Below are 56,174 nucleotides of genomic sequence, written 5' to 3'. Positions count from 1 at the left end.
CGCCGGTCGAACAGCCGGCCACCGTGCCGCGCCAGGCCGCGCCCAGCGCCAACCGCACCGCCTCGCCGGCCATGCCGCAGTCGCGCCCGGCGCGTCCGCTGGCCGGCAACGTAGAGCCGAAGTATCCGCCGGCGGCGCTGCGCTCCGGCATCGGCGGCACGGTGATGGTGCGCGCCGAGATCGACGCCGATGGCCAGCCGGTCGCGGTCAACCTGGTCGAGCGCAGCGGCAACCGCGAGCTGGATCGCGCCGCGCTCAACGCCGTGCGCCAGTGGCGCTTCGAGCCGGCCATCCGCAACGGCCGCGCCACGTCGAGCGTGGTGCAGGTGCCGGTGGACTTCAAGCCGATTTAAGGCTTTGAATCCTTAGCAACCCGAGCAGTCCGCGTTGCCCCATCCGCCCTTCGGGCACCTTCCCCCGCAAGCGGGGGAAGGGAAAAGTCCAAGGCGAAATCCGGATTGCAAACCCAGGAGGGAGGCCCATCCGGCCTCCCTCTCCTTCATGGTGTATGCGCCAGTCCGCAGCCCGCGCCGCGCGCCAGTGCGTCGAAGCCGGGGAAGGACGTGGCCACGTTGGCGACGTCGCCGATACGCACTTCACCCTGCGCGCGCTGCGCCGCCATCGCGAACGCCATCGCGATGCGGTGATCGCCGTGGCTCTCGATGCGGCCACCCTGCAAGGCGCCGGGATGGAGGGTCGCGCCATCGGGCGTCTCGTCGACCCGCAGGCCCAGCGCGCGCAGGCCGGTGGCCATCGCGGCAAGGCGATCGGATTCCTTGACCCGCAGTTCGGCCGCGCCGCGCACGACGGTCGGGCCTTCGGCGCAGGCGGCGGCAACGAACAGCGCGGGGAACTCGTCGATCATGTCCGGCACCAGCGCCTCGGGCACCTCGATGCCGCGCAGCGGCGCGTGCCGCACCAGCAGATCGGCGACCGCCTCGCCACCGTGGACGCGGTGGTTCTCCTCGGCGATGTCCGCGCCCATCATCCGCAGCGCGGCCAGCAGGCCGGTGCGGCGCGGGTTCAACCCGACCGCGCGCAGGCGCAGCCGCGAGCCGGGCACGATGCTGGCGCCGACCAGGAAGAACGCCGCCGACGAGAAATCCGCCGGCACCTCGATGTCGGTCGCGCGCAGCCGCTGGCCGCCGCGCAGGCGCGCGTGCCCGGGCGAGAACTCGATGTCCACGCCGAAGGCGGCCAGCATGCGCTCGGTGTAGTCGCGCGTGGGGTGCGGCTCGCGCACGACGGTCTCGCCCCGTGCGTACAGACCGGCCAGCAGCAGCGCCGACTTGACCTGCGCGCTGGCCACTTCCAGCGTGTGGTCGATGCCGGCCAGCGCCTGGCCGCCGTGGATGCGCAGCGGCGGCAGGCCGCCCTCGGCGGTGTCGATGCGCGCGCCCATCCTGGCCAGCGGCACGGTGACGCGGCGCATCGGCCGGCGCGACAGCGACTCGTCGCCGACCAGCACGCTGTCGAACGGCTGGCCGGCCAGCAGCCCGGCCAGCAGGCGCATGCCGGTGCCGGCGTTGCCGCAGTCCAGATCACCGGCCGGCGGCTTCAATCCATCCACGCCGACGCCGTGCACGATGCGCCGCGAGGCCGAAGGCGTCTCGATGCGCACGCCGAGCCGGGCGAAGATGGCGGCGGTGGCGCGGGTGTCCTCCCCCTCCAGGAAGCCGTCGATGCGCGAGACGCCATCGGCCAGCGCGGCGAACATCACCGCGCGATGCGAGATCGACTTGTCGCCGGGGATGGTCAGTTCGCCGTGCAGCGGTTGGCTCGGGGAGGCGATCCAGTCTTGCTTGCTCGTCATTGCGATCTCTTGCATCTGCTCGTCATTGCAGATCCGTGGATCTGCTCCCTCCCGCGCTTGCGGGGGAGGGTTGGGGTGGGGGCTGCGGATTGGCAGGAAAAGCATCCCCCCATCCGCCCTCCGGGCACCTTCCCCCGCAAGCGGGGGAAGGGATTTTTCATGGCACCGCGACGGGATAGGAACCCAGCACCTTGATCTGCGCCGAGTGCGCCTTCAGTTCGGCCAGCGCCTGCTTCATCGCATCGTCCTCGACGTGGCCGGCCAGGTCGATGAAGAAGCCGTATTCCCACTTGGCGTGGTGCGAGGGCCGCGACTCGATGCGGTTCATGCTGATGCCGTGGCGGGCGAACGGGCTGAGCACGTCGAACAGCGCGCCCGGCTTGTCGTGGATGAACACCAGCACCGAGGTGCGGTCGTGGCCGGAAGGCGGGAAGATGCTGCGGCCGATGACCAGGAAGCGGGTGGTGTTGTCGGCGTCGTCCTGGATCGGGCTCATCACCACCTTCTTCAGCCCGTAGACGTGGCCGGCGCTCTCGCCGCCGATGCAGGCCGCGTCGTCGGCGTTGCGCGCGCGGCGCGCGCCCTCGGCGTTGCTGGACACCGGCACCTTCTCGACCTCGGGCAGGTTGGCGCGCAGCCAGCCGGCGGTCTGCGCGAACGACTGCGGGTGCGCGTGGATGCGCTCGATGTCCTCGATGCGGCCGGTGCGCGACATCAGGTACTGGTGCACGCGCAGCTCGACCTCGCCGCAGATCTTGAGGTTGGAGGTCAGGAACATGTCCAGAGTGACCTGGATGGTGCCCTGCCCCGAGTTCTCCACCGGCACCACGCCGAAATCGGCGTTGCCGCTCTCCACTTCCTGGAACACCTCCTCGATGCTGGCCAGCGGCAGCCCGTGCGCCGAGCGGCCGAAGTGCTTGAGCACGGCCTGCTGGCTGAAGGTGCCTTCCGGGCCGAGGAAGCCGATCTTCAGCGGCTCCTGCTGGGCCAGGCAGGCCGACATGATCTCGCGGAACACGTGCACCAGCAGTTCGTCGCTGAGCGGGCCCTCGTTGCGGTCGACCACCATGCGCAGCACCTGCGCCTCACGCTCGGGCCGGTAGTAGTCCACCGCCGCGGCCAGCTTGCCCTTGGCCTTGCCGACCTGGTGGGCGAAGCGCGCGCGCTCGGCGATCAGCGTCTGGATGCCGCGATCGATCTCGTCGATCTTGGCGCGCACGTCGGCCAGCGCCGGGGCGCCGGCGGGCGTGCCGGCCGGGGCCTTGCCTGTCGGCTTGGCGGCGGGTTTCTTCGCGGGTTTCCTGGGTGCGGCCATGAGGCTTCCGTTCTTCTTCGATTTAGGTTGTGTGGGAGCGAGGTCAGTCGTGACGGGGCTTTGCCGATGTTCCGTCGCGACCGACCTCGCTCCCACAAATGCTTTGTGTCCTAGCCGTGGCGCTGCTGGAAATCGCGCATGAAATCCACCAGCGCCTGCGCGCCCTCGACCGGCATGGCGTTGTACAGCGACGCGCGCAGCCCGCCGACGGCCTTGTGCCCCTTCAGCGCCAGCAGGCCGGCGGCCTTCGATTCGGCGAGGAAGCGCGCGGTCAGCGTCTCGTCCGGCAGGAAGAACGGGATGTTCATCCGCGAGCGCGCCCGCACGGCCACTTCGTTGCGGTAGAAGCCGCCGGAAGCGTCGATGGCGGCGTACACCCGCGCCGACTTGTCGGCGTTGCGGCGGGCGAACGCCTCGACCCCGCCCTGGTCCAGCATCCACTTCACCGTCAGCCCCAGCACGTACCAGTTCCAGGTCGGCGGCGTGTTGAGCATGGAGTCGCGCGCGGCGTGCGAGCGGTAGTCGAAGATGTCGGCGCGCGGCTGGCCGGCGCGTTCGAGCAGGTCGCGGCGCACGATGACCACGGCGATGCCGACCGGGCCGAGGTTCTTCTGCGCGCCGGCGTAGATGGCCGCGTAGCGCGAGACATCGATGGGTTCGGAGGCGATCGACGAGCTGAAGTCGGCGATCAGCGGGACCCCGCCCACGTCCGGCGCGTCGCGGAACTCGACGCCGTGGATGGTCTCGTTGGCGGTGACGTGCACGTAGGCGGCGGCGGGATCCAGCCGCCAGCCCTCGCGCGGCGGGATGTCGCGGAAGCCTTCCGGCTCGCCGTCGGCCACGACGTTGACGGAGGCACAGGGCCTGGCCTGCCTGATCGCGGTCTTGCCCCAGTGGCCGGTCACCACGTAGTCGGCCGCCTGCCCCGGCGCGGCGAAGTTCAGCGGCAGCAGCGCCTGCTGGGTGGTCGCGCCGCCGGACAGGAACAGCACCGCGTAGTCGTCGGGGATGGCCATCAGCCGGCGCAGGTCGGCCTCGGCGCGGGCGGCCAGTTCGATGAACTCGGCGCTGCGGTGGCTGATCTCCACCACCGAGGCGCCGACGCCGTTCCACTCCAGCATTTCCGCCTGGACCTGCCGGAGCACCGGCTCGGGCAGCGTGGCGGGACCGGCACTGAAGTTGTACGCGCGCGTCATAGGGCACCCGGGAAAGGAGCGCCGTAGTATGCCGCAGTGCATCAGTTGCGGGGGCAACCATCGGCGGCCGCGCTGTTCCAATCCGGTGCGCGACTGTTGCAGCGATGGGATGGCGGCTTGCCGGCCGTTCGCGCGCGGTGCAGGCTGGTGGCCGGAAACTGCTGCAGATCCGCCCGTCCCCCACGCGAGGCAACCGATGTCACTCCGCGACGCACTGCGGATACCTTCCGCGCAGATCACCGACGAAACCGTCTACCGCCAGCGCCGCGCGCTGCTGGGCGCGCTGGCGATGACCCCGGCCATCGCCATGTCCGGCTGCGGCGCCGCCGAACCGCCACCGCCGCCGCGCGCGCCGCCGACGCCGGCGCAGGTCCGTTCGGGCTTCCGCACCGACGAGGAACCCACCCGCTACGAAGACATCACCAGCTACAACAATTTCTACGAGTTCGGCACCGGCAAGGCCGATCCCTCGCGCGCGGCCAGGACGCTGCGCACCTCGCCGTGGTCGGTGCAGGTGGGCGGCGAGTGCGAAAAGCCCGGCACGCTGGCGCTGGAGGATCTGCTCAAGGGCCTGCGGCCGGAGGAGCGCGTCTACCGGCTGCGCTGCGTGGAAGGCTGGTCGATGGTGATCCCGTGGCTGGGCGTGCCGCTGGCCGCGGTGCTGAAGAAGTTCGCGCCGACCTCGAAGGCGAAGTACGTCGCCTTCACCACCCTGGCCGATCCGCGGCAGATGCCGGGCCTGGCCTACCGTTCGATCAACTGGCCCTACCGCGAGGGCCTGCGCATCGACGAGGCCATGCATCCGCTGACCCTGCTGGCCACCGGCCTGTACGGCAAGCCGCTGCCGCAGCAGAACGGCGCGCCGCTGCGGCTGGTGGTGCCGTGGAAGTACGGCTTCAAGAGCATCAAGTCGATTGTCGAGATCCGCTTCGTCGAGAAGATGCCGCGCACCGCCTGGCACGATCTGCAGCCTTCCGAATACGGCTTCTTCTCCAACGTCAACCCGCAGGTGGACCACCCGCGCTGGAGCCAGAAGACCGAGCGCCGCATCGCCGGCAGCGCCAGCAAGCTGTTCGCCGAGCGCATCCCCACCCGGCTGTTCAACGGCTACGGCGAGCAGGTGGCGTCGATGTACGCCGGCATGGACCTGGGGAAGTGGTACTGAGCCGCGGGCGCCGCGGCACCGGCCTGATTGCCGCCAAGGCCGGCGTCCACGCCGCCGCGCTGGCGCCGCTGGCGATCCTGGGCTGGCAGATCGCCGAGGTCTGGCGCACCGGCAGCGACGCGCTCGGCGCCGATCCGGTTACCGAAATCGAACACCGCACCGGCCTGTGGGCGCTGCGCCTGCTGCTGCTGACCCTGGCGGTCACGCCGCTGCGCCAGCTCGCCGGCCTGCCGGTGCTGCTGCGCTTCCGGCGGATGCTGGGGCTGTACGCGTTCCTCTACGCCAGCCTGCACCTGGCCGCCTACCTGGTGCTGGACCTACGCGGCTACTGGACGCAGATCTTCGAGGAGATCCTCGAGCGTCCCTACATCACCGCCGGCTTCACCGCCTGGCTGCTGCTGATCCCGCTGGCGGTGACCTCCACCCGGGGCTGGATGCGCCTGCTGGGCCACCGCTGGGGGCAGTTGCACCGGCTGGTCTACGCGATCGGCGTGCTGGCGGTGCTGCACTTCTGGTGGCTGGTCAAGTCGGACCTGCGCGAGCCGCTGTTCTACGCCGGCCTGCTGGCCGCGCTGCTGGGCTGGCGGCTGTGGAAAGGAATCAGACGGCGCCGAACAGCAGCAGCGCACCCAGCGCGCTAGCCATCATCGCCGCGGCCAGCAACAGCCACGGCCAGCGGCCCAGCGCCGGGGTCGCCGCCTTCGCCGGCTCGGCGGCGGGCGTAGGCCCGGGTGTCTCCTGCACGGGTGCTTCATCGCCCAGGCCTGCGCCCGATACCCACGGGATTTCGACGACGTAGCGGTGCTGCGGCCCGAAGAAGATCTGGTCGCCCGCGCCGAGCAGGGCGTCGCGCACCGGCCGGCCGTTGACGCGGCTGCCGCGTCCATCGAGGGCGCGCAGCAGCACGCGATCGCCCTGCAATTCGAGCTGGGCGTGGCGCTCGGCGCAATCCGGGTCGTCGATGCGCAGCGCCGCCTCCGGCGAGCGCCCGACCAGCAGCGGCCGGTCCAGCGGGAAGCTGCGGCCGTGGTTCACCCCGCCGACGCCGCGCAGGGCGATGCGCGGATCGCCTTCGATCACGTCGTCGCGCGGCGGCGGCGTCCGGATCTCGTGGCAGGAGGAAAGGAACTGCAATTCCACGCCATCGACATGCACGGTGTCACCGGCGCGCAGCAGCGCCATGCGCTGCACCGGCCGGCCGTTGACGTGCACGCCGCGCATGCCGCTGGCGACCTGCAGCCACAGCCCGCGCCGGTCCACGCAGATCCGCGCCAGCAGCGCGCCCTGCGCCTGATCGCCGATGCCGAGGGTGCCGCCGGGCTGGCGCACGACCCGGTGCACGCCCGTGGACAACGGGCGCTCGGTCCGGGCGGGGTCGGCGAACTGGAGTCGGAGGTTTTCCACGCGGCAGCAGCCTAGCAGGTTGCGCGCCGGCGTCCAGCGGCGATTGCGGCTTGGAGCCGGCCGCGCGCATGCGCACAATGGCCGCCCGCCAGCCAGGAGCGCGCCATGTCCCGCATCGATATCCAGCACCCGCATTCGAAGACGCCGGCACAGGCGCGCGAGGCGGTGGAGGCGATCGCCGGCAAGCTGTCGGATCGCTTCGGCGTGGATTGCCGCTGGGAAGGCGACACCCTGCACTTCAACCGCACCGGCGTGGAGGGGCGCATCGCGCTGCTGCCCGACGCGCTGCGCGTGAGCGCGGATCTCGGCTTCCTGCTGGCGGCGATGAAAGGCCCGATCGAGGCGGAAATCCGCCGCATCCTCGGCGAGCGGTTCGGCTGACCGGATTGCGCCCCGCCGCACGCGGCTTTCACGCCGCATGCGGCAGGGTCATGCGCGGCGCGATGCGGCTGGTGTGAAAGCTCTAGCGCGCAGGTCGAACCTGACCCCGTCCTTCACAGCGCAGGGAATCCTCATGGCGACGCAGAAGAGATCCGCACGCGGCAAGCCGCAGGCTTCCGACGAATCATGGCAGCCGCAGGCCGAACGCCTTTCCCGGCGCCTGGGCGAATCGGCCCAGCAGGTCTGGCTGGCCGGCATCGGCGCGCTCGGCCGCGCCCAGGCCGAAGGCAGCAAGCTGTTCGACACCCTCGTGCGCGAGGGCCTGTCGCTGGAGCAGGCCACGCGCAAGACCACCCAGGGCCGCGTCGAGGCGATGCGCGAGGCGGTCGAAAGCAGCGTCGCGCATGCGCGCGAAAGCGCCACCGAGACCTGGGACCGGCTGGAAAAGGTGTTCGAGGATCGCGTGCAGCGCGCGCTGCGCCGGCTCGACATCCCCAGCCGCGAAGACCTGGACGCCCTGTCCCGCCGCATCGACGCGCTGGACCCCGCCGCCGGCACCCCGGGCGCGGGCGCCGCGCCGGCGGCCAAGCGCGCGCCGCGCCGCAAGCCGGCGGTTTCCCCCGCGGCCAAGGTGGCGCGCGCCAGCGTCGCCGCGCGCCGCAACGTGGCCAAGAAGCCGGCGGACTGAGCCCGCTTCCTGAACAAATCCGTGTTGCGCGGCAACATGCGACGCGCAACAATCTGCTCGGCCCGCCAGCCCAGCGAAGTACGTATGCTCCCCTCCCCTTACGACTTCGGGCTGGCGGGCCGCCTTCTGTCCGGCCGGCGCCTCCATTGGCGGTCCATCACCGGCCGGCACGCCTGCGGCGGCAGCGCCGGCACACCTCGTACCCACAAGGCCACGGCCGGTTCATTACAATATGCGGCTTGCCTGCCGCTTCTTCGTGCCCCCATGCTCGCCTGGCTCATCGGATTCGTCGTCATGTTCCTGGCAGGGGCCGCCGCCAGCGGCTACCTGTGGCTGATCCGCCGCCGCCGCGACGAGTTGGAGGCCGGCCTCAAGGCCCTGGCCGACATGCGCTGGCGCGATTTCGTCCACCTGGTGCTGCAGGCGATGGGCGCGCGCGGCCTGCACAGGACGTATGCGCCGGATGAGGACGCCCGCGAGTCGCAGGGCGTGTTCACCCTGCAGAACGACGCCGGCAAGCGCTGGCTGCTGGCCTGCAAGCACGGCTCGGCCTACCGCATCGGGGTGGCGCCGGTGGTCGAGCTGGCGTCGAGCGTGCGGCTGGACGGCGCGGCCGGCGGCATCCTGGCCACCGAGGGCCATGCCGAGAAGGAAGGCCGCGACGCCGCGCAGAGCAACAACATCGAACTGCTCGGCGGGCGCCGGCTGTGGCCGCTGCTCAAGCCGCTGCTGGATGCGGAGCAGCGCCAGGAGATCGTCGGCAACGCCACCGCGCGCGCGCGCCGCCACGTCGCCATCGCCTGGCTGGCCGCGCTGGCGGCCGGCACGCTGACCGCGGTGGGCATCGGCGGCCTGATGCCGGATCCGCCGGCACCGGCGCCGGCGACGACCCCGGCCGGCGAAGCGCCCGCCAGGGCCGCCGAACCGGTCGTGCCCTACGTCGAGCCGACCGAGGACGAGATGGAGCAGCAACGCCAGGCCGTGGTCAAGGCCCTGCCGCAGGTGCCGGGGCTGGTCCGCGGCATCTGGCTGACCAAGCTGACGCTGGCGGTGGACCGCGAGATTCCCGAGTCCGAGGCCTGGCCGCTGATCTGCCAGCAGGTCGAGCTGTACCCGGACCTGCGCACCACGCGAATCCAGCTCAATCCGCCCGAGGGCAGCAACGAGCCGGTGCGCTGGCGGCAGTGCAAGACCCACTGACCGCCGTGGCGCGCGATACCCGCCAGCGCATCCTCGACGCCGCCCTGGCCATGTTCAACGCGCAGGGCGAGCCGCACGTCACCACCAACCACATCGCCGACGAGCTGGAAATCAGCCCGGGCAACCTGTACTACCACTTCCGCAACAAGGACGACATCATCGAGCAGTTGTTCGCGCGCTACGAACAGCGCATCGACGCCGCGCTCGCGCCGCCGGGCGATCGCCTGCCTGGGCTGGAGGACATCTGGCTGCAGCTGCACCTGGTGTTCGAGTGCATCTGGGACTACCGCTTCCTCAACCGCGACCTGGTCGAGATCCTCAGCCGCAACCGGCGGCTGCGGCTGCGCTTCGCGCGGCTGCTGCGGCGCGCCGACGACAGCGCCCACGCGGTGATGCGCGGCCTGTCGCAGGCCGGGGTGATGCGCGCCAGCGCCGGCGAACTGGCGGCCACCGCCACCAACGTGCTGCTGATCGCCACCTTCTGGCTGAACTACGCGGCCGTGCGCGGCGATCGCGACGAACAGGCCGCCATCGGCCAGGGCGCGGTGCAGGTGATGACGCTGCTGGCGCCGTTCCTGCGCGATGCCGAGCGCGAGTACCTGAACGGCTTGATCCGAGCCTACGCCTGAGCCGTCATCCCCGTGGGATCCGGTGTCCTGTCCTGTTCCCTGCCTGGAGTCGCTGGGTCCCCGCCTGCGCGGGGATGACGAGGTGAAAGGTTCCTGACACATCCTTCATTTCTGCGCATCCACGCGATCGTTGTCCGGTCGCGGCCGCAATCGGCGTATCAGGGTCTGTCGCCGCCGTCCTTGCGTGCATGCCCCTTCGTTGCCCCACATCGTCCAGGCCAACGTTCCCGGAACGCGGACATCAACCGCATCGCCGGTGGACGGCATGGCTGCCGTCGGGCATGGCCCTGCTGGCGGGCGCGCTCATCGCCGGGATGGCGTTGGCGCAGGATCCGCCGATGCTGGACGACTTCGATGACGATGCCCTGGTCGAGGCGCTGACCTGCCGCACCGCGCCGCAGCGGCTGCCTGCGCTGCTGCCGCGCCTGCGCCACGAACGCCCGGCCGATTTCACCCAGGCCGAGCGCCAGTATTCGCTGCCGCTGCTGGATCTGTACCGGCTGGATGCGCCGGTGCAGGCCTGGGGCCAGACCAGCGACGGCATCGTCATCGCCGACAACCGCGTGCTGATGGTGATCGAAGGCGATGCCGACGCGGTGGCCCGGCAACTGGACGAATACCTGCAACAGTCCAGCGCCAGCCCGCTGGCCGGCGCGCTGGACGAGATGCACGCGCTGATCGTCTATCCCGGCGACGTGCCGGGCCTGCAGGGCCGCGTGCTGCTGGGCTGCGAATACCGCTTCGCCGATCTGCGCCTGCTGGACGACGACGCCTTGCTGCCGCACTCGCATCCGATCACGTCGCGCTGATCCTTCCGCATGCGATGCGTGCACGCGCACGCATGCGTTGCCGATGCGCCTTGTGGTGAACGTGCGCAACCGCGTTTCAATCACGCGATACGCAAATCCCGCGCAGCGAGTTCCAGTGCGTCGTCGCCGTTGCCTTCGACCGCGTGGAATCGCCGGATTTCCGCCCGTGCGGCGATGATCGAAGTTTCCCTAAAGTTCCGCACGGAGCTGCCGAATAGGCATTCACGCCGCGCATCCGCCCCATGCGCCGCGCTAAGGGATGAAGCAAAAAAACGCAAGAACGCATTAAAGCTTCCCTGCCCCACGCCGTTAACCTTCTCAGCAGAGGACAGGGCCGCGCGAAACGGCAAACCCCTGCGGAGCCACCGGCAAGGCCCTAACCCCCGCCGGATTCCCCTTATCAGGAGACCCAGCAATGTCCATCATCAACACCAACACCATTGCACTGAATGCTCAGCGCAACCTGAACACCAACAGCGCCAGCCTGTCGACCACCATCCAGCGCCTGTCCTCGGGCCTGCGCATCAACAGCGCAAAGGATGACGCGGCCGGCCTGGCCATTTCCGAGCGCTTCACCACCCAGATCCGCGGCATGAACCAGGCCGCGCGCAACGCCAACGACGGCATCTCGCTGGCGCAGACCGCCGAAGGCGCGCTGGGCGAAATCGGCAATAACCTGCAGCGCATCCGCGAGCTGGCCGTGCAGTCGCGCAACGCCACCAACTCCGGCACCGACCGCGCCGCCCTGCAGGCCGAAGTCGCTCAGCTGAAGAGCGAAATCGACCGCGTTGCCGACCAGACTTCGTTCAACGGCACCAAGCTGCTGAACGGCAGCTTCACCAACCAGGCCTTCCAGGTCGGCGCCGACCAGGGCCAGCTCATCAACGTCGACGGCATCGTCAATGCCAAGATGAGTGCGCTCGGCAGCTGGACCAGCGTGGCGACGCCCGCCAACGTGGCCGGCGCGGCGCCGGCCGGCGTGACCTCCGGCGGCACCACGACCCCGGGCACCCTCTCCGTGGATCTCAGCTCGGCTGATCCCGAGGCTGCATTCAGCTTCTCGCTGGACGGCGGCACGACGACGCTGACGGTCGCGGCAGCAAGCGGTCGCAGTTCGGCGGACTTCTATACCGCGGTCGCGGCAGAAGTGACGGGTGTCACGGGCCTGAGCGCGGCGGCCTCCGCCAACGGTGTTGATTTCACCAACACGAGCGGCACCGCCGTCACGATCAGTGGCGGCATGACGGGCACCGTTGCCGCCCAGACCACCTCCGGTGGCACCACCACCTTCGCCGCCCTGAGCGGTGACGCCTTCACCATCAACGGGACCAACATCGAAGTCGCTGCCTCTGCCAATGCCGCGGAGCGCAGCAATGCCCTGGCCACCGCCATCAACGCCAGCAGCGCCGGCGTCACCGCCTCGGTGGTCGGCGGCGCCCTGCAACTGACTTCCGATGCCAACATCGTGATCGGCGGCACTTCGTCCGACCTGACCGCGCTGACCGGCCTGACCGCGGGCACCACGAACGTGGTGGCCGGCACCGCCCAGACCGGCTTTGCGGGCCTGGACATTTCCACGGTCGCCGGCGCCGACAACGCCATCCTGGCGATGGACGCGGCCCTGAGCGCGGTCAACTCCGCCCGCGCCGACCTGGGCGCCATCCAGAACCGCTTCACCTCGGTGGTGGCCAACCTGCAGACCACCTCGGAAAACCTGTCCGCCTCGCGCAGCCGCATCCGCGACGCCGACTTCGCCAAGGAAACGGCCGAGCTGTCGCGCACGCAGATCCTGCAGCAGGCCGGCACCGCGATGCTGGCGCAGGCCAACCAGATCCCGCAGAACGTGCTCAGCCTGCTGCGCTGATTGCACCCAAGCGGTATCGCGAAACGGTGGTACCCCGCCCCGCCTTCCGGCAATGGAAGGCGGGGTTTTTGTTGGGTTCTCATGGCAGATGGAGCCGAGCAAGCTCGGCTCTACATGCGCATCCTTGTAGAGCGGAGCTTGCTCCGCTGCTTCGCCCATCACCGGAAGGATGCGCCTTGGTGGAGCAAGCAGCCGAGCAAGCTCGGCTCTACATGCCCATCCTTGTAGAGCGGAGCTTGCTCCGCTGCTTCGGCCATCACCGGAAGGACTCCCCTGGTGGAGCAAGTGCAGCCGGGCAAGCTCGGCTCTACATGCGCATCCTTGTAGAGCGGAGCTTGCTCCGCTGCTTCGGCCATCACCGGAAGGATGCGCCTTGGTGGAGCAAGTGCAGCCGGGCAAGCTCGGCTCTACATGGCGGGGGAGAAGGTGTCCCGGGTCTCCGCCAAGGGCGGGACGACGGCTTTCCGTCGCGGGACAAAGCCCGGTTACGGGGCCGCGGGCGCCAGGATTCCGGCACGGTTCCTGCATCCGCAATTGCGATTAAAGAACGGTGCGGCAGCGCCGATACCCTTTCCAACCCGACGGCGTGCACGCCGCCGGGTGCTTGCATCCCCCGACCGGGGGAGACGGGAGACTGCAATGGCGGACTATTCCTTCGGCTACGGCGGCATCGGCTCCGGACTGGACATCAGCACGATGGTGACCCAGCTGGTGGCGGCCGACCGTGCGCCACAGGATGCCCGCCTGAACAAGCTGGAGGCGAACGCCAAGTTCAAGCTGTCCGGCCTGGGCACGGTCACCTCGGCCTTCGACGCGCTCAAGACCGCACTGGATACCCTGCAGAAGGCCGACGCGCTGGCCGCGCGCACGGTGACCTCCAGTTCCAGCGGGGGCAGTTCCGGCCAAGGCGGCACCGACACGGTGCTGGCCGCCAGCGTCGGCAAGAGCACGCCGACCGGCACTTACCAGGTGGAAGTGCTGTCGCTGGCCAGCGCGCACAAGCTGGTCGGCGCGGGCGTGGAAACGGGCACCAGCTTCGGCGCCGGCACCCTGCGGGTCGGCATCGGCGATGCCAGCGTCGATGTGGAGATTGCCGCCGGCGCCACGCTGGCCGACGTCCGCAGCGCGATCAACGCCGCCGCGGGCAAGCACGGGCTGCAGGCCTCCCTGCTGACCTCCGACGACGGCCAGCACCTGTCGCTGGCCTCGGCCAAGAGCGGCGCCGCCAGCGCCATCACGGTCAGCGTGCTGTCGGGTGATGACGGGCTGCAGGCGGTGGTGGACGGCCTGCAGGAGAAGTCGCCGGCCAGCGACGCGCGCGTGGCCATCGACGGGCTGGTGACCACCAGCAGCAGCAACACCGTCGCCGACGCGGTCCCCGGCCTGACCCTCAAGCTCAAGGGCACCGGCACCAGCAGCGTCGTGGTCGGCGCCGACCCCAGCGGCAGCCGCGCGGCGGTCGAGGGTTTCGTCAAGGCCTACAACGCCGCGCTCAACGCCGTGGCCACCGCCACCAGCTACAACGCCGAAACCAAGACCCCCTCCTCGCTGACCGGCGACGCGCAGATGCGCGGCGCGGTGGCGCAGCTGCGCGGCGTGATGGGCGACGTGCTGGGCACGCTGGCCGCCCAGGGCCTGGACGCGCGGACCCTGGGCCTGCAGACCCAGGGCCACCCCAACCCGAACGGCAACCTGGTCCTGGATGCCGCCAAGTTCGATGCCGCGATGACCGACAACGCGGCCAAGATCATCGCCGCCTTCACCGGCGAAGATGGCGTGGCCGCCAGGCTCAACAACGTCGTCAAGACCTACGTCGGCAGCGACGGCAGCCTCACTCTGCGCAAGAAGGGCCTGGACGACCAGGTCAAGGACGTGACCCGGCAGCGCGAAGCACTGGAACTGCGCATGTCCGCCGCCGCCGCGCGCTACAAGGCCCAGTTCGTGGCCCTGGACACGCTGATGGGGCAGATGACCACCACAAGCAATTACCTCGCGCAGCAAATCAGCGCGCTCGCGGCCCAGACACAGTCGCGCTGAGGCAAGGAGTATCCCGATGACCCTGAACAACTACGCGCAGCAGTACCGCCAGAACCACCTGGAGGGCACGGTGATGGAAGCCAGCCCGCACAGGCTGGTCGCCCTGCTGCTGGCCGGCGCCTGCGAGCGCATCCGCCTGGCCGAGGCGTGCATGGCGCGCGGCGACCTGGCGCGCAAGGGCAAGGCCATCGGCGAGGTCTGCGCGATCATCGGCCACCTCAACGGCTCGCTCGACCACGAGGCCGGCGGCGAGATCGCCGGCAGCCTGTCGTCGCTGTACGACTACGTGATCCGCCGCCTGACCGAGGCCAACCTCAACAACGACGAATCGGCGCTGCACGAATCGCTGGTACTGCTGGGCGAGATCGAGGCGGCCTGGAATGCCATTCCCGTCGAGCAGCAGCAGCGTCCCGCGGCGATGGGCGCGAGTGCGTGATGGACGCGGGGGTGCAGCTGTCGCGCCTGTTCGACGATCTGGACGACATGCACCAGGCGCTGCGGGCCGATGACCTGGACCGCCTGCAGTCGCTGATGACGCAGCACGACTGGGGCGTGCGCTGCTTCATGGAGGCCGAGGGCCACCGCGCCGATCCCGCCGAGCTGGCCCGCTTGCTGGCCGGGCAGCAGGATCTGCAGAAGGCGATGGAACGGGCCAGGCATGCCGCCTCGCGGCAGCTGCATGCCTCGCAGAAAGCCGGCCGCGCCAGCCGCGCCTATCTTTCGGTCGTCGGAGACTGAAGCCATGATCCCCACCCCTGCCATCGAGCATCCCGCCGAAACCGAATTGTTCGCCGAGGCGCTGACCTGCGACGTGGTGCTGCCGGCGCGCTTCGATCCGGCGCTTCGGCCGCTGCAGCCGCAGGCGGCCGAGGCGCTGCTGCTGGGGCTGGCGGTGGCCGAGGACGTGCGCAGCGAGGACAAGGACGACCACCGCAACGAACTGCCGCAGACCGTGCAGCGGATGGAAGCCAAGCTCGACCTGCTGGTGGGCCTGCTCGGCCGGCTGGCGCGACAGCGCGAAGGCGCCCTGCCGCTGCGGCCGCTGCGCTGGTCGCACCGCGGCCTGCGGCTGGACCTGGACGCGCCGGTCGAGGTGGCCAACGGCACCGAGGGCGTGGCGATGATCGAGCCGGCCGGCTGGCTGGGCGACTACATCGAACTGCCGGCCAGCGTGCTGGCCTCCATCCCCGGCGGCACCGGCACCCACCACCTGTGGCTGCGCTTCGGCCATCTCGCTCCCGGCCTGTCCGAGGCGCTGGAACGCCACCTGTTCCGCATGCACCGCAAGCAGATCGCCGAGGCCCGCCAGGCCGCGCTGAACGCCGCCGGCGGCTGAATCCGGCCCGCCCTTCGCAAGTTGCGTCCGCGGGCGCCGGTTTCCAGCACAACGCACGTCACATGCGGTTTTCGCCGGGGAAACATGCGAAATGCGACGTGCATCGGGATTCCGCCCGATCATCGGGATGAACGATTGGCCAACCCGGTTGCATTCCGTTAAGGTGGCCGTCCGTTTCAAACCGCTTCCGATGCCGCAGTGCGTGTCCTGATTGTCGATGACCATACGCTGGTGCGTGCCGGCATCAGCCGCCTGCTGCAGGGCGTGGCCGACATCGACGTGGTGGCCGAGGCCTGCAACGCCCAGCAGGCGCTGGACCTGGCCATCATCCACCGCCCGGACATCATCCTGCTCGACCTGTCCCTGCCCGACCGCAACGGGCTGGAACTGCTGCAGCCGCTGAAGGACGCGCTGCCGCAGGCCCGGGTCGTCATCATGTCGATGCACAACGACCCCGGCCAGGTGCGCAGCGCGCTGGACAAGGGCTGCGCCGGCTTCGTGGTCAAGGAAGCCGCGCCGATGGAACTGGAGCTGGCCATCCGCGCCGCCGCCGGTGGCCAGGTGTTCCTGAGCCCGCAGGTGTCTTCCAAGATGCTGGCGCCGCTGCTGGGCGACCGCCAGCGCCCCACCGGCATCGCCGCGCTGTCGCCGCGCCAGCGCGAGATCCTGCACAAGCTCGGCGGCGGCATGAGCAGCAAGGAAATCGCCGCCCACCTGGGCATCAGCGTCAAGACGGTGGAGACCCACCGCGCGCGGATGATGGAATCGCTGGGCTGCCGCCGCGCCAACGATCTGCTGCTGCTGGCGGCCAGGCACCAGCACGAACTGGCGTAGGCGGCCCTTCGCCGATCCTGCGGCGGCGCGATACAGGGCACTGCTGCTGTGTTGTGGGAGCGACGTGAGTCGCGACGCTTTCCTGCAAAGCGGTCGCGACTCACGTCGCTCCCACAACGACCGGTTGGAATGGGGTTTCCGCCGGCCCGGTGACGCCGCAACTGGCCCGGCCCTTGCAAGTACCGCGCGGTCGCCGCGTCAGGCGACGAAATCCCGTTGAAAACGCCCGCCCGCCATGACCAAAGTCTGGCGCTGTAGGGGTATTCCCGACATCCGGTCGGAAACATCCCGTCGCGGCTGGCGTTTCCCCTGATTTTTTTCCCGTCACCGCGCGCGCACAGTTTCCCCATGCCGCCGCATCGCCTCCGATGCGGCCTTGGATACCGGGGAAATGCGATGAAGAACGGCCTGTCCACCCAGCTCGGCCAACAGCTCCACCTGACGCCGCAGCTGCTGCAGTCGATCCGGCTGCTGCAGCTGGACGGCCTGCAGCTGGAGCAGGAAATCCGCCGCCTGCTGGAGCAGAACCCGGCGCTGGAACTGGACGAGTCGCAGCAGGCCGAGATCATCGACGCCGCCGCCCCGGTGGTGGCCGAGGCCGCCGCGCAGGACGTGGCCGCGTTCGACGAACTGCCCGAATCCTCGATGTGGGACGTGCCGGCGGCGAGCTGGTCCGACGGCGACGACGACCGCATGCAGCGCATCGCCGCCGGCGAATCGACCGACCTGCACGTGCGGGTGATGTCGAGGCTGGCGCTGGAGCTGGACGCCCGCGACCTGGAAATCGCCGCGTTCTGGCTGGACCACGCCGACGACAGCGGCTACCTGGAACAGGACCCGGCGGCGCTGGCGCTGCTGGCCGCGGCCCGCTTCGCGGTCACCCCGGCGCGGGCCGAGCGGGTGCGCCAGCGCATCCTGCACGGCGAATATACCGGCCTGGCCGCGCGCGACCTGCGCGAGTGCCTGCTGGCCCAGCTGCAGGCGCTGCCGGGCCGCGTGCCGGGCCGGGCGCTGGCCGCGCGCATCCTGCGCGAATGCCTGGAACTGCTGGCCGAGCACGACTACACCGCCATCGCCCGGCAACTGGACCTGGAATACGCGCAGGCCGAGGACGCCGCCCGCCTGATCCTCTCGCTCAACGGCCGCCCCGGCGAGTCCGCGGAAGATGCGCCGGCCCGCTACATCGTCCCCGACGTGGTCGCCTGGCACGCCGACTGCGCCTGGCGGGTGGCGCTGAACCCGGCCACCACGCCGCGCCTGTCGGTCTCCGGCAGCTACGAGCGCGGCCTGGACGGCGCCGGCGCCGGCGAGGCCACGCAGAAGCTGCGCGAACTGCTGCAGGAGGCCCGCTGGCTGACCCGCGGCCTGTCGATTCGCTACGACACCCTGCTGCGCACCGCCCGCGCCATCGTCGAGCGCCAAGCCGGCTTCCTGGCCCACGGCGACGAGGCGATGGCGCCGCTGACGCTGAAGGAGATCGCCGACGAGATCGGCATGCACGAGTCCACCGTCTCGCGCATCACCACCGGCAAGTACATGCAGACCCCGCGCGGCACCTTCGAGCTGAAGCACTTCTTCGCCGTGCGGCTGGAGGGCGCCAACGTCTCCGGCGCGGCGGTCAGGGCGATGGTGCGCCGGCTGATCGAGTCCGAGCCGGCGGCGCGGCCGCTGGCCGACGAGGCCATCGCCGGCCTGCTGGCCCGCCAGGGCATCCACATCGCCCGCCGCACGGTGGCCAAATACCGTGAACAGCTCGACATCGCTCCCGCTCGCCTGCGCAGACGCGGTAACGTTCCGGCTTTGGCAAAAGCCGGTTAACGGAGCGGAAGGAACATGAGCAAGATCACGGTGCTGCTGGTGGATGACCACGAAGGCTTCATCAACGCGGCGGTACGCCACCTGCGCAAGCTGGAATGGCTGGACATCGTCGGCCGCGCCAGCAACGGCCTGGAGGCCATCGAACGCTCCGAGGCGCTGCGCCCGGACGTGGTGCTGATGGACCTGGCCATGCCCGAGATGGGCGGCCTGCAGGCCACCCGCCTGATCAAGACCCAGGACGCGCCGCCCTTCGTGGTGATCGCCTCCCACTTCGACGACGCCGAGCACCGCGAGCACGCCTCGCGCGCCGGCGCCGACGAGTTCGTCAGCAAGCTTTCCTACATCCAGGAAGTCTTGCCCATCCTCGAAAGATTCAAAGAAGCGAAATCGCAGCCATGAGCGAATCCCGAATCCTCGTCATCGATGCCGAAGCCGCGCGCGCCGAACGCCTGACCGGCCTGCTCGAATTCATGGACCTGACCCCGCGCTGGGTGTCGGGCGCCGCCGACGTGGATTCGGGACGGCACCGCCCGACCGACTGGATGGCGCTGATCGTCGGCCGCATCGAAGACGCCGACGCCGCGCGGGTCTTCTTCGAATGGCTGGCGCGCGCGCCGCTGCCGCCGCCGGTGCTGCTGCTGGAGGGCGACACCGCCGCCTTCGCCCGCGCCTACGGCCTGCACGAGGCCTCGGTATGGCCGCTGGAGACGCCGATCCGCCACGCCCAGCTGGAGGCCTGCCTGCGCCGCGCCAGCCTCAAGCGGCTGGATTCCGAGCACCAGGCGCAGTCGGTGCACGCCACCGGCGGGCCGACCGGCAGCAGCCCGGCGGTCACCCAGCTGCGCCGGCTGATCGACCAGGTCGCCGCGTTCGACACCACCGTGCTGGTGCTCGGCGAATCGGGCACCGGCAAGGAGGTGGCCGCGCGCGCCGTGCACGAGAACTCGCCGCGCCGCGACGGCCCGTTCGTGGCCATCAACTGCGGCGCAATCCCGCCGGACCTGCTGGAGAGCGAGCTGTTCGGCCACGAGAAGGGCGCCTTCACCGGCGCGCTGAGCGCGCGCAAGGGCCGCTTCGAGATGGCCGAGGGCGGCACTCTGCTGCTGGACGAGATCGGCGACATGAGCCTGCCGATGCAGGTCAAGCTGCTGCGCGTGCTGCAGGAGCGCAGCTTCGAGCGCGTCGGCGGCAACCAGACCATCCGCTGCAACGTGCGGGTGATCGCCGCGACCCACCGCGACCTGGAGGATCGCATCGCCCAGGGCCTGTTCCGCGAGGACCTGTTCTACCGCCTCAACGTGTTCCCGATCGAGATGCCGGCCCTGCGCGATCGCACCGACGACCTGCCGGCGCTGGTGACCACCATCGCCGCGCAGCTGGCGCGCACCGGCCGCGGCGAGGTGCGCTTCGCCGCCGACACCCTGCAGGCGCTGAAGGCCTACCCGTGGCCGGGCAACGTGCGCGAGCTGACCAACCTGGTCGAGCGCCTGGCGGTGCTGCATCCGGGCGGGCTGGTGCGCGTGCAGGACCTGCCCAGGCGCTACCAGCCGGAAGGCTTCGACGCCAGCGTGGTCCAGGCCGCCGCCGCGCCCGTTTTTGCCGAGGCGCAGCCCGCCGCCGCGCCGGCCATCGTCACTGTCGCGGCCACGGCGGGCGAACCGGCGCCGGCCAGCGACCGCCTGCCCGAGGAAGGGCTGGACCTGCGCGAGCACATCGCCCGCATCGAGATGGCGCTGATCAAGGACGCGCTGGACCGTGCCGGCGGCGTGGTCGCCCATGCCGCCCAGCTGCTGGGCCTGCGCCGCACCACCCTGGTGGAGAAGCTGCGCAAGTACGGCGTCGAGCGCGAGGAGACGCTGGCGACGGAAAACTGACGAGCCCGCCGCCGCGGTTGCGGCACGGCTCTTGCAGTGAAGGGGGCAAGCACCGACGCAAGCAGTCCAGCCCATGTCCGACGTCTCCGCCATCCTCTCGCAAATCCGCAGCTACCAGAGCCAGATCGGCACGCGCGGGCTGGAAGCGGCGCCCAACCCGAACGCGGTCGACTTCGGCCGGCAGGCGCCGGCGGTCAAGCCGGCCAGCTTCGGCGAGACGCTGCAGAACGCGCTGCAGGGGGTCAACAACATCCAGAAGGAATCCGGCGCGCTGGCGCAGGCGTTCGAGCTGGGCGACCCGCGCGCCGACCTGGCGCGGGTGATGGTCGCCGCGCAGCAGTCGCAGGTCGCCTTCCGCGCCACCGTCGAAGTCCGCAACCGCCTCGTCCAGGCCTACCAGGACGTGATGAACATGCCGCTGTAACGCCCCGCACCGACCGATAGCACGCCCACGCAGCAAGCAGGAACCCGCACCTCATGGCCCTCGCCGTCACCAAGGACTCGCTGAAGGAAACGCTCTCCGCCGACAAGGCCGGCGCCGCGCTGACGCGCCTGCAGAACATGCAGGTGTTCCGCCAGCTGGGCACGCTGCTGCTGATCGCCGGCGCGATGGCGGTCGGGCTGATGGTGTTCTTCTGGTCGCAGAAGCCCAACTACAGCCCGCTCTACACCGGGCTGGACGCCAAGGCCACCGTCGAGGCGACCGACCTGCTGCGCGCCTCCGGCATCCCCTTCCAGCTGGACCAGGCCACCGGCGCGATCTCGGTGCCGGAAGCCAACCTGCACGACGCCCGCCTGAAGCTGGCCGCCTCCGGCCTGACCGACAGCGGCGGCCGGCTCGGCTTCGAGCTGATGGAGCGCGACCCGGGCTTCGGCGTCAGCCAGTTCGTCGAGAACGCGCGCTACCAGCACGCGCTGGAGACCGAGCTGGTGCGCACCATCACCACCCTGCGCCCGGTGCGCGACGCCCGCGTGCACCTGGCCATGCCCAAGCCGAGCGCGTTCACCCGCCAGCGCGAGGCCGCCAGCGCCTCGGTGGTGCTGGACCTGCGCAGCGGCACCCTGCTGGAGCGCAACCAGGTCGACGCCATCGTCCACCTGGTCGCCTCCTCGATCCCGGACCTGGCGCCGGAACGGGTGACCGTGGTCGACCAGAGCGGGCGCATGCTCACCGTCACCGATCCCGACAGCGAGGCGGCGCTGAACGCGGCCCAGTTCGAGCGCGTGCGCAAGCTGGAGACCTCCTACAACCAGCGCATCCGCGAACTGCTGGAACCGCTGACCGGCCCCGGCCGGGTCAACGCCGAGGTCGCGGTGGACATGGACTTCTCGGTCAGCGAGGAGGCCCGCGAGACCTTCAACAACGACCCGGCCAAGATCCGCAGCGAGCAGGTCAGCCAGAACACCGTCAGCAAGCCGGGGCCGGAAGGCATCCCCGGCGCGACCAGCAACACCCCGCCGGGCGCGCCGGCCGCCGCCGCCAACCCCGACGCGCCGGTCGAGACCGCCAGCAGCGCGACCCGCAACTTCGAGATGGACCGCACCCTGCAGCACACCCGCCAGCCGGCCGGTCGCCTGCGACGGGTCACCGTGGCGGTGCTGGTGGACCACCTGCCCCGCCCCGGCGCCGACGGCAAGGTCACGATGGTGCCGATGGACGCGGCCACCCTGTCGCGGGTCGAGTCGCTGGTGCGCGAGGCGGTCGGCTTCGACGCCGCGCGCGGCGACTCGGTGTCGGTGATGAACGCCCCGTTCGTGCGCGAGCCGGACGCCGCGGCCGAGGACGCGCCGATCTGGCAGCACCCGATCCTGCACAACCCGATGGTGCGCGACATCGCGCGCTGGACGCTGGGCGCGCTGGTGGCGCTGGCGCTGCTGTTCGGCGTGCTGCGCCCGGCCATCCGCCAGATCGTCCAGCCGCGGGCGCTGCCGCGCCCGGCGCCGCCGAACGCCGAGGTCACCCTGCTCGACCAGGACGACGACGAGGCCGCCCTGGCCGCCCTGCGCGACCAGGCGCACGCCCCGCAGCACCACGCGCTGCCTTCCGACGCCTACGAGGACCGGCTGCGCAACGCGCGCGAGGCGGTGAAGCACGATTCCAAGCAGGTCGCGCAGGTGGTCAAGGACTGGGTGGCCAGCGATGAGTAGCCCCAGCGCCAACGCCAATGCCAACGCCCTCAGCGGCGTGCAGCGCGCGGCCGTGCTGCTGCTGTCGCTGGGCGAGAACGACGCGGCCGAAGTGCTCAAGCACATGGACCCGAAGGAAGTGCAGAAGCTCGGCCTGGCGATGGCGACCATGAGCGGGGTGACCCGCGAGCAGGTCATGCACGTGATGAACGACTTCAACCACGCGCTGGACCGGCAGACCTCGCTGGGCGTGGGCGCCGACGACTACATCCGCAACGTGCTGATCCAGGCGCTGGGCGCGGAGAAGGCCGGCGGCCTGATCGACCGCATCCTGCTGGGCCGCAACACCACCGGCCTGGACACCCTGAAGTGGATGGACGCGCGCTCGATCGCCGACCTGGTCCGCAACGAGCACCCGCAGATCATCGCCATCGTGCTCTCGCACCTGGACGGCGACCACGCCGCCGACACCCTGAAGATGCTGCCCGAGCGCGCCCGCGCCGACGTGCTGCTGCGCATCGCCACGCTGGACGGCATCCCGCCCAACGCGCTCAACGAGCTCAACGAGATCATGGAGCGCCAGTTCGCCGGCAACCAGAACCTCAAGTCGTCCACCATCGGCGGCGTCAAGGTGGCGGCCAACATCCTCAACTTCATGGACTCCGGCCAGGACCAGGCCATCCTCGGCACCATCGGCCAGGTCGACGCCGAACTGGGCGCGCGCATCCAGGACCTGATGTTCGTGTTCGACAACCTGGTGGACCTGGACGATCGCGAGTTGCAGGCGATGCTGCGCGAGGTGCCCAACGACCGCCTCGGCCTGGCCCTGCGCGGCGCCGACGCCCGCGTGCGCGAGAAGATCACCCGCAACATGTCCCAGCGCGCCGCGCAGATCCTGCTGGAGGACATGGAGGCGCGCGGTCCGGTGCGCCTGTCCGACGTCGAGGGCGCGCAGAAGGAAATCCTCGCCATCGTCCGCCGGCTGGCCGACCAGGGCGTCATCTCGCTTACCGCCAGCAATGAGGAGATGGTATGACCGAGCCCGTGCGCTGGCTGGCCCCGCCGCTCAACTTCGTCCAGCGCAAGGCGGAGGACGTGCCGATGCCGCGCCCGCCGAGCGTGGAGGAGATCCAGGCCATCGAGCAGGCCGCCTACGACGAGGGCATGGAGCGCGGCCGCAGCGAGGGCTACGCCGAAGGCTTCGCCCAGGGCCAGCAGGACGTGCGCCGGCTGGCCGCGCAGATCGAGGGCATCCTGGACAACTTCTCGCGCCCGCTGGACCGGCTGGAGAACGAAGTGGTCGCCGCCCTGTCCGAGCTGGCCGTGCGCATCGCCGGCAGCCTGGTCGGCCGCGCCTACCAGGCCGATCCGGTCCTGCTGCAGGAACTGGCCACCACCGCGCTGGACGCGGTCGGCGGCGCCAACCGCGAGGTCGAGGTGCGCATGCATCCTGACGACATCGCGGCGGTCGCGCCGGTGCTGTCGCTGATGCCGGCCACCCGCCTGACCGCCGACACCGCGCTCAGCCGCGGCGACCTGCGCGTGCACGCCGAGAGCGTGCGCATCGACGGCACCCTGGAGGCGCGCCTGCGCGGCGCGCTGGAAACCGTACTCAACCGCGGGGTGCAGGCATGAGCGCGCAACCGCTGGACTGGCTGCAGGCGCGCGATCTGCGCCTGGCCGCGCGGCTGTCGCAGATTCGCCCCGAGCTGGGCGGGCGCGGCCTGATCCGCGAGGGCATCCTGCGCCGCGCGGTCGGCCTGACCCTGGAGGCGATCGGCTGCGAGGCGCCGATGGGCGCCACCTGCAAGGTCGAGGTCGCCGACGGCGGCTGGGTCGACGCCGAGGTGGTCGGCTTCGCCGGCGAGCGCACTTACCTGATGCCCAGCGCCGAACTGCACGGCCTGCTGCCCAATGCGCGGGTGGTGCCGTCGCGCCGCCGCGGCGGCGTGGAGGTGGGCGAAGGCCTGCTCGGCCGCGTCATCGACAGCGACGGCGTGCCGCTGGACGGGCGCGGCCCGATCCGCGCCGAGGGCACCGTCGGCCTGTCCGGCGTGGCGATCAACCCGCTCTCGCGCGAACCCATCACCCAGCCGCTGGACGTGGGCGTGCGCGCGATCAACGCGCTGCTGCCGATCGGCCGCGGCCAGCGCGTGGGCCTGTTCGCCGGCTCCGGCGTGGGCAAGTCGACGCTGCTGGGCATGATGACCCGCTACACCGCCGCCGACGTGATCGTCGTGGGACTCATCGGCGAGCGCGGCCGCGAAGTGCGCGATTTCGTCGAGACCACGCTGGGCCCGACCGGCCTGACCCGCGCGGTGGTGGTGGCCAGCCCGGCCGACCGGCCACCGCTGGCACGCCTGCAGGGCGCCTACCGCGCCACCGCGATCGCCGAGTGGTTCCGCGACCAGGGCCTGAACGTGCTGCTGCTGATGGACTCGCTGACCCGCTTCGCCCAGGCCCAGCGCGAGATCGGCCTGTCGGTCGGCGAGCCGCCGACCACCCGCGGCTACCCGCCGTCGGTGTTCGCGCGGCTGCCGGCGCTGGTCGAGCGCGCCGGCAACGGCTCGGCCGGGCGCGGCTCGATCACCGCCTTCTACACCGTGCTGACCGAGGGCGACGACCCGCAGGATCCGATCGCCGACGCCGCACGCGCCATCCTCGACGGCCACATCCTGCTCTCGCGCCGGGTCGCCGACAGCGGCCTGTACCCGGCCATCGACGTCGAATCCTCGGTCAGCCGCGTGGTCACCGAGATCGCCGACGAGACCTGGCGCGACCGCATCCGCAAGCTCAAGCGGCTGCTGTCGGCCTACAACAGCAACCGCGACCTCATCGCCATCGGCGCCTACCAGCGCGGCAACGATCCCACCGTGGACGAAGCGCTGGAACGGTGGCCGGAAATCGTCGAATTCCTCGGTCAGGACGTCGCCCGCGCCGCCAATCTGGACCACAGCCGGCAAGCCCTCGAAGACCTGGTCGAACGCAGTCAGCAAGCAGCACGCCAAGGAACATCGCCATGAAGCAGTCCCGCCGAATCGACCCCTTGCTGCGCCGCGCGCAGGAACACGAGGACAACGTCGCCCGCGACCTGGCCGAGCGCCAGCGCACGCTGGCGATGCACGAGTCGCGGCTGGAGGAACTGCGGCGCTACGCCGAGGAATACGCCAACAGCCAGATGGCCGCCACCAGCCCGGCGCAGCTGGCCAACCGCCGCGCCTTCCTCGACCGCATCGACGACGCGCTCAAGCAGCAGGCGCAGACCGTGGACCGCAGCCGCGCCAGCGTCGGCATCGAGCGCGACCGCCTGCTGCTGGCCAGCCGCGACAAGCAGGTGCTGGAACAGCTCGCCGCCAGCTACCGGGTGCAGGAGCGCGCGGTGATCGAACGCCGCGACCAGCGCGAGATGGACGACCTGGGCGCGCGCCGCTCGCGCCTGGCCAGCGTCGCCGCGCAGGAAGGCGAGGAGCGCTCGTGAAGATGACCAACGCCGTGCTCAACCTCGGCCAGCCGCCGGCCAAGGCCGGCAACGGCGCGTCGCGCGAGGCCGGCGAGACCGGTGCCGCGCCGTTCGAGCGCTGGATGCGGCCGGCTTCCGCAACCGGCAAGGACACCTCCCCGGCCGCGCGGCCATCCGCCAGGTCGTCCGCCGGCATGAAGGAATCCGCCCCGTCCGGCGACGGCCGCAGCGGCGCGCTGCGCCAGGCCCAGGCGCGCAAGGCCACGCCCCAGGACGAGCCCCCCGCCACCGCCGGCATGCCGGTGATGCCCCCCTTGCAGGCGCCGGACGCGCTGCAGCCCGCGGTTCCGGCACTGCCGGCGCCCGGGCTCGACGCGGCCGACGCGATGCTGCCGGCGTTCGACCCGATGGCACCGGTCATCCCGGCGGATGCGCTGTCCATGCCGGCCCTCGACCCCGGTGTCGCGGGCGGTCAGGTACCGTTTGGTGCCGCCAGCGGCACCGCGCCGATGCAGCCTGTCCCGCCGGCAACCCCCGATGCCATTGCGTCCGCCGTGGCGACCGCGCTTCCCCAGGCCGCCGCCATCGCCGACGGTGGCAATGCCGCCGCCCCGGATCTGCCGCTGGCCGGCAACCCGCCGCTTCCCGCTCCGGCAGCGGCCACCACGACCACCCTGCCCGGCCTGCTGACCTTCGCCCAGCAACTGGCCGCGCAACCGCAGGCCGCTGCCGCCCCGGAAATCCTGGCGCCGTTGCGCGACCTGGCCGAGCGCTTCGACGCCGGCGCCGACGCGGACGCCACCCCGCTGCTCAACGCGATGGCGGGTACGCCGACCCCGGCGCTGGGCCTGGCCCGCACCGCCACCGTCAACCCGCTGGAAGCGCCGATGCCGGAGCTGCGCAGCGAGCAGTTCGAGGAAGCCATCGGCACCCGCTTGGGCTGGATGGCCGAGCAGAAGATCGGCCATGCGCACATCCGGGTGAATCCCAACGAGCTGGGCGCCATCGAGATCCGCCTGCGGCTGGACGGCGAGCGCGTGCACGCCGACTTCAGCGCCGCCCAGCCGGAAGTCCGGCAGGCGCTGGAGAACAGCCTGCCGCGCCTGCGCGAGATGCTGGGCCAGCACGGCTTCCAGCTGGCGCAGGCCGACGTCGGCCACCGCCAGCAATCCGACGGCCGCGCGGATGAAGCCTCCGCCGCCCGCGGCGGCGGCGAGGACGGCGCGAACGCCGGGGTCGAACAGGCCGCGCCGGCGCCGGTCCGGCTCATCCATCGCGGCCTGCTCGACGCCTACGCCTGATCCGCCGGGTTCCGCCACGGCCGGCGGCCCGTGCCGGCCGCCACGACGGAAATCCGTCCCGCCGGCGTTCGCCGATGCGCTCCTGCGGACGGCGCCCGCGTGACCACCGTCACATGACGGTGCCGGCTTTCCGCGCCTGACGCGACGCACCGCCGTCAAATCGCCGACGAGCCGTCCCCGCGCCGGCGGCACGCTGCTTGCATCACTCCTGCAGACCCACAAGGAGATTGCATCGCGTGTCCGCCGCCGAAAAACCCGTGACCAAGCCCGGCAAGGCCAAGGGCGAGAAGAAAGCCGGCAAGCGCTGGCTGTTGATCGTGATCGCCGTCGTCGTCCTCGCCGCCGGAGGCGCCGCCGCCTGGTTCTTCACCCGCGACACCGGCGGGGACGAGAAACCGGCCGCGGCCAAGCCGGCCAGCGTGCCGGCGCCCGCGCAGTACTTCGCGATGGAGCCGCCGTTCGTGGTCAACCTCTCCGGCAGCGGCAGCGCGCGCTACCTGCAGATCGAGGTGCAGCTGATGACCCGCAGCGCCGAGGCGCTGCCGCTGATCCAGCTGCACGCGCCGGCCGTGCGCGCGCGCCTGCTGATGCTGTTCGCCCAGCAGGAAGCCCCGGCGCTGATGAGCCGCGAAGGCAAGGAGAAGCTGCAGAAGGAAGCGCTGGCCGAGGCCAGGAAAGTGATGGCCGCCGAGACCGGCAAGGGCCAGATCGACGATCTGCTGTTCACCAGCTTCGTGATGCAGTAAGGAACCGCCGCGATGATGAGCGACCTGCTATCGCAAGACGAAATCGACGCCCTGCTGCACGGCGTCGATTCGGGCGCCATCGAGACCGAGGAACCGCCGGTCGATCCCGGCGTCGCGCGCCCGTACGACTTCTCCACCCAGGACCGCATCATCCGCGGCCGCCTGCCGACCCTGGAGATGATCAACGAGCGCTTCGTGCGCACCTGGCGGATCGGCCTGTTCAACCTGCTGCGCCGCTCCTCCGAGCTGTCGGTGCGCGGCATCGAGATGATCAAGTTCGGCGAGTACATGCACTCGCTGTACGTGCCGACCAACCTGAACCTGATCAAGTTCAAGCCGCTGCGCGGCGTCGGCCTGATCGTGTTCGAGCCGCGGCTGGTCTACACCGTGGTCGACAACTTCTTCGGCGGCGACGGCCGCTACCCGACCCGCATCGAGGGCCGCGAGTTCACCCCGACCGAGATGCGCGTCATCCAGTTGCTGCTCAAGCAGACCTTCGCCGATCTGGTCGAGGCCTGGGCGCCGGTGATGAAGGTGGACTTCGAGTACATCAATTCCGAGGTCAACCCGCACTTCGCCAACATCGTCAGCCCGCGCGACTACGTGGTGGTCAGCCGCTTCCACGTCGAGCTGGACGGCGGCGGCGGCGACCTGCACATCACCCTGCCCTACGCGATGCTGGAGCCGATCCGCGAGCTGCTGGACGCCGGCATCCAGTCCGACCGCGTGCACGAGGACGACGCCTTCCGCGACAGCGTGCGCGAGGCCCTGCGCTCGGCCGAGGTCACCGTGAGCAGCGTGCTGGCCGAAAGGCGCATCAGCCTGCGCCAGCTCACCAGCCTGAAGATCGGCGACGTCCTGCCCATCGACCTGCCCAGGCAGGTCGCGGTCTGCGTCGAGCAGACGCCGGTGTTCACCGGCGAATTCGGCACGTCCAACGGCAACAACGCCGTCAAGATCGTCGCCACCCATCCGCCCGGCACCCAGCAGCCCTCCGCCGCGGCCAGGCCGGCAACGATTCCCGCATCCATCGAGGAAACCCTCCCGTGAACTCCATCCAGACCGAAGCCGATCCGGCCCAGTTCGAAACCCTGCAGGACGAAAGTGTGCGCGCCGAGGACATGAGCCTGGACGTGATCCTCGACGTGCCGGTGGTGCTGTCGCTGGAGGTCGGCCGCGTGCGCATGCCGATCCGCAGCCTGCTGCAGCTCAACCAGGGCTCGGTGGTCGAACTCGAACGCGCCGCCGGCGAGCCGCTGGACGTGTTCGTCAACGGCACCCTGATCGCCCACGGCGAGGTGGTCGTGGTCAACGATCGCTTCGGCGTGCGGCTGACCGACGTGGTCAGCCCCAGCGAGCGCATCCGGCGCCTGCGGTGAGCGGCATGTTCGCCCTGATCGCCACCGCCGCCGCCAGCGCGGCCGCGCCGGCGCAGAAGATCGGCCAGCACGCGCCGGCCACGCCCGGCATCGGCGGCGCGCTGGTCGGCCTGCTGCTGGTGCTGGCGCTGATCTTCGGCCTGGCCTGGCTGCTCAAGCGGATGCCCGGCGGCGGGCTGGGCCTGCGCGCCAGCGAGCAGCTGCGCGTGGTCAGCGTGCTGGCGGTGGGCGGCAAGGAACGCGTGGCGGTCATCGAGGTCGGCGGCGAGCAACTGCTGATCGGCGTGGCCGCCGGTGGCGTCAGCCTGCTGCACCGCCTGCCCGAGCCGCTGCCGGCCGCGCCGGCGCCGCAACTGCCCAACTTCGCCGAATTGCTGGCCAAGCGCCTGCGCAAGGACAACTGAGAAAGAACATGCGTCGCCTCCTGCTTCCCCTGCTGTTCCTGCTGTGCCTGTGCGCACCCTCGCTGGCGCTGGCGCAGGCGCAGCCGGCCGATCCGCCGGCCAACGCCGCCGCGCCGGCCAACGCGCCCGCCGCCTCGCCGACCCTGCCCGCGCTGCCCAGCGTGACCGTCGGCCAGATCGGCGACAACAAGGTCAGCCTGCCGCTGCAGACGCTGCTGCTGATGACGGCGATCACGCTGATCCCGTCGGCGCTGCTGGCGATGACCGCCTTCACCCGCATCGTCATCGTGCTGGCGCTGCTGCGCCAGGCGCTGGGCACCGGGCAGACGCCGTCCAACCAGGTGCTGGTGGGGCTGGGCCTGTTCCTGACCATGCTGGTGATGCTGCCGGTCGGCGAGAAGGCCTGGGCGCAGGGCATGGCGCCGTACCTCAACGGCCAGATCGATTTCTCCACCGCCTGGACGCTGACCACCGGCCCGCTGCGCGACTTCATGCTGGCGCAGGTGCGCGAGACCGACCTGATGACCTTCGCCGGCCTGGCCGGCCACGGCGCCTACGCCGGCCCGGCCGACGTGCCGTTCCCGATCGTGGTCGCCTCGTTCATCACCAGCGAACTGAAGACCGCCTTCGAGATCGGCTTCCTGATCTTCATCCCGTTCGTGATCATCGACCTGGTCGTGGCCAGCGTGCTGATGTCGATGGGCATGATGATGCTCTCGCCGATGCTGGTGTCGGCCCCGTTCAAGATCCTGCTGTTCGTGCTGGTCGACGGCTGGGTGTTGATCGTCGGGTCGCTGGCGGCCAGCTTCAATTAGAGGAGTGAGCGGAGAGGAGTGAGGAGTGAGAAAAGCATTTTCCCACCCATCACGATTTCCCTCTCCCGTCACTCCCGCTTCTACTCACTCCTCACTCCTCTCCGCTCACTCCTCGCTCCCAAATGACTCCCGAACTAGCCCTGACCGAACTGCGCGGCGGCCTTGAAATCGCGCTCTGGGTGGCCGGCCCGCTGCTGCTGGTGGTGCTGGTGGTCGGCGTGGTGGTCGGCGTGATCCAGGCCGCGACGCAGTTGAACGAGCCAACCATCGCCTTCGTCGCCAAGGCGGTCGCGCTGACCGCGGCGCTGTTCGCCACCGGAAGCTGGCTGATGGGCACGCTGGTCGAGTACACGACGCAGTTGTTCCAGCGGTTGCCGCATTTGATTGGCTGAAGACTGGGAAGAGCGAGGAGTGAGCGGAGAGGAGTGAGGAGTGAGTGAAACCGCTCCAGGTCTGATACTGCCCAACTCACCGTTTTTTCTCCTTCCTCACCCTGACATCCCCCGCCTCGCTCTTACTCACTCCTCACTCCTCTCCGCTCACTCCTGCTCCAATGGACTCCGCAACCCAAATGGTGATCGACGGCCAGCAGGCCTTTGCGATGATCAATGCGGTGCTGTGGACCCTGCTGCGGACCGGGGCGCTGCTGATGGCCGCGCCGCTGATCGGCACCCGCGCGGTGTCGGTGCGGGTGCGGGTCATCGTCGCCGCGGCGCTGGCGATGGCGCTGATGCCGATGCTGCCGGCGCCGCCGGCGCAGATCGCCTTCGATGCGCCGACCGTGCTGACCGTGCTGCGCGAACTGGCGCTGGGCGTGAGCATGGGCTTCATGCTGCGGCTGGCGTTCGAGGCCGGCGCGCTGGCCGGCGAACTGATCTCTCAGGGCACCGGCCTGGCGTTCGCGCAGATGTCCGATCCGCTGCGCGGGGTCAACTCCGGCGTGGTCGGCCAGTGGTTCTACCTGGCCTTCGGCCTGCTGTTCTTCACCCTCAACGGCCATCTGGCGCTGGTCTCGCTGCTGGTGGACAGCTACCGCGCGCTGCCGGTGGGCCACGCGCTGCCCGACACCGCGGCGATGCTGGCGGTGGCGCCGACGTTCTTCATGCAGGTGCTGCGCGCCGCGCTGGGCCTGGCGCTGCCGGTGATGGTGGCGATGCTGGCGGTCAACCTGGCCTTCGGCGTGCTGGGCCGCGCCGCGCCGGCGCTCAACCCCATCCAGCTCGGCCTGCCCACCGCGCTGCTGCTGGGCCTGTTCCTGCTGGCGCTGCTGGCCGGCGAACTCGGCCCGCCGGTGCAGCGCATCTTCGACCTGTCCTTCGACGCGGCCCGCCAGATCAGCGCCTGACGCGGCACGGATCACCTCCGGCCTGGCACGGCATAGAATTCCCTGACGCGTCCTGAGGGGGAGTCCGCGTGAATCCGATCGTTCCGCTCAAGAGGCGGTCCAGCCAGGAAACCCGTGAGGCGGTGCTGGAAGCGGCGCGCAGGCTGTTCTTCAGCAAGGGTTTCGAGCAGACCACGCTGCAGGACCTGGGTCGCGCCACCGGCCTGAGCGCGCGCGGGGTCACCCTGCATTTCGAGACCAAGGCCGACATCATCGCCACGCTGCTGATCCGCGACTACGCCGCGCGCGTGGCGCCGCCGCTGGACCGGCACACGACCTGCGCTCGCCGCATCCTCGACTTCTACCTGTGGACCGCGCGCGAGGACATGGCGATCTTCGTCGCGTTCCCCGCGCTGTGGGGCGTGTCGGCGCGCTGGTCCTGCCGGATCGAGGCCGAGTTCGACGCCACCCTGCACCGCCTGCGCGAACCGGTGCGGCGCGAACTGGCGCGCGGCATCGCCGCCGGCCAGTTCCGCATGGTCGACATCGCCCACGCCGACGAACTGCTCTGGCAGAGCTACCAGCACGGCCTGCGCGCGGTGGCCGTCACCGGCGGCACGCCCGCGCTGGCGGTACCGCGGGTGCACCGCACGCTGGAAATCCTCGCCGCGTAGACCGCTCGACCCCGTTGCGGGCAGACGGCCGTTCGACCCGGCAACCGGCGACCATCGCCGCCTTCCCGGAGATGTCCATGAACAAGATCATGTGGTTCGCCCTCCTTGTCTTGCTGCTGGCTGTCGCGGCCGCGTCCTGCTTGAAGCGGAACGCGCTGCATCCACGGCTCCGTGCGAATGCGTCCGTCACCCACGAGGTACCGATGGCCTTCTGCAACGGCCTGGTCCGGCTGGGATACGACCCGCGATCGGACGGCACGCCGGCCTACTACGACAATCGCACCGGCGAACTGCTGGTCGATTGCGCCGGCCTGTTGACGAACCTGCCGCCGGAACAGCGCCCGGTGTGCCCGCCGCCGGAGTGGACCTGCGACAAGTGAAGGCGCGTGGACGTATCGCCGCGGCACGGTCGGGCATGCGCCTCCCTCCCTTTCGCCCATCATCCCGGCTTGCGCTGGGCTGACGGCTGGCAAAGGGAGCCGAATCACCCCCTTCGAACGAATCAGCCGCTGGATTGACCGGCCTTGAAAACGTTTTCATAATCCCGGCTTTCGCAATCCCCCGCTGGAGCCGCCCGATGCCGATGGACCTGCACGCCCGCGTGGAAGCGCTGATCGCGCAGATGACGCTGGAGGAGAAGATCGGGCAGCTGGGCGCGTTCGCCGATGCGGTGCGGCCGTTCGCCTTCGAGGTCAACCCGGAGACCTTCGCCCGCGACGCCGAGCAGGTGCGCGGGCAGATCCGCGCCGGCCGCGTCGGCGCGCTGTTCAACGGCGTGGGCGCGGCCGAGGGGCGCGAGGCGCAGCGCATCGCGGTGGAGGAAAGCCGGCTCGGCATCCCGCTGCTGTTCGGCGCCGACGTGATCCACGGCATGCGCACGGTGTTCCCGATCCCGCTGGCCGAGGCGGCCAGCTTCGAGCCGGAACTGGCGCGGCGCACCGCGCGCGCGACCGCCGTCGAGGCCACCGCCGCCGGCCTGCACTGGACCTTCGCGCCGATGGTCGATGTCGCCCGCGACCAGCGCTGGGGCCGCGTGGCCGAGACCTCGGGCGAGGACACCCACCTGGCCAGCGCGTTCGCGGTCGCGCGCGTGCAGGGCTTCCAGGGCGAGGACCTCACCGCGCCCGACTCGCTGCTGGCCACGCTGAAGCATTTCGCCGCCTACGGCGCGGTCGCCGCCGGGCTGGACTACAGCAGCACCGACATGTCGCCGCAGACGCTGCGCGAGGTGCACCTGCCACCGTTCCAGGCCGGCATCGCGGCCGGGGCGCTGACGCTGATGAGCTCGTTCAACGACATCAACGGCGTGCCGGCCTCGGCCAACCGCGAGCTGCTGACCGACATCCTGCGCGGGCAGTGGGACTTCGGCGGCTTCGTCGTGTCCGACTACACCTCCGACTTCGAGCTGATCGCGCACGGCTACGCCGAGGACGAGCGCGACGCCGCGCGCCTGTCGCTGCACGCCGGGCTGGACATGAGCCTGCAGAGCGGCATCTACGCACGCCACCTTGCCGGGCTGGTGGAAAGCGGCGCGCTGCCGCTGGCGACGCTGGACGAGGCGGTGCGGCGGGTGCTGCGGGTGAAGGCGGCGGTCGGCCTGTTCGACGATCCCTACCGCTGCCTGGATCCGGCGCGCGAGGCCGACGCCTCGCACCTGCCCGCGCACGATGCGCTCGCGCGCGACGCGGCGCGGCGCTCGATCGTGATGCTGAAGAACGCGGGCGACGTGCTGCCGCTGCGCAAGGCCGGCCAGCGCATCGCCCTGATCGGCCCGTTCGGCGAGGACCGCGACAACATCGGCGGCTGCTGGAACATCTTCGGCGACCGCAGCCGCGACGTCGACCTGGCCAGCGGCCTGCGCGCGGCGCTGGACGATCCGGACATGCTGGCGATCGTGCGCGGCTGCGACTTCGAGGCGCCGCTGGCAGGCGGCATCGAGGCCGCGGTGGCGGCGGCGCGCGCGGCCGACGTGGTGCTGCTGGCGATCGGCGAGCCGGAGGACTACAGCGGCGAGGCGCAGTCGCGCCTGGGCATCACGATCCCGGCCGCGCAGCAGGCGCTGGCCGAGGCGGTGGCCGCCGCCGGCACGCCGGTGGTGGCGCTGCTGCGCAACGGCCGCGCGCTGGCGCTGCACGGCGCGGTGCGCGACGCGCAGGCGATCCTGGTGACCTGGTTCCTCGGCACCCAGACCGGGCACGCGGTGGCCGACGTGCTGTTCGGCGACTACAGCCCGTCGGCGCGGCTGCCGGTGAGCTTCCCGCTGGACTCCGGCCAGCAGCCCTACTTCTACAACCACGCCCGCAGCGGCCGCCCGGAACTGCCGGACCAGCCGTGGGCGTTCAAGAACCGCTGGCGCGAGATCCCGCATGCGCCGCTGTACCCGTTCGGCCATGGCCTCGGCTACGCGCGCTTCGAGTACGGCGCGCCGGTGCTGGAAAGCGACACCCTGCGGTGGGACGGCACGCTGACCGTGCGCTGCGCGATCCGCCATGCCGGCGGCCCGGCCGGCGAGGAAGTGGCGCAGTTGTACATCCACGACCGCGTCGCCAGCCGGGTGCGGCCGGTGCGCGAGCTGAAGGGTTTCGCCAAGCTGCGGCTGGAACCGGGGCAGGCCACCGAGGTGGGCTTCACCCTGACCCGCCACGATCTCGCCTTCCATGACGCGCACAACCGGCTGACCGCCGAGCCGGGCGAGTTCGACCTGTGGGTCGCGCCGTCGGCGCTGGCCGGCGAAGCGGTGCGTTTCCGCCTGCTCGCGCCCTGATCCCGGATGCCGCGCCTCTGCCTGCCGGATGCGTGAACCGGGCTTCAGCCAGGTGACGGCGGCGGCGCAGGCACGCAAGGCCACCGGCCTATAATGGCCGGCGCCCTGCGGCCGGGCGCACCGCAAGCCGCGCATCGCGGCCCTCCTGCCGGCCCCCGGCGTCCACGGCCCCGCACCCGGGTGCATTTGCGCACCCCGATCCGGCATGAACCTGAGAACCCGCGATTTCCGCCTGGAAATCATCACCCTGCTGGGACTGTCCACCGCGCTGGTGATCGGTTCGTTCGCGATCTATCGCTGGCTGCGCGGTGAATTGCTGGTCGCGGGGATCGATCTGGCGATCGTCGGCTGCATCCTGGCGCCGGTGTCCTATGCCCGCCTGACCGGCGACAGCCGCCGCGCCGGCAAGGCGCTGTGCCTGATCAACAGCGCCGCCTGCGTCGCGGCCAACCATTTCATCGGCGCCGAGGCGCTGACCTGGGTCTACCTGGTCCTGCTGACCAACTTCTTCATCGCCGACGGCCGTTTCGCGCTGGTCGTCAACCTGCTGATGATGGGCCTGCTGTGGCTGCTGCCGGGCAGCGGCACCGAAGGCTTCCACGCCATCCCGGTGCTGGCGACCGCGGCGCTGACCACGCTGTTCTCCTACCTGTTCGCCGTCCGCATCCAGGACGATCGCTCGCAGCTGCAGACCCTGGCCGCGATCGACGCGCTCAGCGGCGTGCCCAACCGGCGCACGATGGAGCGCGTGCTCGCGCAGGTGGTCGCCGACCGCCGCGGCGAGCGCCGCTACGGGCTGGTGGTGCTGGACGTGGACCACTTCAAGGAGGTCAACGACCGCTACGGCCACGCCGCCGGCGACGCCGCCATCGCAGACCTGGCGGCGATCCTGCGCTTCGAGATGCGCCGCGGCGACCAGGTGTTCCGCTTCGGCGGCGAGGAGTTCGTGATGCTGCTGCGGGTGGACGACCGGCACGCGCTGGAGACCGCGGCCGAGCGGCTGCGCAAGGCCGTGCGCAACTCGCTGCGCGGCCCGGGCGGCCGCATCACCGTCTCGCTGGGCGCGGCGATGCTGGCCTGCGAGGAGGACTGGCACGACTGGTTCTCGCGCGCCGACGCGGCGCTGTACCGGGCCAAGTCGGGTGGGCGGGACAGTTGCATGATGGCGGACGATTTGTTTTGAAGCTGGGAATGGGGAATGGGGAATGGGGAATGGGGAATGGGGAATGGGGAATGGGGAATGGGGAATGGGGATTCGGGATTCGGGATTCGGGATTCGGGATTCGCAACCATGCTGCCGCTGAAAACCGCAACGGCAATCCTTCCCCTTTGCCGTCATCCCAGCGAAAGCTGGGATGACGAGCAACGGCGGCGAGCGACCGCGGTAGGCTCTTCCCCATTCCCCATTCCCCATTCCCCATTCCCCATTCCCCATTCCCAGCCCCACCCCGCCCAATTCCCGTCACCCGACTGGAACGACTCTTGCAACGCCAACGCGACTCCCCCTGAAAGCGCGACATGGCCGAGCAGGACGAAAGCGGCGAACGCACAGAACAGCCAACAGAAAAACGGCTGCGCGAAGCCCGCGAGAAAGGCAACGTCCCGCGATCGCGCGAGCTGGCGACCGCCGCGGTGTTCAGCGCCGGCGTGCTGGCGGTGCTGGCGATGGCGCCGTCGCTGGCGCGCAACGCGCTGGGCTGGATGAAGGCGGCGCTGTCGCCGCCGCCGGCGCTGTACGGGCACCCCGACGAGCTGTTCGGCCATACCGGCGCGCTGCTGCTGAAGCTGCTGCTGGTGATCGCGCCGGTGGCGGCGATCTGCGTGCTGGCCGGCCTGGCCGGGCCGACGCTGATGGGCGGGCTGCGCTTCTCCTCCAAGTCGCTGATGCCCGACTTCAAGCGGCTCAGCCCGATGGCCGGGCTCAAGCGCCTGTACGGCCCGGAGAGCATCGCCGAATTCATCAAGTCGCTGCTGCGCGTGGTCATGGTCGGCGGCGCGGCGGCGCTGTGCATCAAGCTCGGCCTGGACCAGTTGCGCGGGCTGCTGACCATGCCGCTGGAGGCCGCCGCGCGCAGCGGACTGGGCTTCACCGCCACCCTGCTGATGGCCACTGCCGGCGCGCTGGTGCTGCTGGCCGCCATCGACGCGCCGTACCAGAAGTGGAACTACACCCGCAAGCTGAAGATGACCCGGCAGGAACTGCGCGAGGAGATGAAGGAGTCCGAGGGCCGTCCCGAGGTCAAGGGCCGCATCCGCCAGTTGCAGCAGCAGATGTCGCAGCGGCGGATGATGGAGGACGTGCCCAAGGCCGACGTGATCGTGGTCAACCCGACCCACTACGCGGTCGCGCTGAAGTACGAGGCCGGGCAGATGGGCGCCCCGCGGGTGCTGGCCAAGGGCGTGGACGAGCTGGCCTTCCGCATCCGCGAACTGGGCGAGCAGCACCGGGTCGCCATCGTCTCGGCGCCGCCGTTGGCACGCGCCTTGTATAGGGAAGGCGAAATCGGTCGGGAAATCCCCGTGAGACTCTACGCCGCCGTCGCCCAGGTCCTGTCCTACGTCTACCAGCTGCGCGCCTGGCGCGGCGGCGTGGCCGACTACCCGGATCTGCCTGCGGTCGAGGTCGATGAGCACGCCGGCAAGCCGGGAGGCCGTGCATGAGCGCCCAGCCCGCCGCCGCCGGCTCGCGCCGGATGATGGACGCGCTGCGCGCCGGCCTGGGCGCGCCGCTGATCGTGCTGGCACTGCTGGCGATGGTGGTGGTGCCGCTGGCGCCGCCGGTGCTGGACGCGCTGTTCAGCTTCAACATCGCCATCTCGCTGGTGGTGCTGCTGGCGGTGGTCTACGTGCGCCGGCCGCTGGACTTCACCATCTTCCCCATCGTGCTGCTGATGACCACGATGCTGCGGCTGGCGCTCAACGTCGCCTCCACCCGCGTCATCCTGCTCAACGGCCAGGACGGCCATGAGGCCGCCGGCAAGGTCATCGCCGCGTTCGGCGAGTTCGTGGTCGGCGGCAACTACGCGGTCGGCATCGTGGTGTTCGCGATCCTGACCATCATCAACTTCGTGGTCATCACCAAGGGCGCCGGGCGCATCTCCGAGGTCACCGCGCGCTTCATCCTCGACGCCATGCCCGGCAAGCAGATGGCCATCGACGCCGACCTCAACGCCGGCCTGCTGACCCGCGAGGAAGCCAAGGCCCGCCGCGAGGAAGTGCGCGAGGAAGCCGACTTCTACGGCGCGATGGACGGCGCCAGCAAGTTCATCCGCGGCGACGCCATCGCCGGCATCCTGATCCTGTTCATCAACCTGGTCGGCGGCTTCGCCGTGGGCATGCTCCAGCACGGCATGCCGGCGGCCGACGCCGCGGCGACCTACACCCTGCTGTCGATCGGCGATGGCCTGGTGGCGCAGTTGCCGGCGCTGCTGGTGTCCTCGGCGGTGGCCATGCTGGTCACCCGCGCCTCGCGCGCGCAGGACATGGGCGGGGCGATGGTCAGCCAGGCCTTCGGCCAGCATAAGGCGCTGGCGGTGGCCGCCTCGCTGCTGGGCCTGGTCGGGCTGGTGCCGGGCATGCCCAACGTCGCCTTTTTGACGCTGGCCGCGGTCCTCGGCTACATCGCCTGGCGGCTATGGAAGAAGGAGCAGAATCCGGCCGCGGCGGCCGGCGACGACGACCCGGCCGCCCTGCCCGCTCCCGGCGGCGCGGCGTCCGCCAATCCCAACGCCGAGCTGACCTGGGACGAGCTGCGCCCGGTCGATCCGCTGGGCCTGGAAGTGGGCTACCGGCTGATCCCGCTGGTGGACAAGAACCAGGGCGGCGAGCTGATGTCGCGGATCAAGGCGATCCGCCGCAAGCTGACCCAGGATCTCGGCTTCCTGATCCCGCCGGTGCACATCCGCGACAACCTGCAACTGCCCTCCAACGGCTACCGGCTGATGATCCACGGCGTGCCGGTGGCCACTGCCGAGATCCACCCCGACCGCGAACTGGCGCTGGATCCGGGCGGCGCGTTCGCCCCCATCGACGGCATCGCCGGCAAGGATCCGGCGTTCGGCCTGGACGCGGTGTGGATCCAGCCCAGCCAGCGCGCGATGGCCGAATCGCTGGGCTACACGGTGGTCGATGCGGCCACCGTGGTGGCCACCCACCTGTCGCACCTGATCCGCGAGCACGCGCCGGAGCTGCTCGGCCACGAGGAAGTGCAGCAGTTGCTGGCCAACTTGGCCAAGAGCGCGCCCAAGCTGGCCGAGGACCTGACCCCGAAGGCGCTGCCGCTGTCGACCGTGGTGCGCGTGCTGCAGAACCTGCTGGTCGAGCGCGTGCCGATCCGCCAGCTGCGCCGCATCGCCGAGGCGCTGGTCGAGTTCGCCCCGCAGAACCCCGAACCCGGCGCGCTGACCGCCGCCGTGCGCACCGCGCTGGGTCGCTTCATCGTGCAGGAGATCTCCGGCATGTCGTCCGAGCTGCCCGTCTATACCTTGGCGGCGCCGCTGGAACGTGTCTTGCAGGACAGCACCCAAGGCACCGGCGCCGCGCTGGAACCCGGACTGGCCGAGCGCCTGCACCAGAGCCTGGCCGACGTGGTCGCCAAGCAGGAAGCACGCAGCGAACCGGCGGTGGTGCTGGTCCCCGGCCAGGTCCGCGCCGCACTGGCCCGGCTGGTCCGCCACAGCGTCCCGTCGCTGTCGGTGCTGGCCTACAGCGAGGTGCCGGAGGACAAGCGGTTGAAGCTGGTGGGAACCATCAGTTGAGGGTGCGGGATTGGGGAATAGGGAATGGGGAATCGCCAAAGCGATTCGGAGTTGGAGAGAGCAGTCATGACAAGAACGAGTAAAAGCAGGGCAAAGCGATACGGCGGATTCCACAGGGATCGCCATGCCGTTTCGATTCCCCAATCCCCAATCACCATTCCCGGCCACCAGCCATGAAAATCAAACGCTTCGTCGCCCCCGACATGCGCACCGCCTTCGCGATGGTGCGGCAGGAACATGGTCCGGACGCGGTCATCCTGTCCAACCGGATGACCGAGGACGGCATCGAGATCGTCGCGGCCAGCAACTACGACGAGGCGCTGGTGCAGCGCACGCTGGAGTCGATGCGCCCGGCCGGCCCGCAGTTCAGCGACCGCCCCGCCTCCGATGCGCTGTCGGCGATGCTGCAGTCGGCACCGCCATCGTCCGCGGCGCGCGCCGCGCACCCGTCCGCTGCCGGGTCGCACGCACCCTCGCCGGCCGAAGCAGCCGCCGCCTACTTCGGCAAGGCCGCCACCTCGCGCCAGAATCCCGCCGTCGCCGCAGCGCCGGCCACCGTCCCGCCCCCCGCCCCCCGCAAGGCCGCTGCCGCCCCGGCTGTCCCCGCCGCCGCCACGCCGGCGCCGGTGGCCGCGCTGCCGCCGGCCAACGATGCCTTCGGCAGCGACTCCTTCGCCGCCAAGCTGGCCGCCTGCCTGCCGCAGACGCCCGCGCCCGTCGCCGCCACGCCGGAGGAACCCGATTTCGACGGCCTGCCGATGCTGCCCCCGATCGCGCCCCCGGCCGCGCTGCCGGAAGAGCCCGCGCCGGCGCCGGTGCTGAGCGTGGTCGAAACCGCCGCCGAGGCGCGCGAGAACGACGAGCAGTTGCTGCAGATGCGCGCCGAGCTGTCGGCCATGCGCGAGATGATCGAGCGCGAGATGAGCCGCCTGACCGACGAGCGCCTGCGCGGCTCGCCGGTGCGCGCGCAGGCGCTGGACCTGATGGACGACTACGGCTTCGACGCCGGCCTGCAGCGCGACATCGCCCTGCAGATCCCCGCCGACACCGAGCTGCACCGCGGCCGCGGCCTGATGCTGGGCCTGCTGTCGAAGAAGCTGCCGATCGCCCCGACCGACCCGCTGGAGGAAGGCGGCGTGATCGCCCTGGTCGGCCCGACCGGCGCCGGCAAGACCACCACCATCGCCAAGCTGGCCGCCGCCTACGCCGAGCGCCACAACGCCCGCGACATCGCCCTGGTCACCACCGACACCGTGCGCGTGGGCGGCCGCGAGCAGCTGCACAGCTACGGCCGCCAGCTCGGCATCGCCGTGCACGAGGCTGACAGCGACGCCGGCCTGGCGCGCACGCTGGATCGGCTGCGCGACTACAAGCTGATCCTCATCGACACCGCCGGCCTGGGCCAGCGCGACCGCAGCCTGGTCGGCCAGCTCAACTGGCTGCGCTCGGCCGGCCAGGTGCGCACCCTGCTGGTGCTGCCGGCCAACTCGCATTTCGGCGATCTCGACGAGGTGGTCCGCCGCTTCAGCGGCGCCCGCCCCTCCGGCGTGGTCCTGACCAAGGTCGACGAGACCGGCCGGCTGGGCAGCGCGCTGTCGGTGATCGTCGATCACCAGTTGCCTATGGTATGGATCGCCGACGGCCAGCACGTGCCGCAGGATCTGCACCGCGCCAACGGCGCCAACCTGGTCCTGCGGCTGGATCAGCTGCGCCGCGAAGCCGACGAACCCTGCGCCCCGGAGACGATTCATGTCGCCTGACTTCCCCCTGGAAACCAACCCGCGCGACACCCCGCCGCTGGCCGGCGCGTTCCACCCGGTGCGCGTGATCGCCGTGACCGGCGGCAAGGGCGGCGTCGGCAAGACCAACCTGTCGGTCAACCTGGCCGTGGCGCTGGCCGAGATGGGCAAGCGCACCCTGCTGATGGACGCCGACCTGGGCCTGGCCAATGTCGACGTGCTGCTGGGCCTGTCGCCCAAGTACACCCTGGCCGACCTGGTCGCCGGGCGCTGCGAACTGAACGACGTGCTGCTGGAAGGCCCGGACGGGCTGCTGATCGTGCCGGCCTCGTCGGGCTTCCGCCACATGGCCGAACTGCAGCCGGCCGAGCACGTCGGCCTGGTCAACGTGTTCTCCGAGCTGCAGCACGAACTGGACGTGATGATCGTCGACACCGCCGCCGGCATCACCGACAGCGTGCTGACCTTCTGCCAGGCCGCGCAGGACACCATCGTGGTGGTCTGCGACGAGCCGGCCTCGATCACCGACGCCTACGCGCTGATCAAGGTGCTCTCGCGCGAGCGCGGCGTGGACCGCGTGCACGTCATCGCCAACATGGTCCGCGACCCCAACGAGGGCCGCAAGCTGTACGAGAAGCTGGCGCGCGTATGCGAGCGCTTCCTCGGCGACGTCGCCCTGCACTACCTGGGCGCGGTGCCGCAGGACGACTGGCTGCGCCGCGCCGTGCAGCGCCAGCAGCCGGTGGTCAAGGCCTACCCGGGCAGCCCGGCCTCGCGGGCCATCAACGAGATCGCCCGGCTGACCGCGCGCTGGCAGCCGCCGGCCAGCGCCCGTGGTAACGTGGAATTCTTCGTCGAGCGCATGATCAGTGCACGCGGGGTCGCCGCATGAATACGCCTGCCGCCCAGTACAAGGCCGTCCAGCGCGCCGCAGCCAACGACTGCGTCGCCCGGCACGCCGACCTGGTGCGCCGCATCGCCCACCACCTGGCCGCGCGCCTGCCCGCCAGCGTCGAGGTCGACGATTTGATCCAGGCCGGCATGATCGGCCTGATCGAGGCCTCGCGCAGCTACGACTCCGAGCAGGGCGCCTCGTTCGAGACCTATGCCTCGATCCGCATCCGCGGCTCGATGATCGACGAGATCCGCCGCGGCGACTGGGTGCCGCGCTCGGTCCACCGCCGCGCCCGCGAGGCCGCCGCCACCGTGCGCGAGATCGAGCAGCGCACCGGCCGCGCCGCCATCGCCACCGAAGTGGCCGCGGCGATGGACATGCCGCTGCCCGAGTACCTGCGCCTGCTGGAGGACGCCGCGCGCGGCCAGGTGCTGAGCCTGGAATCGCACATCGACGACCACGGCGAGCCGCACGCCGCGCGCACCGGCGGTCCGTCGCCGGAACAGCACCTGGAGCGCAGCGAGTTCCGCCAGTCGCTGATCAAGGCGATCGGCCAGCTGCCCGAGCGCGAGCAGCTGGTGCTGTCGATGTACTACGAGCAGGAACTCAACCTGAAGGAAATCGGCGCGGTGCTGGGCGTCAGCGAATCGCGGGTCTGCCAGATCCACGGCCAGGCGATGCTGCGCCTGCGCGGCCGGCTGGACGTGTACGAGACCGTCGACGCCGGTCTGGAAGATGATTGAGGGCGAGGGGTTAGGGACGAGAGGCGAGGGGCTAGGGGCTAGTGAACAGCGCATCGCCTGCCCGGCATTCCGGTGCAAGCCAGTCTCTAGCCTCTAGCCCCTCGTCCCTAGCCCCTCGTCCCTAGCCTCTAGCCCCTGGCCCCTGGCCCCTAAACATTCCCCCCCGCCTGCCGATATGACCATCGAGCGGCCCGATCCGCGCGCCCAAAACAAGAACTTCCCGGAGTCAGAAGTGACAGCCAACAAGAACATGCGGATCCTGATCGTGGACGACTTCTCGACGATGCGCCGCATCATCAAGAACCTGCTCAACGACCTGGGATACAGCAACACCGCCGAGGCCGACGACGGCTCGACCGCGCTGACCGCGCTGGCACAGGGCAACTTCGACTTCGTCGTCACCGACTGGAACATGCCGGGCATGACCGGCATCGAGCTGCTCAAGGCCATCCGTTCCGACGAGCGCTACAAGACCCTGCCAGTGCTGATGGTCACCGCCGAGGCCAAGCGCGAGCAGATCATCGAGGCCGCGCAGTGCGGCGTGAACGGCTACATCATCAAGCCGTTCACCGCGCAGACGCTGGAAGAGAAGCTCGGCAAGATCTTCGAGCGCCTGGGAGCGGTGGCCTGACATGGGTGCGACCACGGAAGCCACCAGCGCACGCGCCGAACTGACCGAACGCCTGCAGCATGCGCTCGACGCGCTGGAACAGGGCGACGAGAACGGCTGGCGCCGCGAACTGGACACCATCGCCGCCTGGCGCACGCAGCCGATGATGCAGGGCCTGGGCCGGCTCGCGCGCGAACTGGCGCAGACGCTGGGCGAACTGCCCTCCACCCACGACGACCTGGACGACGCCTGCGCGCGCCTGGATCACGTGGTCGAGATGACCGAACAGGCCAGCCACAAGACGCTGGACCTGGCCGAGCACTGCCGCGGACTGGCCGACCAGTTGGAAGCCACGATGCTCGACGACGCGCAGGCTGCGCTGGTCGACCAGATCCGCGCGCAACTTTCCGAACTGGCGCTGACCCAGAGCTACCAGGACCTGACCGGCCAGATCATCCGCCGCGTCGCCGGCGCGGTGCGCCGCGTGCACGAGGGCTTCGGTGCGCTCGGCCTGCCGCCGCCGGAAGGCAAGGGCCTGGCCGGCCCGGCCGTGGCCGGCCTGGATCGCGGCGCGTTCTCGCAGAGCGACGCCGACGATCTGTTGTCGGGGCTGGGGTTGTGATGAAGCAGGGATTCGGGATTGGGGATTGGGGATTCGAAAAGGCTCGAGACCTGTTCCCGCTCCGCTGAACCAACGCCAGCCCTCCGCTCCCGAATCCCGAATCCCCAATCACGAATCCCCGCCTCCCCAATGTCCGCCGTCACTCCCGAAATCGCCGCCGACTTCCTCATCGAGGCGCAGGAGATCCTGGATCGCCTGGGCGAGCAGCTGGTGGCGCTGGAACAGGACGTCGCCGACACGGCCCAGCTCAACGCGGTGTTCCGTGGATTCCACACCCTCAAGGGCGGCGCCGGTTTCCTCGGCATCACCGCGATGGTCAACCTGTGCCATGCCGCCGAGGAGGCGCTGGGCTCGGTCCGCGCCGGCCAGGCCACGCTGGAACCGCATCATTTCGATGCCGCCCAGCAATCGCTGGACTGGCTGCAGCAAATGCTCGACGCGGTCGCCGACGGCGACGACCCGCCGCATGCGCCGCAGTCCTTGATCGACCAGTTCGACGTGCATGCACCGGCGGCGGTGGCCGTCGCCACCGCGGCAGCGGCCAAGCCGCCTTCGGACATGATCGACGACGACGAGTTCGAGGCGCTGCTGGACCAGCTGCACGGCAAGGGCGCGCCGACCACCCCGGCCGCCGCGCCGGCGCCGGCGAAACCCGCCCCGGACCTGATCGACGACGACGAATTCGAGGCGCTGCTGGATCAGCTGCATGGCGCCGCCGCGCCCGGTGCGATCACGCCGCCGGCGGCCGCCGGCCCGTCGCCTGCCCCGGCACCGCCAGCGCCGCCCGCGCCGAAACCGGCCGCCAGGCCGGCCGCCGCGCGCGCCAACGGCGAGGCCGAGCAGACCATTCGCGTGGATACCAAGCGGCTGGACGCCATCGTCAACCTGGTCGGCGAGCTGGTGCTCTCGCGCAACCGCCTGAAGACGCTGCGCGCGCGCATCCGCGACGAAGAGCTGGACCGCGCGGTCAGCAGCCTGGACATCGCCACCGCGCGCCTGCAGTCGGCGGTGATGCGCACGCGCATGCAGCCGGTCGGCAAGGTGTTCTCGCGCTTCCCCAAGGTCGCCCGCGACGTCGCCCGCTCGCTGCAGAAGGAAGTGGACCTGCAGCTGGTCGGCGCCGACACCGAGCTGGATCGCAACCTGGTCGAGGCGCTGGCCGACCCGCTGGTGCACCTGGTGCGCAACGCCATCGACCACGGCATCGAGCTGCCGTCGCTGCGCGAGGCCGGCGGCAAGCCGCGCCAGGGCCACGTGCGGCTGTCGGCGCAGCAGGAAGGCGACTACGTCACCATCGAGATCCGCGACGACGGCGCCGGCATCGACCCCGAACGCCTGCGCGCCAAGGCGCTGGAAAAGGGCCTGATCGATCCGGAAGCGGCCGCGCGCCTGACCCATGACGAGTGCCTGCACCTGATCTTCCTGCCCGGCTTCTCCACCAAGGCCGAGGTCACCGACATCTCCGGCCGCGGCGTCGGCATGGACGTGGTGCAGTCGCGCATCCGCGAACTGAGCGGGCAGATCCAGATCCATTCCGAACTCGGCCGCGGCAGCCGCATCGTCATCCGCGTGCCGCTGACCCTGGCAATCCTGCCGACCCTGCTGGTGCAGGCCGGCGATCCGGTCTACGCGCTGCCGCTGGCGCGGGTGATGGAGGTGCTGCACGCGCCGGCCACCAGCCTGCGCTGGTTCGACGGCCAGCCGGTGCTCGACCGCCAGTCCACCACCCTGCCGCTGATCGAGCTGCGGCGCTGGCTGGGCACCGAGCCGATCTCCACGCCGCTGCTGACCATCGTGGTGCTGCAGATGGGCGACCAGCGCTTCGGCCTGATCGTCGACCAGGTGCGCGGCCGCGAGGAAGTGGTGATCAAGCCGCTGCCGCGCGCGGTGCGCGGCCTGCGCGGCTACGCCGGCGCGACCCTGATCGGCGACGGCCGGATGGCGCTGATCCTCGACGTGGACGGCCTGCGCGAAGCCGGCGGCTGAAGCGCTTCGCCGCGCAGGCTGCGACGCGCTTCCCGATTTTCGCCCTTGCCCGGCCGTTCCCCCTGAGACGCGGCGTGGAACCACGGCATTGGCACCGCTCGTGCATCGCAACCGGGGCGGTGGGCCGGCGTCCGGTTTCCGTCGCGCCCCGCCGTCCCGCTCAAGTCTGAACAGCCTGCGCCGATACCCGATTACATGGATATTTTCAGCCTCATCGGAATCCTGCTGGCGCTGGTGGCGCTGATCGGCGGCAGCATCCTCAAGGGGCCGGCCTGGGTTCGCTGTGGTCGGGCGCGGCCTTCGTCATCGTCATCCTCGGCACCATCGCCGCCATCCTCATCCATACCCCGCCAGCGGTGTTCAAGCGCGCGGCGAGGATCCTGGGCTGGGTGTTCCGCCCGCCGAACCGCGGCCGCGAGGAACTGGTCGGCCGCATCGTCGAGTGGAGCAACATCGCGCGCAAGCAGGGCCTGCTGGGGCTGGAGCCGCTGGTCGCCGACCAGGCCGATCCGTTCCTGCGCAAGGGACTGCAGATGCTGGTCGACGGCGTCGAGCCGGAATCCATCCGCCACATGCTGGAAATCGACCTCGGCGGCCAGGAGCACGAGGACCTGGCCGCCGCCAAGGTGTTCGAGGCGATGGGCGTGTACGCGCCGACGCTGGGCATCGTCGGCGCGGTGTTCGGCCTGATCGCGGTGATGAAGAACCTGGCCGATCCGAGCAAGCTCGGCCACGGCATCGCCGCCGCCTTCACCGCCACCATCTACGGCATCGCCTCGGCCAACCTGTTCTTCCTGCCGATGGCCAACAAGCTCAAGAGCGTGATCACCGGCCGCAGCCGCGAGCGCGAGATGATCATCGAGGGTCTGATCGCCATCGCCCAGGGCGAGAACCCGCGCAACATCGAATCCCGACTGGCCGGGTTCCTGCACTGACGGGGATGCGGACATGGCGCGCAGGAAATCCCACGAGGAACACGCCAACCACGAGGCATGGGCCATCCCCTATGCCGATCTGATGACGCTGCTGCTGGCGTTCTTCGTCGTCATGTACGCGATCTCGACCGTCAACGAGGGCAAGTACCGGGTGGTGGCCGACGCGCTGACCGCCGCGTTCGGCGGCGCGCCGCGCACGATCAGCCCGGTGCAGGTCGGCAACCACCAGTTGCAGGGCGCCGATTTCGACCGCCCCTCGCCGATGAAGTCGGGTGCCAGGATCGGCCCGTCCGCGCCCTCGCCCGCGCCCAACGTCACCCTGCTGGCGGCGATGGCCTCGCAGATGAACCTGTCGATGGAATCGCAGGGCATGCAGGAGGCGCAGCGCCAGCTCGAATCGATCGCCGGCGATCTGGAGCAGGCGCTGAAGCCGCTGATCGACGAGGAACTGGTGGTCGTCGCCCGCCACGACCTGTGGCTGGAAGTGAAGATCAACAGCGACATCCTGTTCGCCCCCGGCTCGGCCGCGCTGAGCCCGGCCGCGCAGCAGACCGTGGCGACCCTGGCCGGGGTGCTGGGCCAGGTGCCCAACTCGGTGCGGGTGGAAGGCTATACCGACGATCGCCCGATCAACACCTACCAGTTCCCGTCCAACTGGGAGCTGTCGGCGGCGCGCGCGGCCAGCGTCGTGCACCTGTTCATCCGCGACGGCATCCCGCCGGATCGGCTGGCGATGATCGGCTACGGCGAATACCGCCCGGTGGCCGACAACACCACCGCCGAGGGACGCAACGCCAACCGCCGCGTGCTGCTGATCATCCTCGCCGACGAAGCCACCGGCGCCGCCCCTTCCCCCGAACCGGCCAAGCCCGTGCTGGCCACGCCGGACATCGTCCTTCCCCCCGTCCCGCAGGCGTCGGCGCCGTTCCCGGCCGTCGCGAACGAGCCGCGGGCCGATGCCCACCAAGGAGTCAACTGATGCGCGTCTGGGCCATTGCCAACCAGAAAGGCGGGGTCGGCAAGACCACCACCACGCTCGCGCTGGGCCGCGGCCTGGCCATGCGCGGCGCGCGCGTGCTGCTGGTCGATCTGGATCCGCACGCCTCGCTCACCCGCGCCTTCGGCGTGCCGCCCGAACCGGCGCCGGCCGGCGTGCTCGAACTGTTCAACGAGCCACCGGCGGAACTGGCCAGCCTGGCGCGCGACACCGGCATCCCCGGGTTGCAGCACGTCGCCGCGCAGACCGCGCTGGCCACGCTGGAGCGCCGCAGCGCGACCCAGCCCGGCCTGGGCCTGGCGCTGAGCAACGCGCTGGCGCGCTGCGGCGACGGCTATGACTACGTGCTGTTCGACTGCCCGCCGACGCTGGGCCTGCTGATGGTCAATGCGCTGGCCGCCGCCGATCACCTGATCATCCCCACCCAGACCGAGCCGCTGGCGCTGCACGGGCTGGAAGGCATGTGCCGCACCGCCGACATGATCGAGCGCTCGCGCCGCCGCCCGCTGCCGGTGTCGGTGCTGCCGACCATGTACGACCGCCGCACCCGCACCGGCGCCGAGACGCTGCGCGAGATGCAGCGCCAGCACGGCCCGCGCGTGTGGGACGACGCCATCCCCACCGACACGCGCCTGTGCAACGTCGCCGCGCTGACCAGCACCGCGCCGGCCGAGCAGTATCCCGGCCGCGGCCTGTCCGCCTACCGCCGCGCGCTGGAATGGATCCTCGCCACCGAGGCGGCGGTGCTGGCAAGGACGGAGGCCGCATGAACGCCCAGCCCGTCCTCGACGACTACCTGATGTCGCTGCTGGAGACGCCGGCCGCGCCAGCGCCGGCTGCGCCTCCCTCCACACCGGGCGGAATGCCGGCGGCGGCCAGCGTGCAAGCCGCCCCCCGCCCCGATGACGCCGCCGCGGAAGCGCTGGCGGACGCCGTCGAAACCGCAGCCCCGCCGATGAACACACCCGCTCCCTCCCCCTTGCCCGCCGCCCCGGCGCCGGCACCGCCTGCGCCCCGCGTCGTGTCGCCGATCCGGCCCGTCGCGCCGGCGCCGGCACCGGCACGCGGCGAGCCGCCGCCCGCCCTGGAGCCGCGCCCGGCATTCGCCGCGCCGGCCGCCCCGCATTTCCGCATCCCGACCGCGCTGCTGCAGCAGCGCGACGACCTCGGCCACCACCGCCGCGCCACCGAGCGCACCTCGCGCTGGCTGCGGATGCGCTGCGACGACCAGCACTACGCGCTGGAACTGCTCAAGGTGCAGGAAGTGGTGCTGCCGGCCACGCTGCTGCCGCTGCGCGGCGGCGCCCGCCACATGCTTGGGGTGATGAACCTGCGTGGCCAGGTGGTGCCGGTCGTGGACCTGGGCCTGTACCTGGACCGCGCGCCCACCGCGATGGCGCCGTGCACCCGCATCGTCGTGCTGGAGGAAGGCGGCGAAGTGCTGGGCCTGCAGGTGACCGCGGTCGAGGACGTGACCAACCTGACCGACCAGCAGATCGAAGCGCCCGAGAACACCCGCGCCACCCGCATCACCAACAACCTGTTCCGCGGAGTGGCGCGGATCGGCCAGCAGACGGTGATCCTGCTGGATGCGTCGCAGTTGTTGAAGTGAGAAGGGCAGAGGCCAGGGGCCAGGGGCCAGGGGCCAGGGGCCAGGGATCAGGGACCAGGAGCGGCTTCATGGTGCGTAAGGTTCGTCGTCCTTCGGCTACGACAAGTGGTTCCCCAGCATCTAGTCCCTAACCCCTAACCTCTAGTCTCTAGTCTCTGGTCTCTGGCCCCTGATCCCTGCTTCTGCACACCCCATCACACATTCACACATCCCGCTCAAGAGCTAGATCGGCATGCCGATACCTGATGCGAACCGACCTTCCGGAGAGATGATGAGCGCAGTGCCCCTGGGTGACGACCTCGGCATCGAGGCCGCCACCGACCTCAAGCAACAGCTGTCCGCGCACCTGGCGCGGAGCGAACCGCTGATGCTCGACGCCGGCGCCGTGCAGCGCGTGCACACGGCCAGCGTGCAGGTGCTCTGCACGTTCGTGCGCGAACGCCGGCAGGCCGGCCGCCAGACCGGTTTTTCCGACATCAGCCCCGCCCTGCGCGACGCCGCCAGGCTGCTCGGCGTGTCGGTCCAGCTCGGGTTCCCGGGTCCCGACAAAGATTCCAACAACAAACAAGCAGTGGAGAACGCCGCATGAGCGCACGAATTCTGGTGGTGGACGACTCGGCCTCGATGCGCCAGATGGTGTCCTTCGCCCTCACCTCGGCCGGCTTCTCGGTCGACGAGGCCGAGGACGGGCAGGTCGCGCTGGGCCGCGCCCAGGGCCAGCGGTTCAACGCCGTGGTGACCGACGTCAACATGCCCAACATGGACGGCATCTCCCTGATCCGCGCGCTGCGCGGCCTGCCGGACTACAAGTTCACCCCGATGCTGATGCTGACCACCGAGTCGGCCGCGGACAAGAAGGCCGAGGGCAAGGCCGCCGGCGCGACCGGCTGGCTGGTCAAGCCGTTCAATCCCGAGCAGCTCGTGGCCACCGTGCAGAAAGTGCTGGGCTGATCCCCCTCTCCCGCCTCCTTATTCCCCTTTCGCCACAGGTTGCACCCCGATGAACATGGACATGCAGCGCTTCCACGCCACCTTCTTCGAGGAAAGCCGCGAAGGCCTGGAAGCGATGGAATCGGGTTTGCTGCAACTGGAGCAGGGCAACCGCGATTCGGAGCTGATCAACTCGATCTTCCGCGCCGCGCATTCGATCAAGGGCGGCGCGGCCACCTTCGGCTTCGACGCGGTCGCCGCGCTGACCCACGTGCTGGAAACGCTGCTGGACGAACTGCGCGCCGGCAAGCGCCCGGTCACCGGCCCGGCGGTCGATGCGATGCTGGCCTCGGTGGACGTGCTGCGCGCGCTGCTGGCCGAGGCCGAGACCGGCCAGCCGGCCGATCCGCACGCCTCGCAGGCGGTGCAGGCGCGGCTGAACGCCGTGCTCACCGGCCAGGACGCACCCGCCCCGGCGGCGGTCGCCCAGGCCGAGGAAGCGCAGGACGAGCCGGCCGGCTGGAAGATCGGCTTCACCCCGGCGCCGTCGCTGTTCATGAGCGGCAACGACCCGCTGCGCATCCTGCGCGAGCTCGAGCACCTCGGCCCGCTGGAAGTGGCGTGCAAGATGGAGCGCCTGCCCGGCTTCGCCCAGCTCGACCCGCTGGAAGCCTACCTGGCCTGGGACCTGGGCCTGATGGGCACGGTGCCGCGCAGCGCGGTGGACGAGGCGTTCGCCTGGGTGGTGGACGACTGCGAACTGGAGATCTCGCCGATCCTGCCGGCGGCCAAGCCCAAGGCGAAGAAGGCCAAGCCGGCGCTGGCCGCCGGGGCCGCGCCCACCGCCAAGACCGCATCCCCCGCCAAGGCCCCGGGCGCCGCGGCGACGCCGGCAACGGCGACGCCCAGCACGCCCGCCGCCGCGCCCGCCGCCGGCAACGGCGGCGATTCGGCCGAAAGCTCGATCCGCGTCAGCGTCGACAAGATCGACGGCCTGATCAACCTGGTCGGCGAACTGGTCATCACCCAGGCCATGCTCAAGCAGGTCTCCGGGGTGCTGGATCCGGCGCAGTGCGAGCGCCTGTTCGCCGGCCTGGACCTGCTGGAGCGCAACACCCGCGACCTGCAGGAAGCGGTGATCGGCGTGCGCATGCTGCCGGTCGATGCGGTGTTCCGCCGCTTCCCGCGCCTGGTCCGCGACCTGTCCACCCGCTTGGGCAAGTCGGTGCGCCTGCGCACGATCGGCGAGAGCACCGAGCTGGACAAGGGCCTGATCGAGAAGATCGCCGATCCGCTGGTCCACCTGGTGCGCAATTCGATCGACCACGGGCTGGAACTGCCGGCCGAGCGCAAGGCCGCCGGCAAGGACGAGACCGGCACGATCACCCTGACCGCCTCGCACCAGGGCGGGCACATCGTCATCGAGGTCAGCGACGATGGCCGCGGCCTCAACCGCGACAAGATCCTGGCCAAGGCCGCCGAGCGCGGCGTGGTGGTCCCCGACAACCCCAGCGACGGGCAGATCTGGGACCTGATCTTCCAGCCCGGCTTCTCCACCGCCGACGCGGTCACCGACCTGTCCGGCCGCGGCGTGGGCATGGACGTGGTCCGCCGCAACATCCAGGCGCTGGGCGGCGAAGTGCAGCTGGAAAGCAGCCCCGGCCACGGCACCCGCGTGGTCATCCGGCTGCCGCTGACCCTGGCCATCCTCGACGGCATGACCGTGGCGGTCGGCGAGGAAACCCTGATCCTGCCGCTGTCCTACGTCATCGAGGCGCTGCAGCCGCAGGCCGAGGACGTGCGCAGCATGGTCGGCGACGGCAAGGTGCTGCGCGTGCGCGGCGAATACCTGCCGATGGTCTCGCTCAACGAGTACTACCGCTATGGCCAGCCCACCGCGCAGGATCCGCTGGTGGTGGTGGTCGAGGGCGACGGCCAGAAGCTGGCGCTGGAAGTGGACGAGCTGCTCGGCCAGCAGCAGGTCGTGGTCAAGAACCTGGAGAACAACTACCGCCGCGTCGACGGCATCTCCGGCGCCACCATCCTCGGCGATGGCCGGGTGGCGCTGATTGTCGACGTCGGCGGGCTGGTGCGCTCGCTGCGGGTGCCCCAGGCCGCCTGATCCCAATCCCGGCGTCGGAGCTCGGCCGTCCTGGCCGCGGGGCGGCGTTCGCCCTATCCTCGCAGGCATTCCCATGAAGGCAACCTCCTCCATCCTGGCCCTGGCCCTGCTGGCGACGCCCGCGGTGGTCCAGGCCACCGACGTCAGCGCCTGGCCGCCGAAGATCAGCTTCGGCCGCGGCACCGAACTGGCCCTGACCGGCAACCTGCAGTACGACTTCAACGACTTCCACGGCAGCGGCTACAACGACGCGGCGCTGGAGGACGATGACGCCTGGCGCCGCCAGGAACTGGGCCTGAGCCTGAAGCGCAAGGGCGTGTACGACTTCGGCGCCACCTTCGATTTGGACCGGCCAGCCTTTCGTAGACATCCGGTTGCCATAATTCATGGCAATGACCGAGGTGTTTATGGGCAACAGCAAGCAGTACACGGATGAGTTCCGTGCCGAAGCGGTGAAGCAGGTGATCGAGCGTGGCTTCACGGTGGTGGATGTCGCCTCCCGGATCGGGATTCCCAAGCACACGTTGTATGGCTGGGTGCAGGCGGCCAAGAAGACGGTACCGGCCCCTGGAGCCACGGTTGCGCCGAGCGACTCGGCCGAGATCCGACGGCTCAAGGCTGAGCTGCGGCGGGTGACCGAGGAGCGCGACATCCTAAAAAAAGCCGCCGCGTACTTTGCCAAGGGGTAAGGGCGAAGTACGCGTTCATGCGCGCGCACGCCCGGGAGTTCCGCTTGGTGGCGATGTGCCGGGTGCTTGGCGTGCAGCGCAGCGGCTACTACGCCTGGCTGCGCCATGGCGCCAGCGCTCGTGAGCGCGAAGATCAGCGTCTGCTGGGGCTGATCAAGCACCACTGGCTGGCCAGCGGCACGGTGTATGGCTATCGCAAGATCACCCTGGACCTGCGCGAGGCCGGCGATCAATGCAGTCGGCACCGCGTCTTGCGGTTGATGAGGGCAGAAGGTCTGCGTGCCCAAGTCGGCTATGGCCGCAAGCCGCGTCATCGCGGCGGCCCGGCGGGCGTGGTGGCCAACGTGCTCAACCGGGACTTCGGGCCACAGGCACCGAACAAGGTCTGGGTCACGGACATCACCTACATCCGGACCTACGAGGGCTGGCTGTTCCTGGCGGCGGTGATGGACCTGTATTCGCGCCAGATCGTGGGTTGGGCAACCGCTTCGACGATGACCAGCGATCTGGTGCTGCAGGCACTGGTGGCGGCGGCTTGGCGGCGCAAGCCCGGTCCTGGCGTGATGGTGCACTCCGACCAGGGCTGTCAGTTCACCAGCAGCGATTGGCAGTCGTTCCTGAAAGCGCACCGGATGGTGCCGAGCATGAGCCGACGCGGGAACTGCCACGACAACGCCGTGGCCGAGAGTTTCTTCAGCGTCTTGAAGAAGGAGCGGATCAAGCGGCGGATCTACCCGACACGCGCCATGGCGGCATCGGACGTGTTTGACTACATCGAGATGTTCTACAACCCGATCCGCCGGCATGGTTCCGCTGGCGGACTGTCACCGGTAGAGTTTGAAAGGCGCTACGCGCAGAGCGGCGACTGAGTGTCTACAGAACTCTGGCCGGTCCAATTTCCAGGCCAAGACCTGGAGCGACGTGGCGCTGCGGCTGGAAACCCGGGCCGTGTTCGGCCACGACGCGGGCAAGCTGCGCGTGGGCCACATGAAGCTGCCGCTGGGCTTCGAGGGCAACACCTCCACCCGCGCCGGCAGCTTCATCGAAAGCGCCCTGCCCACCCAGGCCTTCTACCAGAACCGCCGCAGCGGCATCGACTGGGCGTATGAGCGCGATCGCTACATCGCCAACCTGGGCTGGTTCTTCGAATCGGATCTGCAGGGCAACAATCCCGGCGACACCGCCGCCGCGCGCCTGGCCTGGACCCCGGCCAAGCAGGCCAGCCAGGTGCTGCACCTGGGCGTGTCGGCCTCGCGCGAGCGTCCCGACAGCGAGGTCAACGGCCTGGGGGCCACCGTGCACCCGAGCGCCCGCTGGCGGGCCAGGCCGGAAGCGGCGCTGACCGACGTGCGCCTGGTCGATTCCGGCACGCTGGGCCGGGTGGACCGGATCGACCGCATGGGCCTGGAAGCGCTTTGGATCCACGGCCCCTGGTCACTGCAGGGCGAATACCTGCGGCAGAAGACCACCCGCGAGGCCGGCCTGTCCTCCTACTCGGCCGATGGCGCCTACCTGTTCGCCAGCTGGATGGCCACCGGTGAATCGCGTAGCTACAGCGGCGGCAACGTCGGCAATCCCAAGCCAAGGGGCAAGTACGGCGCGCTGGAACTGCTGGCGCGCTACAGCCGCATCGATCTGGACAGCGACGGCATCGCCGGCGGACGCGAGCACAACTGGACGCTGGGCGCCAACTGGTACCTGGCGCAGAACTTCCGGTTCCAGGCCAATTACGTCCGCACCGACGCGCGACGCGGCGCCCTGTCCGCGGATCCCTCGGTGTTCGAGCTGCGCGCGCAACTGCATTTCTGAGACCGCCGCCGCATCCTGCCGGCTTTTCCCGCCGAACGGTAGTCAAGAGCCACGGCGCAACGCCGCTAAACCACTTGCAATGGCAACCATGAGGGGCGGGCGAATCGACTTCGCCTGTCCGGGTCGCCAGATATTCCTGGAGACGCTTATGAAGTGGCTGCAAGATCTGTCCATCGCCCGCAAGCTGGCGGTCGCCTTCGCCCTGACCTCGCTGATGACCATCGGCCTGGGCGCCTTCGCCCTGCTGCGCCTGGGCGCCATCAATGCCGAACTGCAGGACGTCAGCACCCGCGACATGCCCGCGGTGCAGTACATGGGCGAGGTGCGCTCGCAGCTCGGCGAGTACCGAACCTTCGAGATCGCCCAGCTCA

The 56,174-nt window shown here is 70.4% G+C and carries 56 protein-coding genes and 3 pseudogenes (2 of these 59 cut by a window edge); 55 read left to right on the top strand and 4 right to left on the bottom strand.

All coding sequences use genetic code 11. The features are described from left to right. Positions 1-353, top strand: partial view of an energy transducer TonB gene (locus AAG688_RS08170; RefSeq protein WP_411834841.1) — the 3' portion only. 205 nt of this gene lie to the left of the window's left edge; 353 of the gene's 558 nt are visible here — the last part of the coding sequence; its start codon lies off the left edge, out of view; the stop codon is at positions 351-353. A gap of 146 nt (positions 354-499) precedes the next feature. On the opposite strand, the gene aroA is transcribed toward AAG688_RS08170, so the two are convergent. The 3 genes from aroA to serC all read right to left on the bottom strand — a co-directional run bounded on the left by aroA (position 500) and on the right by serC (position 4,324). Next, positions 500-1,813: a 3-phosphoshikimate 1-carboxyvinyltransferase gene (gene aroA, locus AAG688_RS08165; protein WP_411834840.1), complete on the bottom strand. Its 1,314-nt coding sequence runs from the start codon at positions 1,811-1,813 to the stop codon at positions 500-502. 157 nt (positions 1,814-1,970) lie between these two features. Next, positions 1,971-3,128, bottom strand: a complete 1,158-nt coding sequence (gene pheA, locus AAG688_RS08160) for a prephenate dehydratase (protein WP_411834839.1) — start codon at positions 3,126-3,128, stop codon at positions 1,971-1,973. Between the two features lie 110 nt (positions 3,129-3,238). After that, on the bottom strand, positions 3,239-4,324 hold the full coding sequence (serC, locus tag AAG688_RS08155; protein WP_411834838.1) for a 3-phosphoserine/phosphohydroxythreonine transaminase: 1,086 nt from the start codon (positions 4,322-4,324) through the stop codon (positions 3,239-3,241). 196 nt (positions 4,325-4,520) lie between these two features. Here serC and msrP point away from each other — a divergent pair, with 196 nt between their 5' ends. Together msrP and msrQ are read left to right on the top strand one after the other, a co-directional pair. Further along, positions 4,521-5,489, top strand: coding sequence for a protein-methionine-sulfoxide reductase catalytic subunit MsrP (gene msrP / locus AAG688_RS08150; protein WP_411834837.1), 969 nt, complete (start codon positions 4,521-4,523; stop codon positions 5,487-5,489). Next, positions 5,486-6,130 (top strand): protein-methionine-sulfoxide reductase heme-binding subunit MsrQ, encoded by a 645-nt coding sequence (gene msrQ / locus AAG688_RS08145; RefSeq protein WP_411834963.1) that lies wholly within the window; start codon positions 5,486-5,488, stop codon positions 6,128-6,130. Before msrP ends, msrQ begins: the two co-directional genes overlap by 4 nt. Here msrQ and AAG688_RS08140 read toward each other — a convergent pair. Further along, positions 6,090-6,893, bottom strand: coding sequence for an FHA domain-containing protein (locus AAG688_RS08140; RefSeq protein ID WP_411834836.1), 804 nt, complete (start codon positions 6,891-6,893; stop codon positions 6,090-6,092). The two genes, msrQ and AAG688_RS08140, sit on opposite strands and share 41 nt — an antisense overlap. Positions 6,894-6,998: 105 nt before the next feature. Here AAG688_RS08140 and AAG688_RS08135 point away from each other — a divergent pair, with 105 nt between their 5' ends. From AAG688_RS08135 to AAG688_RS07880, 52 genes and pseudogenes are all read left to right on the top strand, one after another. Next, complete coding sequence (locus AAG688_RS08135; RefSeq protein ID WP_411834835.1) at positions 6,999-7,274, top strand: polyhydroxyalkanoic acid system family protein; 276 nt, start codon at positions 6,999-7,001, stop codon at positions 7,272-7,274. Positions 7,275-7,407: 133 nt separating this feature from the next. Then, a complete protein-coding gene (locus AAG688_RS08130; RefSeq protein WP_411834834.1) occupies positions 7,408-7,962 on the top strand; it encodes a phasin family protein in 555 nt (184 codons plus the stop codon). A gap of 294 nt (positions 7,963-8,256) precedes the next feature. Beyond that, the gene (locus AAG688_RS08125; protein ID WP_411834833.1) at positions 8,257-9,162 is read left to right on the top strand and encodes a restriction endonuclease; all 906 of its coding nucleotides are present in this window, start codon (positions 8,257-8,259) and stop codon (positions 9,160-9,162) included. Then, positions 9,147-9,791, top strand: a complete 645-nt coding sequence (locus AAG688_RS08120) for a TetR/AcrR family transcriptional regulator (RefSeq protein WP_411834832.1) — start codon at positions 9,147-9,149, stop codon at positions 9,789-9,791. The genes AAG688_RS08125 and AAG688_RS08120 overlap by 16 nt, the downstream gene beginning before the upstream one ends. A gap of 281 nt (positions 9,792-10,072) precedes the next feature. After that, entirely contained in the window at positions 10,073-10,600 is a 528-nt protein-coding gene (locus AAG688_RS08115) for a hypothetical protein (protein WP_411834831.1), read from the top strand. A gap of 415 nt (positions 10,601-11,015) precedes the next feature. After that, a complete protein-coding gene (locus AAG688_RS08110) occupies positions 11,016-12,464 on the top strand; it encodes a flagellin (protein ID WP_411834830.1) in 1,449 nt (482 codons plus the stop codon). Between the two features lie 639 nt (positions 12,465-13,103). Next, complete coding sequence (fliD, locus tag AAG688_RS08105; protein ID WP_411834829.1) at positions 13,104-14,501, top strand: flagellar filament capping protein FliD; 1,398 nt, start codon at positions 13,104-13,106, stop codon at positions 14,499-14,501. Positions 14,502-14,517: 16 nt separating this feature from the next. Further along, complete coding sequence (gene fliS / locus AAG688_RS08100; RefSeq protein WP_411834828.1) at positions 14,518-14,937, top strand: flagellar export chaperone FliS; 420 nt, start codon at positions 14,518-14,520, stop codon at positions 14,935-14,937. Then, a complete protein-coding gene (locus AAG688_RS08095; protein WP_411834827.1) occupies positions 14,937-15,239 on the top strand; it encodes a hypothetical protein in 303 nt (100 codons plus the stop codon). Before fliS ends, AAG688_RS08095 begins: the two co-directional genes overlap by 1 nt. A gap of 4 nt (positions 15,240-15,243) precedes the next feature. Next, entirely contained in the window at positions 15,244-15,837 is a 594-nt protein-coding gene (locus AAG688_RS08090) for a PilZ domain-containing protein (RefSeq protein WP_411834826.1), read from the top strand. A gap of 198 nt (positions 15,838-16,035) precedes the next feature. Further along, entirely contained in the window at positions 16,036-16,671 is a 636-nt protein-coding gene (locus tag AAG688_RS08085; protein WP_411834825.1) for a response regulator, read from the top strand. A gap of 396 nt (positions 16,672-17,067) precedes the next feature. Further along, positions 17,068-18,489, top strand: coding sequence for an RNA polymerase factor sigma-54 (gene rpoN, locus AAG688_RS08080; protein ID WP_411834824.1), 1,422 nt, complete (start codon positions 17,068-17,070; stop codon positions 18,487-18,489). Between the two features lie 15 nt (positions 18,490-18,504). Next, positions 18,505-18,888 carry a response regulator transcription factor gene (locus tag AAG688_RS08075; RefSeq protein ID WP_411834823.1) on the top strand — a complete coding sequence of 128 codons (384 nt, stop codon included), beginning with the start codon at positions 18,505-18,507 and terminating at the stop codon, positions 18,886-18,888. Then, positions 18,885-20,034 (top strand): annotated as a pseudogene (locus tag AAG688_RS08070) (sigma-54 dependent transcriptional regulator); the annotation flags it as partial. The gene AAG688_RS08075 and the pseudogene AAG688_RS08070, both read left to right, overlap by 4 nt. Before the next feature lie 107 nt (positions 20,035-20,141). Next, positions 20,142-20,363: pseudogene (locus tag AAG688_RS08065) on the top strand (helix-turn-helix domain-containing protein); the annotation flags it as partial. 73 nt (positions 20,364-20,436) lie between these two features. Beyond that, positions 20,437-20,787: a flagellar hook-basal body complex protein FliE gene (gene fliE / locus AAG688_RS08060; protein WP_411834822.1), complete on the top strand. Its 351-nt coding sequence runs from the start codon at positions 20,437-20,439 to the stop codon at positions 20,785-20,787. A 53-nt stretch (positions 20,788-20,840) separates the two neighbouring features. Further along, positions 20,841-22,511 carry a flagellar basal-body MS-ring/collar protein FliF gene (gene fliF, locus AAG688_RS08055; protein WP_411834821.1) on the top strand — a complete coding sequence of 557 codons (1,671 nt, stop codon included), beginning with the start codon at positions 20,841-20,843 and terminating at the stop codon, positions 22,509-22,511. Next, positions 22,504-23,526: a flagellar motor switch protein FliG gene (fliG, locus tag AAG688_RS08050; protein WP_411834820.1), complete on the top strand. Its 1,023-nt coding sequence runs from the start codon at positions 22,504-22,506 to the stop codon at positions 23,524-23,526. The genes fliF and fliG overlap by 8 nt, the downstream gene beginning before the upstream one ends. Beyond that, a complete protein-coding gene (locus tag AAG688_RS08045) occupies positions 23,523-24,125 on the top strand; it encodes a FliH/SctL family protein (RefSeq protein ID WP_411834819.1) in 603 nt (200 codons plus the stop codon). The genes fliG and AAG688_RS08045 overlap by 4 nt, the downstream gene beginning before the upstream one ends. Further along, positions 24,122-25,513, top strand: a complete 1,392-nt coding sequence (gene fliI, locus AAG688_RS08040; protein WP_411834818.1) for a flagellar protein export ATPase FliI — start codon at positions 24,122-24,124, stop codon at positions 25,511-25,513. Before AAG688_RS08045 ends, fliI begins: the two co-directional genes overlap by 4 nt. Beyond that, positions 25,510-25,968, top strand: coding sequence for a flagellar export protein FliJ (gene fliJ / locus AAG688_RS08035; protein ID WP_411834817.1), 459 nt, complete (start codon positions 25,510-25,512; stop codon positions 25,966-25,968). Before fliI ends, fliJ begins: the two co-directional genes overlap by 4 nt. Positions 25,969-25,970: 2 nt before the next feature. Beyond that, positions 25,971-27,251 carry a flagellar hook-length control protein FliK gene (locus AAG688_RS08030; protein WP_411834962.1) on the top strand — a complete coding sequence of 427 codons (1,281 nt, stop codon included), beginning with the start codon at positions 25,971-25,973 and terminating at the stop codon, positions 27,249-27,251. A 236-nt stretch (positions 27,252-27,487) separates the two neighbouring features. Then, positions 27,488-27,997 (top strand): flagellar basal body-associated FliL family protein, encoded by a 510-nt coding sequence (locus tag AAG688_RS08025; protein WP_411834815.1) that lies wholly within the window; start codon positions 27,488-27,490, stop codon positions 27,995-27,997. Between the two features lie 15 nt (positions 27,998-28,012). Continuing rightward, on the top strand, positions 28,013-29,047 hold the full coding sequence (gene fliM / locus AAG688_RS08020; RefSeq protein ID WP_411834814.1) for a flagellar motor switch protein FliM: 1,035 nt from the start codon (positions 28,013-28,015) through the stop codon (positions 29,045-29,047). After that, on the top strand, positions 29,044-29,376 hold the full coding sequence (gene fliN / locus AAG688_RS08015) for a flagellar motor switch protein FliN (protein ID WP_411834813.1): 333 nt from the start codon (positions 29,044-29,046) through the stop codon (positions 29,374-29,376). The genes fliM and fliN overlap by 4 nt, the downstream gene beginning before the upstream one ends. 5 nt (positions 29,377-29,381) lie before the next feature. Continuing rightward, positions 29,382-29,780 carry a flagellar biosynthetic protein FliO gene (gene fliO, locus AAG688_RS08010; RefSeq protein WP_411834812.1) on the top strand — a complete coding sequence of 133 codons (399 nt, stop codon included), beginning with the start codon at positions 29,382-29,384 and terminating at the stop codon, positions 29,778-29,780. Between the two features lie 8 nt (positions 29,781-29,788). After that, entirely contained in the window at positions 29,789-30,595 is an 807-nt protein-coding gene (gene fliP, locus AAG688_RS08005; protein ID WP_411834811.1) for a flagellar type III secretion system pore protein FliP, read from the top strand. A gap of 122 nt (positions 30,596-30,717) precedes the next feature. Continuing rightward, positions 30,718-30,987, top strand: a complete 270-nt coding sequence (locus tag AAG688_RS08000) for a flagellar biosynthetic protein FliQ (RefSeq protein ID WP_411834810.1) — start codon at positions 30,718-30,720, stop codon at positions 30,985-30,987. A gap of 161 nt (positions 30,988-31,148) precedes the next feature. Further along, a complete protein-coding gene (gene fliR, locus AAG688_RS07995; protein ID WP_411834809.1) occupies positions 31,149-31,940 on the top strand; it encodes a flagellar biosynthetic protein FliR in 792 nt (263 codons plus the stop codon). A 68-nt stretch (positions 31,941-32,008) separates the two neighbouring features. Continuing rightward, positions 32,009-32,593 (top strand): TetR/AcrR family transcriptional regulator, encoded by a 585-nt coding sequence (locus AAG688_RS07990; RefSeq protein WP_411834808.1) that lies wholly within the window; start codon positions 32,009-32,011, stop codon positions 32,591-32,593. 77 nt (positions 32,594-32,670) lie between these two features. Beyond that, positions 32,671-32,973 (top strand): hypothetical protein, encoded by a 303-nt coding sequence (locus AAG688_RS07985; RefSeq protein ID WP_411834807.1) that lies wholly within the window; start codon positions 32,671-32,673, stop codon positions 32,971-32,973. Between the two features lie 197 nt (positions 32,974-33,170). After that, positions 33,171-35,357 carry a glycoside hydrolase family 3 N-terminal domain-containing protein gene (locus AAG688_RS07980; protein WP_411834806.1) on the top strand — a complete coding sequence of 729 codons (2,187 nt, stop codon included), beginning with the start codon at positions 33,171-33,173 and terminating at the stop codon, positions 35,355-35,357. 205 nt (positions 35,358-35,562) lie between these two features. After that, a complete protein-coding gene (locus AAG688_RS07975; RefSeq protein WP_411834804.1) occupies positions 35,563-36,540 on the top strand; it encodes a diguanylate cyclase in 978 nt (325 codons plus the stop codon). Between the two features lie 335 nt (positions 36,541-36,875). Continuing rightward, positions 36,876-38,018 carry a flagellar biosynthesis protein FlhB gene (gene flhB / locus AAG688_RS07970; RefSeq protein WP_411834803.1) on the top strand — a complete coding sequence of 381 codons (1,143 nt, stop codon included), beginning with the start codon at positions 36,876-36,878 and terminating at the stop codon, positions 38,016-38,018. Further along, the gene (gene flhA, locus AAG688_RS07965; protein ID WP_411834802.1) at positions 38,015-40,114 is read left to right on the top strand and encodes a flagellar biosynthesis protein FlhA; all 2,100 of its coding nucleotides are present in this window, start codon (positions 38,015-38,017) and stop codon (positions 40,112-40,114) included. The genes flhB and flhA overlap by 4 nt, the downstream gene beginning before the upstream one ends. A gap of 173 nt (positions 40,115-40,287) precedes the next feature. Next, a complete protein-coding gene (flhF, locus tag AAG688_RS07960) occupies positions 40,288-41,874 on the top strand; it encodes a flagellar biosynthesis protein FlhF (protein WP_411834801.1) in 1,587 nt (528 codons plus the stop codon). Further along, the gene (locus AAG688_RS07955) at positions 41,864-42,745 is read left to right on the top strand and encodes a MinD/ParA family protein (RefSeq protein WP_411834800.1); all 882 of its coding nucleotides are present in this window, start codon (positions 41,864-41,866) and stop codon (positions 42,743-42,745) included. The genes flhF and AAG688_RS07955 overlap by 11 nt, the downstream gene beginning before the upstream one ends. Further along, positions 42,742-43,491, top strand: coding sequence for an RNA polymerase sigma factor FliA (locus tag AAG688_RS07950; protein WP_411834798.1), 750 nt, complete (start codon positions 42,742-42,744; stop codon positions 43,489-43,491). Before AAG688_RS07955 ends, AAG688_RS07950 begins: the two co-directional genes overlap by 4 nt. A 250-nt stretch (positions 43,492-43,741) precedes the next feature. Continuing rightward, a complete protein-coding gene (locus AAG688_RS07945) occupies positions 43,742-44,122 on the top strand; it encodes a chemotaxis response regulator CheY (protein WP_411834797.1) in 381 nt (126 codons plus the stop codon). Between the two features lies 1 nt (position 44,123). Next, positions 44,124-44,723 (top strand): protein phosphatase CheZ, encoded by a 600-nt coding sequence (locus AAG688_RS07940; protein ID WP_411834796.1) that lies wholly within the window; start codon positions 44,124-44,126, stop codon positions 44,721-44,723. Between the two features lie 129 nt (positions 44,724-44,852). Then, positions 44,853-46,709: a chemotaxis protein CheA gene (locus tag AAG688_RS07935; protein ID WP_411834795.1), complete on the top strand. Its 1,857-nt coding sequence runs from the start codon at positions 44,853-44,855 to the stop codon at positions 46,707-46,709. 195 nt (positions 46,710-46,904) lie between these two features. After that, positions 46,905-47,644, top strand: a pseudogene (locus tag AAG688_RS07930) (flagellar motor protein). A 13-nt stretch (positions 47,645-47,657) separates the two neighbouring features. After that, positions 47,658-48,623 (top strand): flagellar motor protein MotD, encoded by a 966-nt coding sequence (motD, locus tag AAG688_RS07925; RefSeq protein ID WP_411834794.1) that lies wholly within the window; start codon positions 47,658-47,660, stop codon positions 48,621-48,623. After that, positions 48,623-49,411 carry a ParA family protein gene (locus AAG688_RS07920; protein WP_411834793.1) on the top strand — a complete coding sequence of 263 codons (789 nt, stop codon included), beginning with the start codon at positions 48,623-48,625 and terminating at the stop codon, positions 49,409-49,411. Before motD ends, AAG688_RS07920 begins: the two co-directional genes overlap by 1 nt. Beyond that, entirely contained in the window at positions 49,408-50,253 is an 846-nt protein-coding gene (locus AAG688_RS07915) for a chemotaxis protein CheW (RefSeq protein WP_411834792.1), read from the top strand. The genes AAG688_RS07920 and AAG688_RS07915 overlap by 4 nt, the downstream gene beginning before the upstream one ends. A 271-nt stretch (positions 50,254-50,524) precedes the next feature. Further along, positions 50,525-50,842, top strand: a complete 318-nt coding sequence (locus AAG688_RS07910) for an STAS domain-containing protein (RefSeq protein WP_411834791.1) — start codon at positions 50,525-50,527, stop codon at positions 50,840-50,842. Continuing rightward, positions 50,839-51,204 carry a response regulator gene (locus AAG688_RS07905; protein WP_411834790.1) on the top strand — a complete coding sequence of 122 codons (366 nt, stop codon included), beginning with the start codon at positions 50,839-50,841 and terminating at the stop codon, positions 51,202-51,204. Before AAG688_RS07910 ends, AAG688_RS07905 begins: the two co-directional genes overlap by 4 nt. 49 nt (positions 51,205-51,253) lie before the next feature. Further along, positions 51,254-53,305 (top strand): chemotaxis protein CheA, encoded by a 2,052-nt coding sequence (locus AAG688_RS07900; protein WP_411834789.1) that lies wholly within the window; start codon positions 51,254-51,256, stop codon positions 53,303-53,305. Positions 53,306-53,378: 73 nt separating this feature from the next. After that, a complete protein-coding gene (locus AAG688_RS07895) occupies positions 53,379-53,741 on the top strand; it encodes a hypothetical protein (protein ID WP_411834788.1) in 363 nt (120 codons plus the stop codon). Next, a protein-coding gene (locus AAG688_RS07890; protein WP_411834961.1) for an IS3 family transposase occupies positions 53,713-54,863 on the top strand; the annotation gives its coding sequence in 2 pieces (ribosomal slippage) (positions 53,713-53,959 and positions 53,959-54,863; 1,152 coding nt in all). Before AAG688_RS07895 ends, AAG688_RS07890 begins: the two co-directional genes overlap by 29 nt. 52 nt (positions 54,864-54,915) lie before the next feature. Next, on the top strand, positions 54,916-55,803 hold the full coding sequence (locus tag AAG688_RS07885; RefSeq protein WP_411834787.1) for an OprO/OprP family phosphate-selective porin: 888 nt from the start codon (positions 54,916-54,918) through the stop codon (positions 55,801-55,803). 148 nt (positions 55,804-55,951) lie between these two features. Then, positions 55,952-56,174: the beginning of a methyl-accepting chemotaxis protein gene (locus tag AAG688_RS07880; protein WP_411834786.1), read on the top strand. Its footprint extends 2,141 nt past the window's final position; the window shows 223 of its 2,364 coding nt (coding positions 1-223); it begins with the start codon at positions 55,952-55,954; its stop codon lies off the right edge, out of view.

The organism is Pseudoxanthomonas mexicana, assembly GCF_046736355.1.
Lineage (GTDB): Bacteria > Pseudomonadota > Gammaproteobacteria > Xanthomonadales > Xanthomonadaceae > Pseudoxanthomonas_A > Pseudoxanthomonas_A mexicana_B.
This window is presented reverse-complemented; position numbering and strand designations above follow the sequence as displayed.

Coding starts and splice junctions, on each gene's coding strand:
- fliM (WP_411834814.1), top strand. CDS start 28,013: ATGAGCGACCTGCTATCGCAAGACGAAATCGACGCCCTGCTGCACGGC.
- AAG688_RS07905 (WP_411834790.1), top strand. CDS start 50,839: ATGAGCGCACGAATTCTGGTGGTGGACGACTCGGCCTCGATGCGCCAG.
- aroA (WP_411834840.1), bottom strand. CDS start 1,813: ATGACGAGCAAGCAAGACTGGATCGCCTCCCCGAGCCAACCGCTGCAC.
- motD (WP_411834794.1), top strand. CDS start 47,658: ATGGCGCGCAGGAAATCCCACGAGGAACACGCCAACCACGAGGCATGG.
- AAG688_RS08095 (WP_411834827.1), top strand. CDS start 14,937: ATGGACGCGGGGGTGCAGCTGTCGCGCCTGTTCGACGATCTGGACGAC.
- AAG688_RS07935 (WP_411834795.1), top strand. CDS start 44,853: ATGTCCGCCGTCACTCCCGAAATCGCCGCCGACTTCCTCATCGAGGCG.
- rpoN (WP_411834824.1), top strand. CDS start 17,068: ATGAAGAACGGCCTGTCCACCCAGCTCGGCCAACAGCTCCACCTGACG.
- AAG688_RS07920 (WP_411834793.1), top strand. CDS start 48,623: ATGCGCGTCTGGGCCATTGCCAACCAGAAAGGCGGGGTCGGCAAGACC.
- AAG688_RS07985 (WP_411834807.1), top strand. CDS start 32,671: ATGAACAAGATCATGTGGTTCGCCCTCCTTGTCTTGCTGCTGGCTGTC.
- fliS (WP_411834828.1), top strand. CDS start 14,518: ATGACCCTGAACAACTACGCGCAGCAGTACCGCCAGAACCACCTGGAG.
- AAG688_RS08000 (WP_411834810.1), top strand. CDS start 30,718: ATGACTCCCGAACTAGCCCTGACCGAACTGCGCGGCGGCCTTGAAATC.
- AAG688_RS07915 (WP_411834792.1), top strand. CDS start 49,408: ATGAACGCCCAGCCCGTCCTCGACGACTACCTGATGTCGCTGCTGGAG.
- AAG688_RS07955 (WP_411834800.1), top strand. CDS start 41,864: ATGTCGCCTGACTTCCCCCTGGAAACCAACCCGCGCGACACCCCGCCG.
- AAG688_RS07980 (WP_411834806.1), top strand. CDS start 33,171: ATGCCGATGGACCTGCACGCCCGCGTGGAAGCGCTGATCGCGCAGATG.
- fliJ (WP_411834817.1), top strand. CDS start 25,510: ATGAAGCAGTCCCGCCGAATCGACCCCTTGCTGCGCCGCGCGCAGGAA.
- flhB (WP_411834803.1), top strand. CDS start 36,876: ATGGCCGAGCAGGACGAAAGCGGCGAACGCACAGAACAGCCAACAGAA.
- AAG688_RS07940 (WP_411834796.1), top strand. CDS start 44,124: ATGGGTGCGACCACGGAAGCCACCAGCGCACGCGCCGAACTGACCGAA.
- AAG688_RS08030 (WP_411834962.1), top strand. CDS start 25,971: ATGACCAACGCCGTGCTCAACCTCGGCCAGCCGCCGGCCAAGGCCGGC.
- flhA (WP_411834802.1), top strand. CDS start 38,015: ATGAGCGCCCAGCCCGCCGCCGCCGGCTCGCGCCGGATGATGGACGCG.
- AAG688_RS08045 (WP_411834819.1), top strand. CDS start 23,523: ATGACCGAGCCCGTGCGCTGGCTGGCCCCGCCGCTCAACTTCGTCCAG.
- fliI (WP_411834818.1), top strand. CDS start 24,122: ATGAGCGCGCAACCGCTGGACTGGCTGCAGGCGCGCGATCTGCGCCTG.
- AAG688_RS07950 (WP_411834798.1), top strand. CDS start 42,742: ATGAATACGCCTGCCGCCCAGTACAAGGCCGTCCAGCGCGCCGCAGCC.
- fliG (WP_411834820.1), top strand. CDS start 22,504: ATGAGTAGCCCCAGCGCCAACGCCAATGCCAACGCCCTCAGCGGCGTG.
- AAG688_RS08135 (WP_411834835.1), top strand. CDS start 6,999: ATGTCCCGCATCGATATCCAGCACCCGCATTCGAAGACGCCGGCACAG.
- fliF (WP_411834821.1), top strand. CDS start 20,841: ATGGCCCTCGCCGTCACCAAGGACTCGCTGAAGGAAACGCTCTCCGCC.
- fliD (WP_411834829.1), top strand. CDS start 13,104: ATGGCGGACTATTCCTTCGGCTACGGCGGCATCGGCTCCGGACTGGAC.
- AAG688_RS08115 (WP_411834831.1), top strand. CDS start 10,073: ATGGCCCTGCTGGCGGGCGCGCTCATCGCCGGGATGGCGTTGGCGCAG.
- fliP (WP_411834811.1), top strand. CDS start 29,789: ATGCGTCGCCTCCTGCTTCCCCTGCTGTTCCTGCTGTGCCTGTGCGCA.
- fliE (WP_411834822.1), top strand. CDS start 20,437: ATGTCCGACGTCTCCGCCATCCTCTCGCAAATCCGCAGCTACCAGAGC.
- AAG688_RS08125 (WP_411834833.1), top strand. CDS start 8,257: ATGTTCCTGGCAGGGGCCGCCGCCAGCGGCTACCTGTGGCTGATCCGC.
- AAG688_RS07975 (WP_411834804.1), top strand. CDS start 35,563: ATGAACCTGAGAACCCGCGATTTCCGCCTGGAAATCATCACCCTGCTG.
- fliR (WP_411834809.1), top strand. CDS start 31,149: ATGGACTCCGCAACCCAAATGGTGATCGACGGCCAGCAGGCCTTTGCG.
- AAG688_RS08090 (WP_411834826.1), top strand. CDS start 15,244: ATGATCCCCACCCCTGCCATCGAGCATCCCGCCGAAACCGAATTGTTC.
- AAG688_RS08130 (WP_411834834.1), top strand. CDS start 7,408: ATGGCGACGCAGAAGAGATCCGCACGCGGCAAGCCGCAGGCTTCCGAC.
- AAG688_RS07910 (WP_411834791.1), top strand. CDS start 50,525: ATGAGCGCAGTGCCCCTGGGTGACGACCTCGGCATCGAGGCCGCCACC.
- AAG688_RS07895 (WP_411834788.1), top strand. CDS start 53,379: ATGAAGGCAACCTCCTCCATCCTGGCCCTGGCCCTGCTGGCGACGCCC.
- msrP (WP_411834837.1), top strand. CDS start 4,521: ATGTCACTCCGCGACGCACTGCGGATACCTTCCGCGCAGATCACCGAC.
- pheA (WP_411834839.1), bottom strand. CDS start 3,128: ATGGCCGCACCCAGGAAACCCGCGAAGAAACCCGCCGCCAAGCCGACA.
- flhF (WP_411834801.1), top strand. CDS start 40,288: ATGAAAATCAAACGCTTCGTCGCCCCCGACATGCGCACCGCCTTCGCG.
- AAG688_RS07945 (WP_411834797.1), top strand. CDS start 43,742: ATGCGGATCCTGATCGTGGACGACTTCTCGACGATGCGCCGCATCATC.
- AAG688_RS08075 (WP_411834823.1), top strand. CDS start 18,505: ATGAGCAAGATCACGGTGCTGCTGGTGGATGACCACGAAGGCTTCATC.
- fliO (WP_411834812.1), top strand. CDS start 29,382: ATGTTCGCCCTGATCGCCACCGCCGCCGCCAGCGCGGCCGCGCCGGCG.
- AAG688_RS08110 (WP_411834830.1), top strand. CDS start 11,016: ATGTCCATCATCAACACCAACACCATTGCACTGAATGCTCAGCGCAAC.
- serC (WP_411834838.1), bottom strand. CDS start 4,324: ATGACGCGCGCGTACAACTTCAGTGCCGGTCCCGCCACGCTGCCCGAG.
- AAG688_RS07900 (WP_411834789.1), top strand. CDS start 51,254: ATGAACATGGACATGCAGCGCTTCCACGCCACCTTCTTCGAGGAAAGC.